The sequence below is a fragment of the Amycolatopsis sp. NPDC058340 genome, assembly GCF_042723975.1.
GTDB lineage: Bacteria > Actinomycetota > Actinomycetes > Mycobacteriales > Pseudonocardiaceae > Amycolatopsis.
This window is the reverse complement of the sequence record NZ_JBHXIB010000039.1, coordinates 26,868-70,388: the sequence shown is the minus strand read 5'-3', so window position 1 is coordinate 70,388 and position 43,521 is coordinate 26,868. Positions and strand designations below refer to the sequence as shown.

42 protein-coding genes are annotated in these 43,521 nt (G+C 68.7%); 12 read left to right on the top strand and 30 right to left on the bottom strand.

The window, feature by feature from the left end; all coding sequences use genetic code 11:
• Positions 1 to 79: 79 nt before the first annotated feature.
• The 3 genes from ACFWIW_RS31450 to ACFWIW_RS31440 all read right to left on the bottom strand — a co-directional run bounded on the left by ACFWIW_RS31450 (position 80) and on the right by ACFWIW_RS31440 (position 2,884).
• Positions 80 to 1,387: a hypothetical protein gene (locus ACFWIW_RS31450; RefSeq protein WP_378371801.1), complete on the bottom strand. Its 1,308-nt coding sequence runs from the start codon at positions 1,385 to 1,387 to the stop codon at positions 80 to 82.
• A gap of 15 nt (positions 1,388 to 1,402) precedes the next feature.
• Complete coding sequence (locus tag ACFWIW_RS31445; protein ID WP_378371802.1) at positions 1,403 to 2,428, bottom strand: polyprenyl synthetase family protein; 1,026 nt, start codon at positions 2,426 to 2,428, stop codon at positions 1,403 to 1,405.
• A gap of 150 nt (positions 2,429 to 2,578) precedes the next feature.
• Positions 2,579 to 2,884, bottom strand: a complete 306-nt coding sequence (locus tag ACFWIW_RS31440; protein WP_378371800.1) for a DUF6204 family protein — start codon at positions 2,882 to 2,884, stop codon at positions 2,579 to 2,581.
• 180 nt (positions 2,885 to 3,064) lie between these two features.
• Between ACFWIW_RS31440 and ACFWIW_RS31435 the strand changes: the two genes are divergently transcribed.
• The gene (locus tag ACFWIW_RS31435; RefSeq protein ID WP_378371799.1) at positions 3,065 to 3,724 is read left to right on the top strand and encodes a hypothetical protein; all 660 of its coding nucleotides are present in this window, start codon (positions 3,065 to 3,067) and stop codon (positions 3,722 to 3,724) included.
• Positions 3,725 to 3,836: 112 nt separating this feature from the next.
• A complete protein-coding gene (locus tag ACFWIW_RS31430) occupies positions 3,837 to 4,472 on the top strand; it encodes an SRPBCC family protein (RefSeq protein ID WP_378371798.1) in 636 nt (211 codons plus the stop codon).
• On the opposite strand, the gene ACFWIW_RS31425 is transcribed toward ACFWIW_RS31430, so the two are convergent.
• From ACFWIW_RS31425 to ACFWIW_RS31415, 3 genes are read right to left on the bottom strand one after another with little or no spacing between them, the layout of a single operon-like run.
• Entirely contained in the window at positions 4,448 to 5,188 is a 741-nt protein-coding gene (locus ACFWIW_RS31425) for an HNH endonuclease (RefSeq protein WP_378371797.1), read from the bottom strand. The genes ACFWIW_RS31430 and ACFWIW_RS31425 overlap by 25 nt on opposite strands.
• Entirely contained in the window at positions 5,185 to 6,372 is a 1,188-nt protein-coding gene (locus ACFWIW_RS31420; RefSeq protein ID WP_038520041.1) for an AAA family ATPase, read from the bottom strand. Before ACFWIW_RS31420 ends, ACFWIW_RS31425 begins: the two co-directional genes overlap by 4 nt.
• A gap of 26 nt (positions 6,373 to 6,398) precedes the next feature.
• Complete coding sequence (locus tag ACFWIW_RS31415; protein WP_378371796.1) at positions 6,399 to 7,547, bottom strand: hypothetical protein; 1,149 nt, start codon at positions 7,545 to 7,547, stop codon at positions 6,399 to 6,401.
• 299 nt (positions 7,548 to 7,846) lie between these two features.
• On the opposite strand from ACFWIW_RS31415, the gene ACFWIW_RS31410 reads away from it, so the two are divergent.
• The 4 genes from ACFWIW_RS31410 to ACFWIW_RS31395 are packed head-to-tail and all read left to right on the top strand — an operon-like array spanning position 7,847 to position 10,967.
• Entirely contained in the window at positions 7,847 to 8,269 is a 423-nt protein-coding gene (locus tag ACFWIW_RS31410; RefSeq protein ID WP_378371795.1) for a hypothetical protein, read from the top strand.
• The gene (locus ACFWIW_RS31405) at positions 8,269 to 8,889 is read left to right on the top strand and encodes a DUF3558 domain-containing protein (protein ID WP_378371794.1); all 621 of its coding nucleotides are present in this window, start codon (positions 8,269 to 8,271) and stop codon (positions 8,887 to 8,889) included. The genes ACFWIW_RS31410 and ACFWIW_RS31405 overlap by 1 nt, the downstream gene beginning before the upstream one ends.
• Positions 8,889 to 10,190 carry a PPE domain-containing protein gene (locus ACFWIW_RS31400; protein ID WP_378371793.1) on the top strand — a complete coding sequence of 434 codons (1,302 nt, stop codon included), beginning with the start codon at positions 8,889 to 8,891 and terminating at the stop codon, positions 10,188 to 10,190. Before ACFWIW_RS31405 ends, ACFWIW_RS31400 begins: the two co-directional genes overlap by 1 nt.
• A 27-nt stretch (positions 10,191 to 10,217) precedes the next feature.
• Complete coding sequence (locus tag ACFWIW_RS31395) at positions 10,218 to 10,967, top strand: ESX secretion-associated protein EspG (protein ID WP_378371792.1); 750 nt, start codon at positions 10,218 to 10,220, stop codon at positions 10,965 to 10,967.
• Here ACFWIW_RS31395 and ACFWIW_RS31390 read toward each other — a convergent pair.
• From ACFWIW_RS31390 to ACFWIW_RS31290, 21 genes are all read right to left on the bottom strand, one after another.
• Positions 10,920 to 11,696 carry a helix-turn-helix domain-containing protein gene (locus ACFWIW_RS31390; protein WP_378371791.1) on the bottom strand — a complete coding sequence of 259 codons (777 nt, stop codon included), beginning with the start codon at positions 11,694 to 11,696 and terminating at the stop codon, positions 10,920 to 10,922. The genes ACFWIW_RS31395 and ACFWIW_RS31390 overlap by 48 nt on opposite strands.
• 32 nt (positions 11,697 to 11,728) lie before the next feature.
• Positions 11,729 to 12,535 carry an alpha/beta fold hydrolase gene (locus tag ACFWIW_RS31385; RefSeq protein WP_378371790.1) on the bottom strand — a complete coding sequence of 269 codons (807 nt, stop codon included), beginning with the start codon at positions 12,533 to 12,535 and terminating at the stop codon, positions 11,729 to 11,731.
• 97 nt (positions 12,536 to 12,632) lie between these two features.
• Entirely contained in the window at positions 12,633 to 14,198 is a 1,566-nt protein-coding gene (gene nuoN, locus ACFWIW_RS31380) for an NADH-quinone oxidoreductase subunit NuoN (RefSeq protein ID WP_378371789.1), read from the bottom strand.
• Positions 14,199 to 14,201: 3 nt separating this feature from the next.
• The gene (locus ACFWIW_RS31375) at positions 14,202 to 15,752 is read right to left on the bottom strand and encodes an NADH-quinone oxidoreductase subunit M (RefSeq protein ID WP_378371788.1); all 1,551 of its coding nucleotides are present in this window, start codon (positions 15,750 to 15,752) and stop codon (positions 14,202 to 14,204) included.
• A complete protein-coding gene (nuoL, locus tag ACFWIW_RS31370) occupies positions 15,749 to 17,647 on the bottom strand; it encodes an NADH-quinone oxidoreductase subunit L (protein WP_378371787.1) in 1,899 nt (632 codons plus the stop codon). Before nuoL ends, ACFWIW_RS31375 begins: the two co-directional genes overlap by 4 nt.
• A 12-nt stretch (positions 17,648 to 17,659) precedes the next feature.
• The gene (gene nuoK, locus ACFWIW_RS31365) at positions 17,660 to 17,959 is read right to left on the bottom strand and encodes an NADH-quinone oxidoreductase subunit NuoK (protein ID WP_005151882.1); all 300 of its coding nucleotides are present in this window, start codon (positions 17,957 to 17,959) and stop codon (positions 17,660 to 17,662) included.
• Entirely contained in the window at positions 17,956 to 18,804 is an 849-nt protein-coding gene (locus ACFWIW_RS31360) for an NADH-quinone oxidoreductase subunit J (protein ID WP_378371786.1), read from the bottom strand. The genes nuoK and ACFWIW_RS31360 overlap by 4 nt, the downstream gene beginning before the upstream one ends.
• Positions 18,801 to 19,340 carry an NADH-quinone oxidoreductase subunit NuoI gene (nuoI, locus tag ACFWIW_RS31355; protein WP_240595950.1) on the bottom strand — a complete coding sequence of 180 codons (540 nt, stop codon included), beginning with the start codon at positions 19,338 to 19,340 and terminating at the stop codon, positions 18,801 to 18,803. The genes ACFWIW_RS31360 and nuoI overlap by 4 nt, the downstream gene beginning before the upstream one ends.
• Complete coding sequence (nuoH, locus tag ACFWIW_RS31350) at positions 19,327 to 20,664, bottom strand: NADH-quinone oxidoreductase subunit NuoH (protein ID WP_378371785.1); 1,338 nt, start codon at positions 20,662 to 20,664, stop codon at positions 19,327 to 19,329. The genes nuoI and nuoH overlap by 14 nt, the downstream gene beginning before the upstream one ends.
• A 169-nt stretch (positions 20,665 to 20,833) precedes the next feature.
• Complete coding sequence (locus ACFWIW_RS31345) at positions 20,834 to 23,302, bottom strand: NADH-quinone oxidoreductase subunit G (protein ID WP_378371784.1); 2,469 nt, start codon at positions 23,300 to 23,302, stop codon at positions 20,834 to 20,836.
• A complete protein-coding gene (gene nuoF / locus ACFWIW_RS31340; protein WP_360957668.1) occupies positions 23,299 to 24,579 on the bottom strand; it encodes an NADH-quinone oxidoreductase subunit NuoF in 1,281 nt (426 codons plus the stop codon). Before nuoF ends, ACFWIW_RS31345 begins: the two co-directional genes overlap by 4 nt.
• The gene (nuoE, locus tag ACFWIW_RS31335) at positions 24,579 to 25,451 is read right to left on the bottom strand and encodes an NADH-quinone oxidoreductase subunit NuoE (protein ID WP_378371783.1); all 873 of its coding nucleotides are present in this window, start codon (positions 25,449 to 25,451) and stop codon (positions 24,579 to 24,581) included. Before nuoE ends, nuoF begins: the two co-directional genes overlap by 1 nt.
• Positions 25,448 to 26,779, bottom strand: a complete 1,332-nt coding sequence (locus ACFWIW_RS31330) for an NADH-quinone oxidoreductase subunit D (protein ID WP_378371782.1) — start codon at positions 26,777 to 26,779, stop codon at positions 25,448 to 25,450. The genes nuoE and ACFWIW_RS31330 overlap by 4 nt, the downstream gene beginning before the upstream one ends.
• Positions 26,776 to 27,540: an NADH-quinone oxidoreductase subunit C gene (locus tag ACFWIW_RS31325; RefSeq protein ID WP_378371781.1), complete on the bottom strand. Its 765-nt coding sequence runs from the start codon at positions 27,538 to 27,540 to the stop codon at positions 26,776 to 26,778. Before ACFWIW_RS31325 ends, ACFWIW_RS31330 begins: the two co-directional genes overlap by 4 nt.
• Before the next feature lie 5 nt (positions 27,541 to 27,545).
• Positions 27,546 to 28,094 carry an NADH-quinone oxidoreductase subunit B family protein gene (locus tag ACFWIW_RS31320; RefSeq protein ID WP_005151847.1) on the bottom strand — a complete coding sequence of 183 codons (549 nt, stop codon included), beginning with the start codon at positions 28,092 to 28,094 and terminating at the stop codon, positions 27,546 to 27,548.
• Between the two features lie 6 nt (positions 28,095 to 28,100).
• The gene (locus ACFWIW_RS31315) at positions 28,101 to 28,508 is read right to left on the bottom strand and encodes an NADH-quinone oxidoreductase subunit A (RefSeq protein ID WP_037335926.1); all 408 of its coding nucleotides are present in this window, start codon (positions 28,506 to 28,508) and stop codon (positions 28,101 to 28,103) included.
• A gap of 700 nt (positions 28,509 to 29,208) precedes the next feature.
• Complete coding sequence (locus tag ACFWIW_RS31310; protein WP_126733244.1) at positions 29,209 to 30,495, bottom strand: geranylgeranyl reductase family protein; 1,287 nt, start codon at positions 30,493 to 30,495, stop codon at positions 29,209 to 29,211.
• A 2-nt stretch (positions 30,496 to 30,497) separates the two neighbouring features.
• A complete protein-coding gene (locus ACFWIW_RS31305; protein ID WP_378371780.1) occupies positions 30,498 to 31,250 on the bottom strand; it encodes a demethylmenaquinone methyltransferase in 753 nt (250 codons plus the stop codon).
• A gap of 68 nt (positions 31,251 to 31,318) precedes the next feature.
• Entirely contained in the window at positions 31,319 to 32,089 is a 771-nt protein-coding gene (locus tag ACFWIW_RS31300) for an AfsR/SARP family transcriptional regulator (protein WP_240595957.1), read from the bottom strand.
• Between the two features lie 69 nt (positions 32,090 to 32,158).
• Complete coding sequence (locus tag ACFWIW_RS31295) at positions 32,159 to 33,262, bottom strand: glycosyltransferase family 4 protein (RefSeq protein ID WP_378371779.1); 1,104 nt, start codon at positions 33,260 to 33,262, stop codon at positions 32,159 to 32,161.
• Positions 33,263 to 33,265: 3 nt separating this feature from the next.
• Positions 33,266 to 34,384: a glycosyltransferase family 4 protein gene (locus tag ACFWIW_RS31290; protein ID WP_378371778.1), complete on the bottom strand. Its 1,119-nt coding sequence runs from the start codon at positions 34,382 to 34,384 to the stop codon at positions 33,266 to 33,268.
• 111 nt (positions 34,385 to 34,495) lie between these two features.
• Between ACFWIW_RS31290 and ACFWIW_RS31285 the strand changes: the two genes are divergently transcribed.
• A complete protein-coding gene (locus tag ACFWIW_RS31285; RefSeq protein ID WP_378371777.1) occupies positions 34,496 to 35,326 on the top strand; it encodes an inositol monophosphatase family protein in 831 nt (276 codons plus the stop codon).
• A gap of 213 nt (positions 35,327 to 35,539) precedes the next feature.
• On the opposite strand, the gene ACFWIW_RS31280 is transcribed toward ACFWIW_RS31285, so the two are convergent.
• The 3 genes from ACFWIW_RS31280 to menD all read right to left on the bottom strand — a co-directional run bounded on the left by ACFWIW_RS31280 (position 35,540) and on the right by menD (position 39,317).
• Positions 35,540 to 35,992, bottom strand: coding sequence for a DUF3592 domain-containing protein (locus tag ACFWIW_RS31280; protein WP_378371776.1), 453 nt, complete (start codon positions 35,990 to 35,992; stop codon positions 35,540 to 35,542).
• A gap of 22 nt (positions 35,993 to 36,014) precedes the next feature.
• Entirely contained in the window at positions 36,015 to 37,532 is a 1,518-nt protein-coding gene (locus ACFWIW_RS31275) for a M1 family metallopeptidase (protein ID WP_378371775.1), read from the bottom strand.
• Between the two features lie 108 nt (positions 37,533 to 37,640).
• The gene (gene menD, locus ACFWIW_RS31270; RefSeq protein WP_378371774.1) at positions 37,641 to 39,317 is read right to left on the bottom strand and encodes a 2-succinyl-5-enolpyruvyl-6-hydroxy-3-cyclohexene-1-carboxylic-acid synthase; all 1,677 of its coding nucleotides are present in this window, start codon (positions 39,315 to 39,317) and stop codon (positions 37,641 to 37,643) included.
• A 57-nt stretch (positions 39,318 to 39,374) separates the two neighbouring features.
• Here menD and ACFWIW_RS31265 point away from each other — a divergent pair, with 57 nt between their 5' ends.
• The 5 genes from ACFWIW_RS31265 to ACFWIW_RS31245 all read left to right on the top strand — a co-directional run bounded on the left by ACFWIW_RS31265 (position 39,375) and on the right by ACFWIW_RS31245 (position 43,114).
• The gene (locus tag ACFWIW_RS31265; RefSeq protein ID WP_007030899.1) at positions 39,375 to 40,298 is read left to right on the top strand and encodes a 1,4-dihydroxy-2-naphthoyl-CoA synthase; all 924 of its coding nucleotides are present in this window, start codon (positions 39,375 to 39,377) and stop codon (positions 40,296 to 40,298) included.
• Between the two features lie 99 nt (positions 40,299 to 40,397).
• Positions 40,398 to 40,781 (top strand): hypothetical protein, encoded by a 384-nt coding sequence (locus tag ACFWIW_RS31260; protein WP_378371773.1) that lies wholly within the window; start codon positions 40,398 to 40,400, stop codon positions 40,779 to 40,781.
• 32 nt (positions 40,782 to 40,813) lie between these two features.
• Positions 40,814 to 41,938: an o-succinylbenzoate--CoA ligase gene (gene menE / locus ACFWIW_RS31255; protein ID WP_378371772.1), complete on the top strand. Its 1,125-nt coding sequence runs from the start codon at positions 40,814 to 40,816 to the stop codon at positions 41,936 to 41,938.
• A 62-nt stretch (positions 41,939 to 42,000) separates the two neighbouring features.
• The gene (locus ACFWIW_RS31250; protein WP_167337758.1) at positions 42,001 to 42,159 is read left to right on the top strand and encodes a hypothetical protein; all 159 of its coding nucleotides are present in this window, start codon (positions 42,001 to 42,003) and stop codon (positions 42,157 to 42,159) included.
• Positions 42,160 to 42,244: 85 nt separating this feature from the next.
• Positions 42,245 to 43,114, top strand: coding sequence for a 1,4-dihydroxy-2-naphthoate polyprenyltransferase (locus ACFWIW_RS31245; RefSeq protein WP_378371771.1), 870 nt, complete (start codon positions 42,245 to 42,247; stop codon positions 43,112 to 43,114).
• Positions 43,115 to 43,521: the final 407 nt, after the last annotated feature.

Sequence of the window (43,521 nt, the reverse complement as noted above, 5' to 3'; positions counted from 1 at the left end):
TACCCCACCCCGCCCATCACCCGCCCTACGCCCCCCACCCCCCCCCGCCCCGGGGGGCTGGGCCCCAACCCGCGCTTCATCAGGTCAGGGGACGGAAGCCCACACGCTCCGCGTCGGCGGCGGTCCGGAACCAGACCTCGGCGACCATCTTCGGGAACTGCGGCGAGTCCTCCGTGCAGTACCGCAGAGCCGTCACGCTGGCCTTGACAGCGAAGTCGTCGGCCGGACGGCCACCACCCGGCCGCGGCATCGCCGAACCGGGACCGAACGGGCCGGGCGGGACGGACTCGGCCACCGGGGCGGAGACCTGCCGCGCGGGCGGGGGCTCCGGCGCCGGCATCGCGTCGCCCGGCTGGACGGCCGGCTCGAACAGCGAACCGCTCTGCCCACCGGACAGCTCCGGCTCACGACGTTCGATCGCCCGCATCGACGGCTGGATCGGCTGCGGCGGCTCGAAACCACCGCGGACCGCGCCGCGCGGGGTGCGCTTGGGAAGCACCTGAGTGGCTTCGGCGGGCGTCTCGGGCTCCGAGTCGAGGAGACCGGCCTTCGCTTCTTCGTCCGACCCGAAGGCGTAGGCGGGCGGATCGTGCAGCTCTTCTTCCCGCTCGAACCAGTTGGTCTCGACGGGCGCCTGTTCCGTCTCCACGCGCGACGCGGGGCTGAACAGCGACACCGGCTCGGGCTGCGTCTCGGCGCCTTCGGGGTCCAGCTGCATTTCCAGACGGGACCGGTACGGCCCTTCGCCCGGCAACGACGGCTGGGGCTCGGGTTCCGGCTCCGGCTCGAGGTCCAGCTTCGACGCGGGCTGGAGGTAGTCGGTCGCCGCGGCGACGTACGGGTTCTCCGGCTCGGGCTCAGGCTCGGGTTCCGGCTCCGGCAAGGCCGCCGGGATGAACTGTGTCCGCTCGGCCGCGGGTTCCGGGTCGGGCTCCGGCTCCGGAACCGCGTCGGCCGCGGTGCGGTACTCGGCCTCGTACTCTTCTTCGGGCTCGAAGGTCTGCGTCGGGGCCGGAGGCTCCGGCTCCTCGGCGACGTCCTGAACGGCCTTCTCCTCGGCGGGCTCCGTCCACTGCTGGGCGGGCTCCTGCTCGGTGAGCGTCTCGGGATACGCGGGCTTCGGCTCTTCGGCCGCCGCGAACTCCTCGTCCAGATCGTCGTGCGACGGCTTCGTGAGGTACGCGGTCCCGCCGGCGACGGCCGCGGCACCCGCGCCGAGGCTCACCCCGGCGGGCAGCCGGGACGTCTCGGCGTGCGCGGTGGTCAGTGAGCTTTCGAGCTCACGGATGCGCTTGCGAGCCGGGATCACCAGCACCAGCCAGGTGAGCAGCGCGCCGACGACGAACGCCAGCAGACTCCACAGCCAAACCTGTCCGAAAATGGACATCTAACCTGCCCTTTGTCAATGCGTTCGCGCGACCAGGTAGTCGGCGACCGATTCGCAGGCGTCCCGGGCGGGCGACGCGGGCAGCGCCGCGAGCTCGGCACGCGCCCGACGAGCGTAGTCGGAAAGAGTTTCGCGTGCGCGTTCGAGTCCGGACGAGGCCCGCAGCAGGCCGAGGGCCTCGGCGACGAGCTTGTCGTCGGAGATCGGGCCCGACAGCAGCTCGACCAGGCGCGGATCGGTGGCCGGGTCGGCCAGCGCGTACAGCATCGGAAGCGTGCGGACGCCTTCGCGCAGGTCTGTGCCCTGCGCCTTGCCGAGCTCGTCGGAAGCGGACGCGATGTCGATGACGTCGTCGGAGATCTGGAACGCCGTCCCGATGATGTCGCCGAAGCGGCGGAGCGCGTCGATGTAGTCGTCGGGCGCGCCGGACATCATCCCGCCGAACCGGCCGGAGGTGGCGATCAGCGAGCCGGTCTTCTGCGCGATGACTGTGAGGTAGTGCTCGACGGCGTCGTCACCGTCGGCCGGGCCGACCGTCTCGCGCATCTGCCCGGTGACCAGCTCGCCGAAGGTCTCGGCGATGATCCGGGCCGCGTCGGTGCCGAGGTCGGCGACCAGCCGCGAGGCGTGCGCGAACAGGAAGTCGCCGGTCAGGATGGCGATGGTGTTGTCCCAGCGGGCGTTGACGCTTTCCGCGCCGCGGCGCATCGTCGCCTCGTCCATCACGTCGTCGTGGTACAGCGTCGCGAGGTGCACCAGCTCGACGGCCGCGGCGGCGGTGACCACCTGGTCGCCCTGCTTCGGCCCGAACTGCGAGGCCAGCAGCGTGAACAGCGGACGGAAACGTTTGCCACCCGCCTCGACCAGGTGCGAAGCGGCGTCCTCGACGGCCTTGACGTCACTGCGGACGACCTCGCGAAGCAGGGTCTCGACATCGGCGAGACCGGCCGCGAGGGTGCGCAGGAGCTGCTCGTCGGCGATCTGGAGTCCCACGGACGCGCGCAGGTCCTCGATGGCACCACCTGGGGCAGGTGAAGACACAGACACGTCGGCTCCGCTCTCTTTGACACCGTTCGGGGTTGCTCCCAGCGTAGTGGCTACCGGCTGAGGCCTGTTGACGTGCTGTCCTGCGGAAACGGTGACGAAGATGACACCCCCGCCGAGTATCCCGCCCGCGTCGGCGCGAACAGGTCAGCGGCGGCGGATCTTGATGTCGTCCATGCAGGTCGCCTTGCCCGCGACGTCGCGGTACGGATAGCCCTTGGCGTCCAGCAATTCCATGACCTTCAGCTCGGCTTCGTCGAGCACGTCGCGCTCTTCCTCGCCCCTCAGCGTGATGCGGAACGTGAACGCGCCGAGGTGCGCGCTGTAGGTGAGCAGGCCGTCCTCGGTGAACCCGATCGCCTGATGGTCGTTCAACTCCGCGAGGAGCCGGGCACGGGTGTCGGCGTCGGGATGGTCGAACTTGCCGTTGACGAGGACGCGGTAGGTCGGCATACGCCCGAATATACAGACCTGTATCCGGATACGAATCCGAATATCCAACGGGTGTCCATGATCCACGGTCGAGTGAAACGACCGCCACGTGCGCAACGGGCGAATCCGACACGCAGATAGTGATGACAAAGGAAGAACGGCCAACCGGCTCGCTCTCCGTCACGTGAGGAGGACGTGGAAATGCGCATCACCATCGCAAGCCGGGCCGGCCTGGTCGGCGTGCTACTGCTGGCGGGTCTCGGCGCCGGAGTGGCTCCGGCCGCCGCGTCGAACCCGGCCGGAGTGGCCTCGCTCGGCTCCGCCGCCTTCACCAAGGGCACCTCGGCACCGATCTCGATCACCTCGCTCGCCGACTGCGCGGTCGAGGGACCGACGAGCAACTCTTCCGGGGTCGTGACCAGGACCGGGATCACGTTCGGTGGCGGCACGACGACCTGCACGACCACGGTCGTCGATCCCGAGAACGACGTGACCACGACGAAGTCGGAGGCGAAGGGGCAGAACTTCGAGCTGTCGGCACTGGTCTCGTCGAGCGGACCGCGGATCAAGATCAGGTCCTATTCGGTCAGCTGCACGGCGACCCAGACCAGCACGAACGCGAGCTGGACCTACGGCGGCGCGACCGGGCTCGGCACCCTGCCGTCGCCGGTGCCGGTCGGCTACGTCAAGCCGATCACCAAATCCAACGGCACGCTGCTCGCCGAGGCGATCTTCAACGAGCAGACCTTGCCGGGCGACGGCAGCATCGGGCTGACCATGCTGCGGATCAAGTTCGCCCCGGGCTCGAACATCACCGGCGAAGTGGTCGTCGGGCGCACGGCCTGCTCTCCCACTCCGTAAGCCATCCCGCCGGGAAAGGGGCGTCCGGAACCTGCCGGGCGCCCCTTTTCCATTCTGGCTTATATAAGCCTCTGCTGATATCTTGGCGGCAGCCGAGCAAAGGAGGGCACCGATGGTCGACGTGACCAGCCAGATCGACTCCGTCCAGCACAAACTGGGCAACCGCGTGATTGAAGCGGGCGAGGCGGTGACGGCGACCGTCAGCCAGGTCTACGACACCGGCCTCGACGACCTCTGGGACGCCTGCACCAACCCCGAGCGCATCCCGCGCTGGTTCCTGCCGGTCAGCGGCGATCTGCGCGTCGGCGGCAAATACCAGCTCGAAGGCAACGCGGGTGGGACGATCGAGCGTTGCGACCCGCCGAAGAGCTTCGCGGCGACTTGGGAGTACGGCGGCGACGTCAGCTGGATCGAGCTTCGGCTGAGCCCCGAAGCCGACGGGCGCACCCGGTTCGAACTCGACCACACCGCGGTGCCCAACGAGCACTGGGACCAGTTCGGGCCGGGCGCGGTGGGCATCGGCTGGGACATGATGCTGAACGGGCTCGCGCTCCACCTCGAATCCGGCGAAGCAGCCGATCCCGAGGCGGCCATGGCCTGGATGACCAGCGAAGAAGGCGTGCGGTTCATGACGCTGAGCAACGAGGCGTGGTACGAGGCCGACGTCGCCAACGGGACGGACGCCGCCACCGCCCGCACGCGCGCCGACGCCACCTTGGCCGCCTACACCGCGCCGCCGGAGAGCTGAAGGTCTTCGGCGAGTTCGGGAGCGCGAAGCAGGTCGATGAGCTCGTCGTCCGCCCGGAACACGGCGCGGGCTCCGGGCATCCCCGCCTGCCGGAGCATCGCGTGGAGGACGTCGGCGTGCGGCTGATCGAGCAGGGTCCAGACCATCGCGCGCCGCTTCACCTCGTCCCCCAGTTCGCGCGCGGCCCACCAGCCCACGACGAGCGCACTCACCTGGTTGACCGCGGTTTCCCGCCCCCGCGCCAATTGCGCGCGGTTCAGCCCGCACACCTTGATGGTCTGCTCGCCCTTCACGGTCAGCGCGCGATAGGTCCCGATCGACAGCACCAGGAACAGGTGTTCCAGCGGATCTTCGGCGGTCGGATCGACGAGCAGGCTGTTGCCGTCTTCGTCCACCGGGAACAGGTCACGTTTGTGGTGGCTGTTGCAGTATTCGCAGGCGAGCAGGTGATTGAGCCAGTCGAAGGCGCGGCCGGGGTTCCTCGCGATCGGCTCGAAATGGTCCACAGTGGACCCGAGGCCGTCGCCGCAGTACATGCAGTAGCCGCGACCGGCGGCCATGACGTCCAGTCCGGCCCGCAAAGAACGCCGTACGGCACGGGAAACGCGCCAGAGTCGCCGGGCTTCTTTCGTGTCACCGGGAGGGATCCGCGCGGTCAGCTCTTCGAGATCGGCCACCACCTGCCCCGGCAGCGCGATCCGGCGGATCCCGATCACCGATCGTCGGCCTCGAACCGCCTGGCCACCTCGTCGACCCGGCTCGGCGGTGAACTGCTCAGCATGCCGCGCAGGCGTTCCCATTCCCGGACACCGTTCGCGTCCGCGCGGCCTGAAGCCACCTGGAATTCGAGCTCGGCGAGATGCTCCCGCAGTTCGACCGCCTGCGGCGAATAAGGCGTGTCCAAGCCGAAAAGGTCGGACAGCACCGCGTCGTCCCCGGAGCCGAACACGACCCGCTCGTACAGCTCCTCGGAGACCACGCGCGGCGGAACCTCTTCGTCGGGCCCGGAAAGCCGGATGAGCCCGCCAGGGTCGGCGGCCTGGCAGACATAGGGGCTGTGCGTGGTCACGATGAACTGGATCCGCGGGAAATGCGCCTTGAACCACGGCCCCATGCGTTTCTGCCACGACACGTGGAGATGCGCGTCCACCTCGTCGATGATCACGACGCCGGGGCTCTCGTGATCGAGGCCGGCGCCGTGGAGTTGCTTGAGCAGGTCGACCACGAGCGCGGTCACCGTGCGGTAGCCGTCGCTCATCTCGCGCAGCGGGAACCGGTCGCCGCGGTATTCGACCCAGAGCCCGTCCGAATCGACGTCCCGGATCCGGTAGCCGCCGGGCAGGAGACCGTCCCCGAGGATCTCCAGCGCCTTGTCCTTCAGCTCACGCGCGCCCGCTTTTCCTTCCAGGGCACGGAGATGCTGATTGATCAACCAGGTGACACCCTCGGCGAGCGAGGCGTCTTCGTGGAAGAGGCTGGCCATCCGCGCCAGCGACCCCGCGCCGCGCATCCACGACTCGGCCTCGCCGCTGCCGCCCGCGAGCCGCCGGAACGGCCCGTACGCCGCGCAGAACGGCTGGCCAGGGGGAAGCCCGGAGATCGGCAGCAGCCCGGAGTCGAGCCAGCGGACCTCGACCGGCGCCGGCCCCTCCTCACGCATGACCGAAAGCTCGATCGACCCGGAGGTCTGATCCGTCGAGATCCAACTGCCCGCGTCCGACAACAGCCCCCACGCGACGTCCGGCGCCGCCGCGACCGCGATGGCACGCAGGAGCGAGGTCTTGCCGGAGCCGTTGCGCCCCGCGAGGACCACCCAGCCGGGGCCGGGCAGCCGCAGGTCGACGGCGCGGGCGCCGCTGAAGCCGCGGATGTTCTCCAGCCGGACCCGCTCGATGTACATGAGGAGAGCTTACGACGGCGTGGAGGTCACCTGGGCCCCCGAAAGTGGGTCGCCATCACGAAATCCATCACAGCGAGCGCCTTGCCGACGTCCAGGTCCGAAACGACCTTCGAGCGGTCCCAGTCTTCGATCCCTCTCTCTTGCTCGGGCGTAATCCGCAGCCGGATGTGCCCGCGGACGTCGAGGTTCCCGAGCGGTGAGGCGTACAGGGCGAATTCGCGGTCATCCTGCGAACGGAACGTGACTCCAGGGCTTTCCCCGAACGTGATCAGCTGGTGGTCTTTGTAGGTCCTGTTCGGGTCCGCGTGCCACTCCCCCGGCGCGCCGCCGTTCGCGGTGGCCCCGGCCTCGATCTGCAATCGATGTTTCGGCTCTACGAAGTAGCACGACCCCGGCGTGGCGATCGGCGCGAAATCCGGGCCGAACGCCATCTTGACCGCATCGCGGAACACCGCGCATTCGACGTTCGGATCCGCGGCACCGGCGGCGATGATCGTCTCGGCGCCGGTCGGCACTTCGACCTCGACCGCCGGATCGCAGGTCTCGCCCTTGTTGGTGGCGACCCAGTCCGCGCAGGCCCCGACCCGGGCGCTGTCCTGGCCGTCCAGTGGGTAGACCAGGTCGCGGGGCAGTTTCGCGGCGCCAGCAGTGGCGAAGTCACGGAGGAGCTCGCAATCCTTACCCCGGCTGGCGCTGCCGATCTCGAACTTGATCGCACGCTGGAAGCTCACAGGCACCGTGATCGCACACCCGCTGATCCCACCCTCGCGGCGGCTTTCGGTCTGATAGCCCTTCACCCCACCTAAGGCGACCACGGCTCCATTAACCCGGTGGAGAACCAGGTGATTCGGGTCCACATCGCCGACGTTTATGAGGTCGTAGCCCCCGCGGAACAGCGAGCACTGCTTCCTGCCGTGCTTGACCTCCGCTTTCCTCTCGACAGGCCGGGTGACGTCTCCCTTCCTGCGGTCGTAGACGGCCAGGTCGATCAACTCGCATAAGTCGAGCGCCTCGAGCGCCGCACCGACGGCCTCTTCGTCACGATCCGCAGGGCGCGGCTGCTTCGGCTGCCATTTCGGAAACTGCGGCGGAGGAGGGGGCGGATCCACGGATTCCGCACAAGCCGTCAGCAGGCCCAGGAGTACTGCGCCGAGAATCACTCTTCGAAACTTCATTACGCAGAGTATGCGGATTTGGCGGCACGTCTACCAGGTGGAACCCCGTTTCCCGAGGTGCATTCACACGATCGGTTTTCACGGATAGTCACCGATTTCGCCTCGGCTATTCAGCAGGGAACGTGGCTTTATGCAGCTGGGTTCACCGGCCAGGGAACCCTGGTAATCTTCCCGGCGTCGGATTACGCAGGGTGCATCGGGGAGACGCGCCTTGTAGCCACGGGAGGGGCACATGACGACGGTGACTTCGGGGCGGCTTCGGCCATTCAGCGGGGAACGGTTCGGCGATATGGGGGTGCATGGCCGTGCCTGAGGGGTCTCCGGTCTACGAGCCGGGCTTGCGCTGGAGTGAGGTCGACCGCTTCCGTCCCACCGGAGGCTCTTACGGGACGCCTGTCGCGGAGGGCGCGGGGTTCAAGTACGACGAGGCGACGCTGCATGAGCTGGCCAATGAATGGGCTGACCTGGCCAAAGAGTACAAAGCTGATCTGAATCAGGCTGACTACCTAGTCAAGACGAAGCCACCTGGAGCGGAGTACGCGAGCGGGAACAACGCCGACATAACTCAACAATCCGGCGCAGCTCTCAGGGACGCCCTGAACCAGCGCATCGCTTACTGCGAGAACATGGAGCGCAAGTACTTGACCGCACTCGGCAAATACACCGCTGCGGACGACCACGCCGCCACGGTCATCAATCACCAGCCGAAGGGCATCTTGTGATGCGACGCTACGTCCTTCTCGTCGGTATTGCCGCGCTTGCACTTGCCGGATGCTCGCCAACGACCACCGATGGCACTCCTAATCCCACGAATGGTGGCACGAGCGCAGGTCCTTCAAGCTCCACTCAGGTGCCTGACCCTGATGTTCCCAAGGTCGCGAATCCGCTCACCCTGACGCAGGTCAAGCAAGCACCTTGCAACGCTCTATCCGAAATGCAGGCTAGTGAGCTCCTCGGCCCCGGCGCCGCCCCCAAGGAACGTTTGGATGGCACGGCTGGCCCATCCTGCATGTGGTCCCTCCCCTCCACCTCCCGCCCGCTGATAGACGTGATCTTCGGGAGGTCTCCCGACGGAGGTACGGCAAGTGTTTACAAGGCCAAAGGTGCTGCCTACAAGCTCGTCGAACCGCTCTCACCGGTCGATGGCTACCCGCTCACCGTCTACGGCGTGACGGACGAACGCCCGTCAGGCAAGTGCTCGGTGGCGCTTGGAGCCAGTGACACCGAAACCGTCGGAATCGTGGTGGAGCAGTCCGAGGCCAACATCGGCAAGAAGGACCCCTGCGACGCCGCTCGCGAAGCCGCGATCAGGGTCCTGACCACCATCCGAGGGAGCAACTGATGGTCGCCGAAGGACCGCTCACCGCGACGCAGATCTACGAACAGATCACCAAGGGCGAGGGCACTGGCTCGCTCTCCGAAGCTCAGCGTGCGGCCCATGAGCTGACCCGGCGGCACAACGAACGGGCGCAGCGGCTCGCCGCCCTCGCTCAGAAGACCATGACCGGTTGGCAGGGCGGGGCCAGCATGGCGGCGGTCGACGCAACGGTGCCGGTCGTCGAGGCGGCGGCGGACGACGTGACTCACCTGACGCGGGCCCAGACCGCCATCAGCTCCCAGATGGACGCGTTCGGCACGGCAAAGAACTCGGTCAAGCCGGTGCCGCCAGAGCAGCCCGCCCCGACCGCCGAGGACGTCAAGAACGTCATGAGTGGCGGCCTGGTCGGCTACTGGGGCAAGGTTCAGGGCTACCAGGCCGACAGCCAGCACAACATCGACACCTTCGCGTCCTATCACTCCGCCAGCACGGCCAACGGTGACGAACTGCCCGCCCAGTACGCGCAGCTCACCGACCCCGGCGGCAGTGTCACCCTGGACGAGGGCGGCGGCGGGAAGCCCGCGGCGAAGGGGTTCGGCGACGGCTCCGACGGACGCGAGCACGGCACCGGCGAGCCCTACCGAGGACCGAGCGGACCCAGTGGACCGAGCGGACCCAGCGGTCCCGGCACGCCGAGTGGGCCCAGCGGGCCAGCGCCCAACAGCGGCCCCCAGCCCGGGCAAGGCCCCCAGCCGGGCCAGTACCCGGGCACGCACCATCCTGGCTATCAGCTGCCGGACGACGGGACCCGCGCGAATTCGTACACGCCGCCCCAGACCACGCCGGTCGTACCGCCGGCGGCGAACCTCGACTTCGGCCCGACCGGTAAGCCGAGCCCCACATACAACACGCCCGGCGCGTTTCCTCCCGGGTACGGACCAGGGACGAGCGGGCCCGGCGTCTACGGCCCCGGAGGCAGGCCGCCAGGCGGCCCCGGCACCGCAGGCGGCCCCGGTGCGACAGGCGGACCTGGTGCGACAGGCAGGCCCGGAGGGACAGGGCAGCAGCCTGGCATGGGTGGCCGAAGCGGTGCCGGGATGCCGGGTGAAGGCATGGGCGGCCGTGGCACGGCGGGGTCGGCGGGTGCCGCCGGTCGTGGCGGGGCGAACGGGATGCCGATGGCGCCCGGCGCGGCCCGTGGCAAGGGCGAGGAGGACAAGGAGAAGAAGGCTCCGGCGTACCTCCAGAACCCGGATCCCGACGAGACCTTCGGCGGCTACATCGAGAAGCCGATGCCGCCGGTGATCGGCGAAAAGAAGAAGTAGCACCACAGTCCCAGGGGAGGGAGGCACGTGGTGCTCGCGCGCCCGGTCGAGATCACGCTCGACACACTGTTGACCGCGTTCCGTCACGCCGGTTGCGGGGATCCGCATCTGATCTTCGCGGGCGGGCTGCGGTACATCCCGCCGTTGTCGCGGAACGGCGAAGACCGGGCGGCGTTCGAGGAGCTCGGCGGGCTCGGGTTCACCGAGGGCAAGCGGCTGACCAGCGACTTCGAGGACGTCCTGCATATACTCGACCGGCCGAACACCGAGTACTACGCGACGGTTCGCACGGAGGCCGAGCAGTACAGCGTGCTCGTCGCCGTGCGTGGGCGCGCCGCGGTGACGGCGATCTGCGAGGGAAACCGAGTGTGGCTGAAAGGCGTGCGGACGTCCGACCGCGCGGCGGCGCTCGTGATGAACCTGCCCGAGTATCCGCCCGCGCGATTCTCCCCGTTCTCGTTGTCCCAGGACGATTTCAACGGCGACAGCGGCAACCTCTACGACGAGCCCGCGTCTCGAAGCCGGGAAGCGCGGCAGTTGGACGAGGTCTTCGAGCAGCCCTACTTCGGTGTCGGGTTCTTCGCCGCGGCCATGCGGCCTGACGGGGGTAGACGCACGGAGGCCACGGACGGCCTGACCTACCTCGACCTCGACGCCGGACGGGTGGCCATGCACGTGAGCGGCGCGCCCCGGAACCGGTACATCACCGTCCTCCCCGGCGAACCCACGTTACTGGCGCAAAAGGTCACCGCGCTGCGCGCGAGCCTCGACCACTGACTCGATCAGGCGCACCGACCGCGCCGGGTCCAGCGCGATGGTGTCCATAGTGGACTGGACGTAGGGTGCGACATCGCCGGGCCGGTGCAGGAACAGGCCGGTGCCCCGATGTTTCAAGTACACCAACGGCCGCGCGGGGCCGAATTCCAGCAGAACGTAGTCGCCGCCGGGGTACGCCCCGGCGGCGAAAGGGATGACCCGGAGTTCGACGGTGGGCAGTTCGGCCAGCGCGATGAGATGCCGGAGCTGATTCGTCATCACTCGCGGCCCGCCGACCTGGCGCCGCAGCACCGCTTCGTCGATGTAGGCGACAAACCTCTTCTGCCCCAGCACCGCGCCGGAAGCGCCAACGGCCCTCGCGTAGGAAGGTGTTCGGAGCAGGTCAGGGACCAGCGTGGTCCCGAAAGCGACGATCTTGGTGGCCTCCTTTTCGTACTGTGCAAGCGTTTCCTTCTGAATGGCCGCGTCAGCGAACCACCACGGTTCGCTGACGCGAGCCAACGAGAGCAATGCCTCTCGACGCTCCCCTGTGACCTGATAGACCGCGAGCAGTGCCGAAACTTCTTCGGCGGACGCCGCGCGCAGGCAGGTTTCGATCCGGCTGATCGTCGACTGGGACCACGCCAGTTTGTCGGCCACTTCGGTCGCGGCCAGCTTGGTGGCCTTCCGTGCGACTCGCAGTGCCTCGGCGAGCGTTCTCGCCTGGGGTGTGGGCTTCGGCTTCGGCATCGCGAGCAAGCTGCCCGGTGCGCCCTGGCAAGTCATTCCCCGAGCCGGGCGACCTCGCGAACAGCCGCAGAGATCGCGGGGAAGTCCTTCTTCAGCAGCGCCCCGTGGTTGCTCTCGACCTTCGCGCTCACCTTGATGTTCGGGTTGCGGACGGTCACCGCGTCGAGTCCGGCGCGGATCTGTTCCTGTTCGTCGCCCTTGCTGCCGAAGGAGGTTCCCGACGCGAGCACGTATCGCATCGGCACCTTCACACGGTCGAGCACCGGGCCCAGTTCCGCTTCCCGCGAGAGCTTGCCGAGCTCGATGTTGCTCTCCGCCTGCTGGGCGGCGGTCATCCGCGGTGCCAGGCCGGTCGGGCGCAGCAGCGGCATGACGAGGTTCAGCCGCTTGAACATCTTCCGGATCCGCTGTTCCATGGCGTCGTCCAGCCAGTCGTACGGGAACGCGCCGTCCACGAGGACCGCGCCGATGGTCCGCTCCGGGTTCCGGGCGACCCAGTGCGCCGCGACGACCGCGCCGTAGGACCAGCCCACCACGACGGCCCGCTCCACTCCGCGCGCCGCGAGGACCGCGTCGACGTCGCGAACGGCGGCCTCCATGGAGTAGTCGGCCGAACGCTTCGACTTGCCGCGGGCCCGCTCGTCGTAGGTGATGTGGCGGAAGTCCGAGCCCAGGTCGGCGAGGACCCGCCGCCAGTAGCCCTGGGTCGCGAACTGGCCGTTGAGGTACACGACCGGGATGCCGGGGCCGCCGGTGTCGGTGACGGCCAGGGCGGTGTCTTCGACCGGCACCATTCCGGTCCAAGGGGCGGTGATCTGGAGGCTGTTGTTGTTGGTCATGAGAGAACTATCGAGGTCCGGCCTGACACCACCCTGACGTTGCCCTGACACGAAAAAGCCCCCTCACGTCAGCGAGGGGGCCTTCCGCGAACCGGGACTACTTGAGGGCGAAACCGCCGGAGCCCGCCCAGTCGAGGGCGAACGCCGGGAGCAGCCCCAGCACCAGCGTGACGATGACGCCGAGCGTGATCGCCGTGGTGGTGAACGCGCCGGGCACGGTGACGGTCGGGCCGTCGGGCGCCGGCTCGGAGAAGTACATCAGCACGATCACCCGCAGGTAGAAGAACGCGGCGACGGCGCTGAAGATCAGGGCGACGACGACCAGCGGCGCCATCCCGTCGGACAGGGCCGCCGAGAACACCACGAACTTGCCGACGAAACCACTGGTCAGCGGGATACCGGCCAGGGCGAGCAGCAGGAAGGTGAACACGCCGGCCAGCACCGGGGACCGCTTGGCGAGCCCGGCCCAGGCGGACAGGTGCGTCGCCTCGCCGTTCGCGTCACGCACCAGCGAGACGACACCGAACGCGGCGAGCGTGGTGAAGCCGTAGGCCAGCAGGTAGAACAGCGTGCTCGACAGGCCTTCCTCGGTCATCGCGATGGCACCGACGAGCAGGAAGCCGGCGTGCGCGATGGACGAGTAGGCGATCATGCGTTTCACGTCGGTCTGCGTCAGGCCCAGCACCGCGCCGATCAGCATCGAGATGATCGCGACGGCCCAGAGCACGCCGCGCCATTCCCAGCTGGTCGATTCGAACGCCACCTGGAACACCCGCAGGATCCCGCCGAACGCGGCGACCTTGGTGCAGGCGCCCATGAACGCGGTGACCGGCGTCGGCGCACCCTGGTAGACGTCCGGGGTCCAGGTGTGGAACGGGCCGACCGAACCCTTGAACAGCAGGCCGACCGCGAGCAACCCGAGCCCGGCGAACAGCAGCGTGTCCGACCGGTCCGAACCGGCGGCGGCGTTGGCGATGTCGGACAGCTTCACGGAGTTCGCGTAGCCGTAGAGCAGCGCGAGACCGTAGAGGAAGAACGCCGACGAGAACGCGCCGAGCAGGAAGTACTTGACCGCGGATTCCTGCGAGAGCAGGCGACGGCGACGGGCCAGACCGCACATCAGGTACAGCGGCAGGCTCAGCACTTCGAGCGCGATGAACATGGTGAGCAGGTCGTTGGCCGCGACGAACGCCATCATGCCGCCGAGCGCGAACAGCGTCAGCGGGAAGACCTCGGTCTGCATACCGGTCGTGCCGACCTGTGCGCGGTCCTGGACCGTGCCCGGGCGGATACCGGCCTGCGCGACGAACGCGCCACCCGGCTCGACCGAACGGTCCGCGATCAGCAGCAGCGCGCCCAGCGCGAGCGCCAGCAGCGTGCCCCACAGGAACAGCGACGGCCGGTCGACGGCGATGGCGCCGCTGAAGGTCGTGACGCCGCCCTTCGGCGCGGAAGTGCTGGCGTACCAGGCGAGGAAGACACCCGCCGCCCCGATCCCGACCAGCGACAGGAAGACCTGCGAAGGCCACCGCATGTGCTTGGGCAAGAAGGCTTCGAGCAACACGCTGACACACGCGGCCCCGAGGATGATCAGGATCGGCGTGACGGCGAAGTAGTCGATCGACGGCACCTGCACCAGTGGCGCCTGAGTCAAGAAGAGCACGGTTTACTTGCCTCCCTGCACGGCAGACATGGTCTGCTGCACCGACGGGGTGATCGTGTCGAGCACCGGCTTGGGATAGAACCCGAGCGCGATGATCAGCACGACCATCGGCGCCAGGATCGCGATCTCCTTGCCGCCGAGGTCCTTGATGGCCTTGGTCGCCCCGAGTTCCGGAGCCATCGCCGTGCCGGGCCCGCCGCCGGCGCCGATCAGGGCGTCGCCGCGGACGGGCCCCTGCATGACGCGCTGGTAGAGCCAGAGCACGTACGCCGCGGCCAGCACCATGCCGACCGTCGCGATGATCGTGTACACCGGGTAGTCCACAAAGGACCCCAGCAGCACCAGGAACTCACTGATGAAGGAGTTCGTGCCGGGCAGGGACAAAGTGGACAGACCGGCGATGAGCAGCATCCCGCCGAGCAGCGGGGTCACCTTCGCCATACCGCCGTAGTCGGAGATCCTGGTGGATCCGCCGCGCATCACGATCAGGCCGACGACCACGATCAGCATGCCGGTGGCGAGGCTGTGGTTCAGCATGTACGAAACCGAGCCGACCATCGCCTGCTCGTTGAAAGTGAAGATGCCCAGCGCGATGAACCCGAAGTGGGCGATCGACACGTAGGCGATGAAGCGCTTCATGTCGCGCTGCCCGGCCGCGAGGATCGATCCATAAAGGACACCCGCGACGGCGAGCACCAGCACCCACGGCGCGAGTTCCTTGCTGGCGTCGGGGAACATCGGGAGGCAGTAGCGCAGGAACCCGAAGGTGCCGACCTTGTCCAGCACACCGACCAGCAGTACCGCGACGCCGATGGGCGCCTGTCCCGCGGCGTCGGGCAGCCAGGTGTGGAACGGCACCAGCGGGGCCTTGATCGCGAACGCGAGGAAGAACCCGAGGAACAGCCAGATCTGCGTGCCCAGCGGGGCGTCGCGGACGACCGTGACGAGGGTTTCCCAGTCGAAGCTGCCCTTGCCGAGCTTGTCCGACGCCAGCGAGTAGGCCCCGATCGCCGAGGCCAGCATGATCAGGCCGCCGAGGAACGAGTACAGGAAGAACTTGACCGCCGCGTACTGCCGGTTCGCGCCGCCGTAGCCGCCGATCAGGAAGTACATCGGGATCAGCATGATCTCGAACAGCACGTAGAACAGGAAGACGTCGGTCGCGGCGAACACCGCGATGGTCAGCGCCTCCTGCACCAGGATCAGCGACAGGAACCCGCCCGCCGAGCGCCCGGCCGGGAGCTTGTCGGTCAGGCCGAGCGCGCCGACCACGATCGGCACCAGCAGGCCGATGACCGCGATCATCACCAGCGCGATGCCGTCGATGCCGAACGAGATGTGGATACCGAAGTTCGGAATCCAGTCCATCGAGGACTTCTGCTGGATGCGGTCCCCCGAAGGCGTGTAGCTCGCCCACATCGGGATCACCAGCAGGAACGTCAGGAGCGACACCACGAGCGCGGTGAGCGTCGCCAGCCTGTCGTTCTTCTTCATCCCCGCGACGACCGCGGCGCCGACCAGCGGCAGCAGGATGGTTGCGAGTACCCAGGTCATGCGAACCTCACCAGCAGAAGTGCCGCCAGAAGCAGGAATGTGCCGCCCAGCATGGACAGTGCGTACGAGCGGACGAAGCCGGTCTGCAGGCGGCGCAGGCGCCCGGATCCGCCGCCGAGCGCGGCGGCGATCCCGTTGACGGCGCCGTCGACGCCGCGGTTGTCCACGTAGACCAGCGCCCTGGCGAGCCAGGTGCCCGGGCGGGCGACCAGCGTCTCGTTCAGGGTGTTGCCGTACAGGTCGTTGCGCGCGGCCTTGACCACGGCGGAGACCCGCTCGGGGCGTTCCACCGGAACGTCCTTACGACCGACGAAGAGCCAAGCCGCCGCCGCGCCGAGCACCGACAGCGCCACGGTGAGGATCGGGACCAGCGCGTGCGGGATGACACTGTGGCCACCCTCCTCGAGCGGGCCGACCACCGGCGAAAGCCATTCGGCGAACCGGTCGCCGAGGGCGAAGAACGCACCGGCGCCGATCGAGCCGATCGCCAGGATGATCATCGGCCACTTCATCACCGCGGGCGACTCGTGCGGGTGGAAGTCGCGGCCGTCGCTGCTCTTGATCTCCTTCCAGCGTTCCTTGCCGAAGAAGGTCATCACCATCAGGCGGGTCATGTAGAACGCGGTGAGCCCGGCGCCGAGCAGTGCCGCGCCGCCCATCACCCAGCCGCGCCAGCCGCCCTGGGACAGCGCCGCTTCGATGATCGCGTCCTTGGTGAAGAAGCCCGAGAGCGGCGGGATGCCGATCAGCGCCAGGTAGCCGAGCGCGAAGGTCCAGAAGGTGACCGGCAGGTGCTTGCGCAGCCCGCCGAACTTCCGCATGTCGACCTCGTCGTTCATGGCGTGCATGACCGAACCGGCCCCGAGGAACAGCCCGGCCTTGAAGAAACCGTGCGCCACCAGGTGCATGATGCCGAGCGCGTAGGCGATCGGCCCGAGGCCGACGGCGAGCATCATGTACCCGATCTGGCTGACCGTGGAGTACGCCAGGACCTTCTTGATGTCGTCGTAGGCACAGCCGATGATGCACCCGATCAGCAGCGTGACCGTGCCGACGAGGGTGACGATCAGGCGGCCGTCCGGGGTGGCGTTGAAGATCTCGTGCGCGCGGGCGACCAGGTAGACGCCGGCGGTGACCATCGTCGCCGCGTGGATGAGGGCCGAGACCGGGGTCGGGCCCTCCATCGCGTCGGGAAGCCAGGCCTGGAGCGGGAACTGACCGGACTTACCGCAGGCACCCAGCAGCAGCAGGATCGCGATCGCGGTGACCGCGCCGGTCGGGATCTGGCCGACGGCGCCGAAGACCTCGGCGTAGCCGGTGCTCCCGACGTACTTGAACATCAGGAAGATCGCCAGCGCCAGCCCGACGTCACCGACGCGGTTCATCAGGAACGCCTTCTTCGCCGCGGTGGCCGCGGACGGGCGGTCCTGGTACCAGCCGATGAGCAGGTACGACGCGAGACCCACGCCCTCCCAGCCGAGGTACAGCGTCACGAAGCTGTTGCCCAGCACCAGGATCAGCATCGAGGCGACGAACAGGTTGAGGTACGCGAAGAACCTCGACCGGTCGCGGTCCTCGGCCATGTAGCCGATCGAGTAGAAGTGGATCAGCATGCCGACGCCGGTGATCAGCAGCACGAACGTCAGCGAAAGCGCGTCGATCCGGAGCCCGAAATCGACCTGCAGCGCCGAAACCGGGATCCACGAGAACAGTTTGACGTCCGCGGTGGCCTTCGTGTCGGCCGTGAAGAACAGGATCAGGCCGTACACAAAGGACAATGAAACGGTGGCGCTGCCGAGGAGATGTCCCCAGCCCCTGGCCCGCTTACCCGCCAGCAAAAGAATGAGGGCGCCGAGAGCCGGGAAGGCCACCAGCAGCCACGATGATGCGGTCACTCTCGGTGCTCCCTAGTACTTCAGCAGGTTGGTGTCGTCGACCGAGGCCGAGCGCCGGGTGCGGAAGATCGCCATGATGATCGCGAGCCCCACCACGACCTCGGCGGCGGCGACGACCATCACGAAGAACGCCATCACCTGGCCGTCCAGCGACCCGTTGATCCGGGCGAACGTGACCAGGGACAGGTTCGCCGCGTTCAGCATCAGCTCGATGCACATGAACACGACGATCGCGTTGCGGCGCACCAGCACCCCGACCGCGCCGATGGCGAACAGCAGCGCGGACAGGAGCAGGTAGTACGTCGGGGTCATTCCTTCTCCCCTTCAGGCTTGCCGACCAGAGCGTGGGCGTCGGGCCCGTCTTCGGACCCGGCGACCTGCTTCCGCTCGGTTTCCAGCTGGGCGGCCGAAGTCGACTCGATGATCTCCGAGAGCGACTCCCTGGCGATCGAGCCGTCGGGCAGCAGCGCCGGGGTGGCGACCGAGTTGGCCGTGGCGAAGACACCCGGGCCGGGCAGCGGCGAAGGCCGGTCGTGTTTGCCGGTGAACCGGTCGACGACGAGTTCCTTCTGGTTCTTCTTGCCGCCCTTGGCGTGCCGGTCGGTGAACGCGAGCACCATCGCGCCGAGCGCGGCGGTGATCAGCAGCGCCGAGGTGAGCTCGAACGGGAACAGGTACTTGGTGAAGATGAGCCGTCCCAGCCCGCCCGGGCCGCCACCGTCGAGGTTCGCCGGGTCGCGCGGCAGCGCCGGGGTGACGTTGGCCAGCGCGCGGGCGAGGCCCGCGGCGAGCAGCCCGCCGACGCCGATGCCGAGCAGGGTCGCCATGACCCGCTGCCCGCGCAGCACTTCGACGACCGAGTCGGAACTCTCCCGGCCGACCAGCATCAGCACGAACAGGAACAGCATCATGATCGCGCCGGTGTAGACGATGATCTGCGTGAAGCCGAGGAACGGCGCCTGCTGGATCATGTACAGCGCGCCGAGGCACAGCATCGTGAGGACCAGCCACAGCGCCGAGTGCACGGCGTTGCGGGAGAAGATCATGCCGAGCCCGCCGAGCAGCGCGAGCGGGCCGAGCACCCAGAACGCGATGGTCTCGCCGGTGGTGATACCCGCCGAAACGTCCGGCGCCTGCGCGAGGAGAGCCGTGATCACTTGACCGGCTCCTTCGGCTCAGCCGGCTGCCGTGCGAGTTCCGGGCCGTTGACGTAGTAGTCCTGCTCGTTCTCGCCCAGCCGCATCGGGTGCGGCGGCTGCTCCATGCCGGGCAGGAGCGGCGCGAGGAGGTCTTCCTTGGTGTAGATCAACCGCTGCCGGTCGTCGTCGGCCAGCTCGTAGAAGTTGATCATCGTCAGGGACCGGGTCGGGCAGGCCTCGACGCACAACCCGCAGCCGATGCAGCGCAGGTAGTTGATCTGATAGTCGGCGCCGTACCGCTCACCGGGCGAGTAGCGCGCCTCTTCGGTGTTGTCGCCGCCTTCGACGAAGATCGCGTCCGCCGGGCAGGCCCACGCGCACAGCTCGCAGCCGACGCATTTCTCCAGCCCGTCCGGATGCCGGTTGAGCTGGTGCCTGCCGTGATACCGCGGAGCCGCGGGGGCGCCCGCCTCCGGGTACTCCTCGGTGGCGACCTTCTTGAACATCATGCCGAAGGTGACACCGAAACCCTTGATGGGATCAAACATCCCCATCGCCGGCCTCCCTTCCACTGGAAACCGCCGCGGGCTTGCGTTTGGCAGCCCGGGCTTCGGCCTTCGCGAGGGCCTTCTGACGCGGGGTCTTCTCCGGGACCTGCAGGTCGAGCGGCGGCACGGGGAATCCGCCGCCGGTCACCGGGACGTAGTCGTCTTCCGGGACCTTCTTGTCCGGCAGCAGCAGGCTCAGGATGACGACGACGAGGATGAGCGCGCCGCCGCCGATGAGGATCTGCGGGGTGGACAGGCCACCCGAGTTCTTGATCGCGCGGACCGTGACGATCACGACGATCCAGACCAGGTTGACCGGCACCAGGACCTTCCAGCCCAGCCGCATGAACTGGTCGTACCGCAGCCGCGGCAGCGTGCCGCGCAGCCAGATGAAGCCGAACAGCAGGATGAACAGCTTCGCGGAGAACCAGATCAGCGGGAGCCAGCCCTGGTTCAGCGCGTGATCCGCGCCGACGAACGGGAACTTCCAGCCACCGAGGAACAACGTGGTCGCGAACGCCGAGACGATCACCATGTTGACGTACTCGGCGAGGAAGAACATCGCGAACTTCATCGAGCTGTACTCGGTGTGGAAACCGCCGACCAGCTCGGATTCGGCCTCGGGGAGGTCGAACGGCGCGCGGTTGGTCTCGCCGACCATGGAGATCAGGTAGATCACGAAACTCGGCAGCAGCAGGTAGAAGTACCAGCCGGTCTGCTGGGCGTCGACGATCGCCGAGGTGGACATCGAGCCCGAGTAGAGGATCACGCCGACGATCGACAGACCCATCGCGATCTCGTAGGAGATCACCTGAGCCGCGCTTCGCAGACCACCGAGCAGCGGATACGGCGAGCCGGACGACCAGCCCGCCAGCACCAGGCCGTACACGCCGATCGAGGAGCAGGCCAGGATCACCAGCACGCCGACCGGCAGGTCGACCAGCTGGAGCACGGTCCGCTCACCGAAGATCGAGACCACCGGGCCGAACGGGATCGCCGCCAGCGCGATCAGCGCCGGCACCGCGGAGATCACCGGCGCGAGGAAGTACACCTTGCGGTCGGCGGTGTCCGGGATGATCTGTTCCTTGAACGGCAGCTTGATCGCGTCCGCGAGGGACTGCAGGTAGCCGCCGGGCCCGACCCGGTTGGGGCCGGGACGGTTCTGCATCCGGCCGACCGCTTTCCGCTCCCAGACGATCAGGAAGATCGTCAGGATCGGGCCGATCAGCAGGATGACGACCGTTTTGAGCAGCACCAGCCACAACGGGTCGTCCGCCAGCAGCGCCGCCCGCTCGGCGGCGTCCGGCATCTGGCTGAGCAACGGAGTCACTTCTCACCTCGGCATTCTTCAAAGCCGCGCGACCGCGATCGCGTCGCCAGGGCACACTCTGGCGAGCCCGGCACAGCTGACGAGTCAGGGCGCCCTGCCGCCGCGATAGCGGGGCCTTCGGCCGGGGCGCGGCGTCGTGCTCGGTCGCCAAGGCTCAACAACATCGAACTCACGCCTCCACCCCGGTGAGGGTGACGGCCGAGCCGTGGCCCGCGCAGAGAGAAGCGCGGACGGCCGAGCCGTCGGAGTTGCCCGGAAGCCATACGACGCCGTCCGGCAGGTCCGCGACCTCGATCGGCAACGTGATGGAACCGCGTTCGGTGGAGACCTTGACGCTGCCGCCCAAACCTTCGGCGGTCTTCGCCGAGAGCTTGGCGACGACCTCGCGCTGCGTGCCCTTGAGGTGCGGCTCGCCGTCCTGCAGCGAACCGTTGTCGATCAGCTGACGCCAGGTGGCGAGGAGGGCCTTGCCGTTCCCCGAGCTCGCGGCGGCGGCCGCCACCGGCTCGAAGACCGCGGGCTCGGTCTTGCCGGGCAGCTTGGCCAGATCGGCGGCCGAGGCGGCCGGGGTCTGCGTGAAGATGTCCGCGTCCATCTCGACGGCGAGGGTGTCGAGCACCCGGCAGTCCGGCAGGGCGCCGGTGCCTTCGAGGGTGACGGCGAACTCGCGGCGGCGGCCTTCCCAGTTCAGGTAGCTGCCCGCCTTCTCGACCGCCGGGGCGATCGGGAGGACGACGTCCGCGTGCTCGGTGACCCCGCTGTGCCGAAGCTCCAGGCTCACCACGAACTTCGCGTTCTCGAGCGCGCGGCGGGCCAGGTCCGGATCCGGCAGGTCGTCCGGGTCGACGCCGCCGACCAGGAGGCCGTCGATGTCCTGCCCTGAAGCGGCCTTGAGGATCGCGGTGGTGTCGCGGCCTTCCGAGGCGGGAAGCGTGACGCCCCAGGCCTTTTCGACCTCGGCGCGAGCCTCGGCGTCGGCGACCGGACGGCCGCCCGGCAACAGCGTCGGCGCCGCGCCCGCCGCCAGGGCACCGCGTTCACCCGCGCGACGCGGGATCCACGCGAGCCGGGCGCCGGTCCGCTCCACCAGCCGGTGCAGGGCCGAGAAGAGACCCGGGACCTCGGCGGCACGTTCGCCGACGAGGATCACGGCTCCTTCCGAGGCCAATGCCTGGTCGACGTCCTGCGCGTGCTGCGCGATGCCGTCGATCGCGGCGGCTTCGCCACCAGGCGCGCAGGCCAGCAGTTCACCGAAGGTCTTGCGGACCGACGAGGTGGTCCACTGTCCCAAGTGGACGACGCGGGTGCGGTTCTTGCGGGCCGCCTTGCGCAGCCGCAGGAACACGATCGGCGCTTCGTCCTCCGGCTCGAACGCGACGCACAGCACCGTGCGCGCCCGCTCGATCTCGCGGAAGGTGACGCCGCTTTCCGGCGTCGTCCCGACCACGTGCGACGCGAGGAAGCCCAGCTCCTCGGCCGAATGCGGGCGGGCACGGAAGTCGATGTCGTTGGTGCCCAAGGCGATCCGCGCGAACTTCGAGTACGCGTAGGCGTCCTCGACAGTCAACCTGCCACCGGTCAGCACCGCGGCGCCCTTGCCGTCGCGTGCCTTGGCCAGCCCAGCCGCGGCCGCGCGCAGCGCGTCGGTCCAGGAAGCCTCTTCCAGCACGCCGTCGGCGTTGCGGACGAGCGGACGGCGGATCCGGTCTTCAGCGGTCGAGTAACGGAAGGCGAACCGGCCCTTGTCGCAGATCCACTCTTCGTTGACCTCGGGGTCGTCGCCCGCGAGCTTCCGCATGACCTTGCCGCGGCGGAAGTCGGTCCGCTCGGCGCAGCCGGACGAGCAGTGCTCGCACACGCTCGGCGAGGACACCAGGTCGAACGGCCGCGAACGGAACCGATACGCGGCCGACGTCAGCGCGCCGACCGGGCAGATCTGGATGACGTTGCCGGAGAAGTACGACTGGAACGGCTGGCCGGAGGTGGTCCGGGAAGCCAGGTCCAGCACGTCCGCGGTCTCGGCGGTGCCGATCTGCTGGTGGGCGCCGCGTTCGAGCAGCTCGATGAACGGGTCGCCGGCGATCTCGCGGGAGAACCGGGTGCAACGCTGGCAGAGCACGCAACGCTCGCGGTCCAGCAGCACCTGCGAGGAGATCGGCAGCGGCTTCGGGAACGTCCGCTTCGTGTCGACGAAACGGGAGTCCGCGCGGCCGTGCGCGAGCGCCTGGTTCTGCAGCGGGCATTCGCCGCCCTTGTCGCAGATCGGGCAGTCCAGCGGGTGGTTGATGAGCAGCAGCTCCATCACACCCTGCTGGGCCTTGTCCGCGACAGCCGAGGTCAGCTGGGTCTTCACGACCATGCCGTCGGCGACCGTCATGGTGCACGAGGCCTGCGGCTTCGGCATCGGACGGCCGCCCATTTCGACCTCGACCAGGCACTGGCGGCAGGCGCCCGCCGGGTCGAGCAGCGGGTGGTCGCAGAAACGCGGGATGACCGTGCCGAGCCGTTCGGCGGTGCGGATCAGCAGCTCGCCCTTGGGCGCGATGACCTCTTCACCGTCGATGACCAGTTTGACGTGGCCTTCGGGGACCGGTGTCTCTTCGACCTCGGTCCCGGGCTTGTCGGGTGCGATCGTCATGCCTGCGCCCCCACCAGTTCGCGCTTGTTTGCCTGACACAACGCGAGGAACTCCTCGCGGAAGTACTTGATACCGCTCTGGATCGGCGAGACCGCGCCGTCGCCGAGGGCGCAGAACGAGCGGCCGAGGATGTTGTCGCAGACGTCGAGCAGGGTGTCGATGTCCTCCTCGGTGCCCTTGCCCTCGACCATGCGCTCCAGGATCTGCGCCAGCCAGTACGTGCCCTCACGGCACGGCGTGCATTTGCCGCAGGACTCGTGCTCGTAGAACTGCGTCCACTTCATCACGGCCCACGGCACGGAAACGGTCTCGTTGAAGACCTGCACGGCCGTCGTGCCCAGCATCGACCCGGCTTCCGCCGCGCCTTCGAAGTCCAGCGGAACATCGAGGTGCTCGGCGGTGAACATCGGCGTGGACGAACCACCCGGCGTCCAGAACTTCAGCGGGATGCCGTCCTTCATGCCGCCCGCCATGTCCAGCAGCTCGCGCAGCGTGGTGCCGAGCGGGCATTCGTACTGGCCGGGCTTCTCGACGTGGCCGGAGATCGAGTAGATCTTCGGGCCGGGCGACTTCTCGCGGCCCATCTCGCGGAACCAGCTCGAACCGCCGTTGACGATGTACGGCGCGCTGGCGATGGTCTCGACGTTGTTCACCGTGGTCGGCGCGGCGTAGAGACCCGCGGCGGCCGGGAACGGCGGCTTGAGCCGCGGCTGGCCGCGACGGCCTTCCAGCGAGTCCAGCAGCGCCGTCTCCTCGCCGCAGATGTACGCCCCGGCGCCCGCGTGCACGGTGATGTCGAGGTCGAATCCGGAGTCGAGGATGTTCTTGCCGAGGTAGCCCGCTTCGTACGCCTCGCGCACGGCCGCGTTCAGGCGGCGGATGCAGTGCAGCGCCTCGCCGCGGACGTAGATGAAGCAGTGGTGCGAACGCATCGCGTACGAGGCGATGATGCAGCCCTCGATCAGCGAGTGCGGGTCCGCCATCATCAGCGGGATGTCCTTGCAGGTACCCGGCTCGCCCTCGTCGGCGTTGATGACGAGGTAGTGCGGCTTGTCCTCGTTCGGCGGCATGAAGGACCACTTGATGCCCGCCGGGAAGCCCGCGCCGCCACGGCCGCGGAGGCCGGAGTCCTTGACCAGCTGGACGATCTGCTCGGGAGTGGCCTTGAGCGCCTTGCGGATCGCGGTGTAGCCCTCGAGGGCTTCGTAGGACTGGATCGTCCACGAGTTGGGCGAAAGCCAGCGCTTCGTGAGGACCGGAGTGATGGGATCGGCCATTACTTCTTCTCCACTTCAGGCAGCGGAACGTCCTTCATCGCGGGCGCGGTCCAGCCGCGGTCCTGCGCGACCTGCGCTCCCCGCAGGGTTTCGACGGCCTGCGAAGGACCGTCGACGTCCGTGCGGTACTGCTGAGCGTCCTCCGGGAAGAACCCGGCGAGCTGCAGTTCGGCGCCCTTGAAGTTCGTCAGCGGCGCGCCGCGCGTCGGGGCCGGCTTCTTGCCCGCCTGCAACGCGTCGACCAGCGCGACGGCTTTTTCCTCGGTCTGGTTGTCGAAGTACTCGTAGTTGACCTGGATGACCGGGGCGAGGTCACAGGCCGCGAGACATTCGGCGTGCTCCAGCGTGATCGAGCCGGGCTCGTTCGGCGTGCCGGCGGTCTCGTTGTGCCCCAACGGCTTCTCTTCGGAACCGAGGTGCGTCTGGAGCTTCTTGTAGATCGCGTCGCCGCCCATGGCCGCGCACAGGGTGTTCGTACACACACTGACCAAGTGCTCGCCGCACGGGCGGCGCTTGTACATGGTGTAGAACGTCGCGACCGCGCTGACCTCGGCGTCGGAGAGGTCCAGGTTCTGCGCGCAGAAGGCGATGCCCTCCTGGCTCACGTAACCCTGCACCGACTGCACGAGGTGCAGCATCGGCAGCAGCGCCGACCGCGACTGCGGGTATCGCGAGATCAGGTTCTGCGCCTTGGCGTACGTGTCGGCGTCGAAGATGTCTTCGAGCTTCGAGTTCTCCAGGATCCCCTCCGCCTCGGCGGGATCCGGCGCGATCGCGATCACGTCGACGTCACCACCGGCGGCGATATGGGTCTGCTCGGCCAGGCTGGTGCCGGGCTCGGGCGTGGGTGTCGTTTCGGGCTGGGTGCTCAACGGTCCACTCCCCCCATGACGGGGTCGATCGAGGCGATGGCGGCGATCACGTCGGCCACCAGGCCGCCTTCGGCCATCGCGGGCATCGACTGCAGGTTCACGAAGCTCGGTTCGCGCACGTGGACCCGCAGCGGCCTGGTGCCGCCGTCGGAGACCAAGTGCACGCCGAGTTCACCGCGCGGCGACTCCACCGAGGTGTAGGTCTGGCCCGGCGGGACCTTGAAGCCCTCGGTGACCAGCTTGAAGTGATGGATCAGCGATTCCATCGACTGGCCCATGATCTTGCGGACGTGTTCGAGCGAGTTGCCCATGCCGTCGCTGCCGATCGAGAGCTGGGCAGGCCAGGCGACCTTCTTGTCCTCGACCATGACCGGGCCCGGCTCGAGCTTCTTGAGGCACTGCTTGATGATCCGCAGGCTCTGGTGCATCTCCTCGACACGCAGCAGGTAGCGCGCCCAACAGTCCGCCTCGGTGGAGGTCGGGATGTCGAACTCGAACTCCTCGTAGCGGGAGTACGGCTCGGTCTTGCGCATGTCCCACGGGAGACCGGCACTGCGCAGCACCGGGCCGGTGACACCGAGCGCGAGGCACGCGTCGACCGGCAGGTACCCGACACCCTTGAGCCGGTTGCGCCAGATCGGCTGACCGGTGAAGAGCTTGTCGTACAAGGGAAGCCGCTCGTCCATCGTCTTGACGAACGCGCTGACCACCTCGTGGTAGTCGGCGGGCATGTCCTGCGCGAGACCGCCGGGGCGGATGAACGCGTGGTTCATCCGGAGACCGGTGAGGTGCTCCAGCAGGTGCAGGACCTCTTCGCGCTCACGGAACCCGAGCGTCATCGCCGTGGTGGCACCGAGTTCCATGCCGCCGGTGGCGATGTAGACCAGGTGCGAACCGATGCGGTTGATCTCCAGCAGCATCACGCGCAGCAGTTCGGCGCGGCGCGGGGCCTGGATGCCGAGCAGCTTCTCGACGCCGAGGCAGTACGCCATCTCGGTCGACAGCGGGGCGAGGTAGTCCATGCGCGTCACGAAGGTGACGCCCTGGGTCCACGTGCGGTACTCGCAGTTCTTCTCGATCCCGGTGTGCAGGTAGCCGATGACCGAGCGGAGCTGGGTGACGGTCTCGCCCTCCATCTCCAGCACGAGCCGGAGCACGCCGTGCGTCGACGGGTGCTGCGGGCCCATGTTGATGACCATGCGCTCGTCGTGGCGGGAGTCCTCGATGAGGTCTTCCCAGTCACCGCCCGAGACGGTGTAGACGCGGCCTTCGGTCGTGTCGCGGGAGTCGGCTTCGGGAACTTCGGTTGCTTCTTCGTGAATGCTCACGAGTACGACCTCCGCTGGTCCGGCGGCGGGATCTCCGCGCCCTTGTATTCGACCGGGATCCCGCCGAGCGGGTAGTCCTTGCGCTGGGGGTGACCGTCCCAGTCGTCCGGCATGAGGATGCGGGTCAGCGCCGGGTGGCCGTCGTAGACGATGCCGAACATGTCGTACGCCTCCCGCTCCTGCCAGTCGGCCGTCGGGTAGACCCCGACCAGCGACGGGACGTGCGGGTCTTCGATGTCGAGCGTGACCTCGAGCCGGATGCGGCGGCGGTAGGTCATCGACGTGAAGTGGTAGACCGAGTGCAGCCGCTGCGGGACGTCGACGCCGTAGTCCACGCCGGAGACGGAGCTGAGCAGCTCGAAGCGGAGACCGGTGTCGTCGCGCAGGACCTTGGCGATCTCGACGAGGTGCTCGCGGGAGACGTAGAAGGTGATCTCGCCGCGGTCGACCGTGGTCTGCAGGATCGCGTTCGCCGGGATCTTGTTGTCCGCCAAGGCCGCGTAGAACTCGTCGGCGAACTCGTCGAACCAGCCGCCGTACGGGCGCTCCGCCGGGGGCGGGCTGTACGCGGGGAGGCGGACGCCGCCGTAACCGGAGGTGTCACCGGTGCCGCGGACGCCGAACATGCCCTGGCGCTCTGTACCGGTGACGACCGGTTCGGCCGGGCGGGTGCCCTGCGGCTCGAGACCGGCTTCGGGACGCTCGGCGCTGGACTGCTCGCCGCCCGTCTCGGGGACTTCGGGAGTGTTGTCTTCGGGCACGTCGCTCACTTCTTCGCGTACTTGATCGAGGAGGCGATCAGCTCGGTGCGCTCACCGCTGGCGGCGCGGATCGCGGCCCGGCGGGCGTTGATCGGCTCGTCCTGGATCTTGGCGTGCAGCTTCAGGATCGCGTCGAGCAGCATTTCGGGGCGCGGCGGGCAGCCGGGGAGGTACATGTCGACCGGGACGATGTGGTCGACGCCCTGCACCACGGCGTAGTTGTTGAACATGCCGCCGGACGAGGCGCAGACGCCCATCGCCAGCACCCACTTGGGCTCGGCCATCTGGTCGTAGATCTGGCGGAGCACCGGCGCCATCTTCTGCGTGACGCGGCCGGCGACGATCATCAGATCGGCCTGGCGCGGCGTCGCGCTGAAGCGCTCCATGCCGAAGCGGGCGATGTCGTAGCGGGAACCGCCGACGGTCATCATCTCGATCGCGCAGCAGGCGAGACCGAAGGTGGCGGGCCACATCGAGTTCTTGCGGGCCCAGTTCACCAGGCCTTCGAGGCTGGCCAGGAGGATGCCGTTGGGGAGTTTTTCTTCGAGGCCCATGCTTCTCTAGTTCCAATCCAGGCCGCCGCGACGCCATACGTAGGCGTACGCGAAACCGACCGTCGCGATGAACAGCACGATCTCCACCAGGCCGAACATGCCCAGCGCGTCCGCGGAGACCGCGAACGGGTAGAGGAAGACCATCTCGATGTCGAACAGGATGAACAGCATCGCGGTGATGTAGTACGCGACCGGCATCCGGCCGCCGCCGACGACCGGCTGCGGCGACGGTTCGATACCGCATTCGTAGGCCGCGAGCTTCGCCTTGTTGGCCCGGCTCGGGCCGACGAGCGGGCCGAGCAGCACCGAAAGCACCGCGAACGCGAGAGCGAGGACGAACAAGAGGACCAGGGGGAGGTACATGTCCAGGTTGGGCACCTTCGAGGTGTCCGCCTGGGCCAGCACGGGCAACATCAGCACGGGGTTTTCGCCATCCTTTCCGCGCCGCTGCGGTTTTCGAGTCGGGGTTCACCGCTTCCCTCGGTCGGCACCCTAAGTCACCTGGGTCACACCGCCGAGGGTTAGGCAACCCTTACGGGCCGTGCATGACGGCCCCCTTGCTTGTGAAATAGTTCACAAGCCTCCCGTCGAGGATGTGAAGCGATTCACAAAGCATGGGGCGAGTGTAGGACGTGACTCACATTCTTGTCCCTAGGCCCCGTGCTATAAGGCTGCCCTAACTTGGCCGCACGGCCAGTACGGTTTCTTCTCGCGTGCGGTACCGGTGACCTGCGGCGTCGTTCTCAAGATCGGCTTCAGGGGGCTGTTTGACCGCATTTGTCCTGTGACCGATACCACTGCGCGGAGTACCCGTGACTGGTCCAGACGTGTGGAGCCAGCGCAATTAGTCGACTGCCTGCGGCCTCTTCCGAAGCGCGGGGTGGGACGTCGGCCGGGTTGGTCGTGAGTGTTTCGGGTCGTTCTAACGACACTTGCCACTCACGACCCCTGGACCGACGCGCCACCGCCGCCGCACTCCTCGGGCGGAGCAGGGCCGGGTTGCCCATGAGCGGTCCAGACGTGTGGTGGCGGGCCGTGGCCCAGCGCATTTCGTCCTCTGAATGCGGTGGTTCGAAGGGCGAACTACCGCATTCAGAGGACGAAATGCGTGACGTCAGCGCGGAGAGGGAGTGGCGCGCGCCAGAGCGGCGATGAGGCGGTCCACGCCATCCCCGCCCTTGGCGTCGTAGCAACCCGAAAGTCCCTTGTAGACCAACGGAAGGATCGAGTTGATCCGCAGCCCGTACTTCGTCGCGGCGTGCATGATCTTCGGCTTCCCGATCAGCTTCGCGAACACGTTGCCGAGACGGTAGTAGCCGCCCATCAGCTCCGCGACGGCGCGCGGATAGCCCTCCAGCGCCCGCTCGCGCGAAGGGCCTTCGCGGCGCGCCAGCGCCTGCACGACGAACTCCGACGCCAGCTGCGCGGATTCCATCGCGGCCGAGATGCCCTCGCCGTTGAACGGGCTGACCATGCCGCCCGCGTCGCCGAGCAGCAGCAGGCCGTCGCGGTAGTGCGGGGTGCGGTTGAAGCCCATCGGGAGACCGGCGCCGCCGACCTTGCCGATGGCGTTCTCCTCGCGGTAGCCCCATTCCTCGGGTGTCCCGTCGAGCCACTGGCGCAGCAGCGCGCGGTAGTCGGTGCTGCGGAACGCGGCCGACGTCGACAGCATGCCGAGGCCGACGTTCACCGTGCCGTCGCCGAGCGGGAACGCCCAGCCGTAGCCGGGCAGCAGCTTCGGGTCGCGCGGGTCCGAGCGGTCCCACAGCTCAAGGTGCCCCTCGATGAACGGGTCGTCGTGGCGCGGGCTCTTGTAGTACTGCCGCACCGCGACACCCATCGGGCGCTTCTCGTTCTTCTGGATGCCGACGCTCAGCGCGAGCCGCGCGGAGACGCCGTCGCAGGCCAGCACCAGCGGAGCGCGGTAGCTCACCGGCGTCTTCTCCGGGCCGACCTTCGCCTCGACACCGATCACGCGGCCGGTCGGGCTGGTGATGGCGCCGGTGACTGTGGTGCGCTCGTAGAGCCGCGCGCCCGCCTTGACCGCGGTCTTCGCGAGCAGGTCGTCGAAGTCCTGGCGGGTCCGCGAAACACCGTACGGCGGGTAGCTCGTCAGGTCCGGCCAGTCCAGTTCCAGCGTGAGCTCGCCGGTGAGGATCCGCAGGCCGCGGCTGTGCACCCAGCCCGCGTCCTCGCTGGTGTCGATCCCCAGGTCGATGAGCTGCTTGACGCCGCGCGGGGTCAGACCGTCGCCGCACACCTTCTCGCGCGGGAACTCGGTCTTCTCCAGCAGCAGCACGTCGACGCCCGCGCGGGCGAGGTACGTGGCGGCGGTGGAGCCGGCCGGTCCGGCACCGACGACGATGACCTCGGCGTCGTGGTCTGCGTTGCGACGTGTCATGCCTATGAATTTACAGTCGGGCGGAGCCCGTCCGTTGAGGGTGGCGGTGGGGAGGAAGGCGGATTTACAGTCGGCTTTTTGGCGCGGTGGATGGCGACGACGCCGAACGTGAGGTTCAGCCACTCCACCTCGGTCCACCCGGCGCTCGCGATGATCTCGCCCAGCGTCCGCTGATCCGGCCACGCCAGCATGGATTCGGCCAGGTAGGAGTAGGCCTCGGGGTTCGACGAGGTCCTGGCGCCGACCCAGGTGAGCAGCTTCGCGATGAACTTCCGGTGCAGGAACCGGATCGGCGGGAATGTGGGCGTCGACACCTCACAGATCACCAGACGGCCGCCCGGTTTGACCACCCGCGCGATCTCGGTGAGCGCGGCCTTGGTGTCGACGAAGTTCCGCAGCGCGAGCGAGATGGTCACCGCGTCGAAGCTGTCGTCGGCGAACGGCAGCTTCATCGCGTCGGCGGCCACCATCGGGACGCCGCGATGCTTGCCCGCCTTGAGCATGCCGACCGAGAAGTCCGCCGCGAGGCACCACGCGCCGTTGCGCGCGTACTCGACCGTGGACACGCCGGTGCCCGCCGCGAGGTCCAGCACCTTCTCGCCGCGTTTGGCGTCCAGCACCCGGCCGGTGATGGTGCGCCAGCGGCGGTCGAAGCCGAAGGTCATGAACGAATTCGCGCGGTCGTAGCCGTCCGCGACGTCGTCGAACATGGCGGCGACTTCGTGCGGATCCTTGTCAAGACTCGCTCGGGACATACCCGCACACTACTTCGCTCACCCTGAGGGATCGCGGCCAAGCGGGAGCAAAGCGACAGCCCGTAGGTTCACCTGGCCCGGTGAAGCAACGCCGGGGCACGGTGCGCACCGGCCCCCGCGACCTCGCCGGCGAGGATCCTCCGCTCCAGCAACCGCAGTTCCGGCCCCGGTTCGAGGCCGAGCTGATCGACCGAGACCCGGCGCGCTCGCCGGTACGCCGCCAGCGCGTCGGAGGTGCGTCCGGCTCGCCACAGAGCGTCCATCAGGAGGTACTGGGCACGCTGCCGCAAGGGGTGCCGCCGCACCAGATCGGCCAGCTCGACGGCCGCGCTCGCGTGCCTGCCGAGATCGAGTTCCGCCTGGTAGAGCTCTTCGAGCAGGACCAGCCGGTGCTCTGAGAGACGCATCGTCTCGTCCGAAAGCAGCGGGACGTCGAGGCCCTCGTAGGGCGCGCCGTGCCAGTGCGTGAGGGCCTGCCGGATCAGCGAAGCACGCTGCGCGGGGTCCGCGGTCTTCAGCGCCTGGCCCGCCAGCGTCTCGAAGGTCTCGACGTCGAGTTCGCCGGGGTGGACCTCCAGCCGGTAGCCGCCGTTGTCGAAGACGAGCCGGTCGCCCTCGGGCAGGGCCTGCCGCAGCTTGTGGACGTGCCAGTGCAGCTTCGGCACCGCCCGCGGCTCCCACTTGCTGTCCCACAGCGCCTCGGTGAGCACGTTCACCGGGACGAAGGTGTTCGCCCGGACCAGCAGCACGCCGAGGAGCGTTCTCCGCATCCGGCCGTGCAGCGGGACCGACCCCGAACCGGAAGAGATGCTGAACGTACCCAGTACTTCGAACCTCACGTGCCGTCCTCTCGCTCGATGGCGTGAGGGGACGATGAATGCCGGTTGTACAAAGAAGATACAAAGTGATCAAGTGTGCGCGGAGAGCATTCCCCGCACGGACCGCGGCCAGGCGAATTCCTCCGCGCGCGCCCGCGCCGCCGCCCGTCTGGCGTCCTCTGGACTTTCCAGGAGACCGGTGACCGCGCCCGCGAACGCCGGGGCACGATCGTCGACTGCCTCACCGCAGCCGGGCCGCACGATCTCCCGCAGTGCCGACGACGCCGAGACCACCACCGGCGTGCCCGAAGCGAGCGCCTCCAGCGCGGCCAGCCCGAACGTCTCGTGTGGACCGGGCGCGAGGGAGACGTCGGCGCTGGCGAGCAGCCGGGCGACGTCGCCGCGTCCGGAGAGGAAGCCGAGGAAGGTCACCGGAAGCCCGCGCGCCCGCCGTTCCAGCGCACGCCGCCGGGGTCCGTCTCCGGCGATCACGAGCCGTACGCGGTGCCCCGCCTCGGTGAGCTCGGCGACGGTGTCCACACTGCGCTCGACGTGTTTCTCCGGCGACAAGCGTCCACAGTGGACGAGCAGCGCGTCGGCGTTCCCGGTCAGCGTGTGCCGCCAGCCGTCGTCACGGCGGGCCGGGGCGAAGGTCGTGAGGTCGACGCCGAGCGGTACACGCCGCACGTTCGGCGCGGCGATCCGGTCGAATTCCGCACGGGCGAACGCCGTCGTGCAGACGACCGTGTCGTAGTGCCGCGCCATCCGCCGGTTCGCGACGTCCGCGACGCGCCGCGCGACGGGTTCGGGCATCAGGAACTGCTCCAGCAGCCTGTCCAGGCGCTCGTGCGAGATCACCATGCTGGGTACGCCGTTGCGCCGCGCCCAGACACCCATGCCGCGCAGGGTGAGCCTGTCGGACACTTCGAGCCTGTCCGGCTCCAGGCGTCTCAGCACCGCGCGCACGCGATGCGGATCGACCGCGCGATAGCCGCCGGTACCGGGGATCTGTGGCGCCGGAAGGGAAAACCGGCGTACGCCCGAGGGAAGCGTCTCGTCCGCGTAGCGCTGCCCGGGCACCACGAGGGTCACCTGATGGCCGCTGGCCACGTAACCGGCGCCGAGATGATGCAGCGCCGTCCGCAGCCCGCCCGAGCGTGGTCCGTAGAAGTTGGCCAGCTGGACGATATGCATAGGTCAGGCCGCGCGCGCGACTTTGCCTTGGACGGCCTCGTAGTGGCCGACCAGTTCGTGGCAGACCGCGGGCCAGGTCCGGCCGAGCACGACCTTGCGCGCCTTCTCCCCCAGCCTGGCCCGAAGTGCTTCGTCACGCAGGTCGTTCACCTTGTCCACCAGCGCCGTCGCGAATCCGGCGCGGTCGGCGGGCAGAAGATAGCCGGTGCGGCCGGGCAGAACCAGATCCTTCGGTCCGCCCGCGTCCGGGGCGAGTACGGGAAGCCCGGATGCCATCGCCTCCTGGATGGCCTGGCAGAACGTCTCGTGCGGTCCTGTGTGGACGAAGACGTCGAGGCTCGCATACGCGGCGGAAAGCTCCTCGCCGTAGCGGGCGCCGAGGAACGCCGCGCCCGGGATGCGTTCGCGCAGCATCGGCAACTCCGGCCCGTCACCGACGACGACCACGCGGATCCCGTCGACCCCGGCGAGCGCGGTCAGCCGGTCGACCTCCTTCTCGGGCGCGAGCCTGCCGACGAAACCGACCAGCAGTTCGCCGTTCGGCGCCAGTTCGGCACGCAAGGCGGGGTCGGCGTGCGCCGGCGAGAACCGCTCGATGTCGACGCCGCGCGCCCAGCGGTGCACGCGCGGGATCCCGTGCAGTTTCAGCTGTTCCACCGAATCCGTCGACGGCGCGAGCGTGCGGTCCGCCCGCGAGTGCAGGCGGCGCACCCAGCGCCAGGCGGCGCGGGCGGCGATGCCGAAGCCGTACGCGGCGGCGAATCCGGCGATGTCGGTCTGGTACACCGCGACACACGGCACCCGCAGCCGCCTTGCCGCGGCGAGCCCGCGGGCGCCGACCACGAACGGCGACGCCAGATGCACCACGTCCGGGCCGAAATCGGTCAGGGCGGTGAGCACCGTCCTGGTCGGCACGCCGACCGGGAGGGAGTTCACGCCGGGGAAGTCGAGGGCGGGGATGCGCACGACCGGGGCGCCGAGGTACTCCACGGGACCCGGACCCGGGGCGATGATCAGCACCTCGTGCGCGCGGTCGCGGAGGTGTTCCACGACGCGGAGCACGGAGTTGGTCACGCCGTTCACCTGGGGCAGGAAACTTTCGGTGACTATCGCGACTCGCACGCGGATCACTGTCGCATCCGGTTGTGACGGCCACGCCAACAAAAACGGAACAGACGACATGTCATCTCAAGGTCGTGTTCCGTAAACCAGGCTCGGCCACACTAGGCAGGCATGACCCTTCTGTCGTCTAGGCCGCCTCAGCCCGTCGAGCCAGGGCTGGTGTCGAGGGCCCTCGAAGTGGCCGGGCGGCTGGCCAACGACGCGACCGACGTGATCACCGCGACCGCCGGCCGGGGCGCCCAGCCCGATCCGAAGGACTCGCCCTTCGACTGGGTCACCGACACGGACCGGATCCTCGAACGGCACACCCGCCGCGTGCTGACCGCGGAATTCCCCGGTATCCCGGTCGTCGGCGGCGAATTCGGCGCCGACCACGGTGCCGACGTCGCCGAATACCGCTGGGTGGTCGACCCGGTCGACGGCACCGCGAACTACGTCGCCGGGGTGCCGTGGTGCGCGTACAGCCTCGCCCTGATCGACGCTTCGGGCCCGGTGGTGGGCGTGGTCGCGGATCCGTACCGCGCGCAGATCTACGCCGCCGCGCGCGGCCGCGGGGCCAGGGCGAACGGCAAGCCGATCACGCTGACCGACCGGTGCGGGACCGCCGGGGCGATCGTCTGCACGGAGCTCACGCGCAAGGGCGTCTGGCCGGGGATGGGCCAGTTCATCGAACGGGCCGCCGCCGCGCACGCCGGGGTCCGGGTGCTCGGCTCGGCGGCGCTGGCGATCGCGCAGGTCGCGCTGGGGCACGCGGCCGCGGCGGTGCTGCACAGCTACCGCGAATGGGACGTCGCCGGCTCGGTCGCGCTGGCCATCGAGGCCGGGGCCGTGGTGCTGGACCGCCATGGCGAAGACACCGCCTTGCCCGTCGACGCCCTGCTGGTCGCTGCCCCCGGCGTCGCGGACGAGGTCCTGGGCTGGTGGCGGGCGTCGGTCGGCTGAGTTACGCCTCCAATCACGCGAGTTACGCCTCCAAGCACGCGTGTCGTCCGTTCAATCACTCGTGTCGTCCGTTCAAGCACGCCGAGCCCCATCGGACGACTCGCGTGATCAGACGGACGACACACGTGCTTGGACAGCGAACACGCGTGATTCGGGACGGGACTCGCGTGATGGAGGGCGGGACTCGCGTGATTGAGGACGGAACTCGCGTGATCAGGCGGCGGACTCGGCGAGCGAGCGCCGGTACGCCAGCCGCTGCCGCCGGATCCACCACAGCAGCGGCCCGGCGATCAGCCAGGTGAAGAAGATCATGCTGCCCAGCGGCAGCAGCGTGTTCGCCGCCGAGCGCCCGGCCACCCGCGCGAGTTCCGGGTCGCCGACGTCGTACTCGATGTTCACCAGCTGCCCGGCGGCCAGCCCGGACGGGTAGAGCACGCCGTTGGCCGGGCTGTGGATGATGCCGTCGGGGGTGGCGTAGTTGATGATCGTGCGGTCGAAGGCCACCGACTCGACTTGCGCCGTCGCCTGCCCGAGCTGCGCTTCGATCGCGCTGTCGTTGCGGACGGCGGCGAACAGTAGCGAGACACCGAGCACGGTGACGAGTGAGGCGACAACGAGGGCGGCATACCACCCGATGCGCCTCACCCGCTCCGTTTTGGCCGTCACGCCGCGAGCGTATCGCTACCCGTCAGTGGGCGTGTCGCTCGGCGAGGAATTCGTGCGTCGCCTTGATCTGCGGGTACGACTTCGGTGCGACCGGGGCCACAGCGGCCCGCAACGCCGCCTGCGCGCCGTTCGGGCCCACGGCGGGCTTGCCCTTGGTGTACAGCCACGTCTGGAACAGGTCGTACAGCGGCTTGCCCGAGATCTTCTCCGCCAGCGCGATGAACTCCGGGATCACGGCCGACTTGGCCTTCTTCACCTGCTGCCAGGTCTGCAGGATCCGGAAGAACGTGTCGTCGCCCACGGCCTTGCGCAACGCGTGCACCGCGAGCGCGCCACGGTCGTACACGGCCGCGTCGAACTGGTTTTCCGCGCCCGGGTCGGCGGGCAGGACCTGCCAGAACGGGTCCTCGGCCGGCACCGAGTCGTAGATGTACTGCGCGAGTTCGTCGGCGGTGCCCTCGCCGGTCTCCTCCGACCACAGGAACTCGGCGTAGGACGCGAAGCCCTCGTTCAGCCAGATCTCGCTCCACTTGCCGAGCGTGACGCTGTCACCGAACCACTGGTGCGCCTGCTCGTGCGCGACGATCGAGGTGTTGGAACCGGACCGGAACGCCCGGGCGCCGTACACCGGCCGCGTCTGGTTCTCCAGCGCGAAGGTGATGCCGGTGGTGACGACGCCGCCCTGCGCCTCGAACGGGTAGGGCCCGAACTTCGAGGCGAGGAATTCGGTGATCTCCGGCGTCCGTTCGATGCTGGCCTTGGCCGCGCCGAGCGATTCGCCGAGGTCGGCGCCGTACGCGGTGATGAACGGCTGGCCGTCCGGCGTGGTCTGCTGGTTCACCTCGAACTTGCCGACCTCCAGCGACGTGAGGTACGTCGCCTGCGGTTTGGTGCTGCGCCAGTTCCAGCGCGTCCAGCCGGGCCGCTGCACCGTCTTGCGCACGAGCGTGCCGTTCGACAGCGCCGCGACGTCGTTCGGGACCTCGACCGAGACGTCGTAGGTGGCCAGGTCGGTCGGGTGGTCGTTGGACGGGAACCACCAGGCCGCGCTCTGCGGCTCGTCGACGGCGAGCGCGCCGTCCGGGGTCTTCTTCCAGGCGGTGAAGCCGTCGATCTTCACCTTCGACGGCGTGTCCGCGTAGGCGACGACGACGGTCGCCGTCTGGCCCTTCTTCAGCGGCGCCGACGGCGTGACGGTCAGCTCACCGGTGCCGTCGGTCGACGTCGCGAACTTCGCGGGCCGGTTGTTCACCCGGACGCTCGACACCTTCAGACCGAAGTCCAGGTTGAACGCCGAGAGGTCCTGCGTCGCGGTGAGCAGGATCGTCGTGGCACCGGACAGCAGGTCGGTCGCGGGCTGATAGGTCAGCCGGAGGTCGTAGTGACCGACGTCGTAGCCGCCGTTACCGGCGTGCGGGTAGTACGGGTCGCCGATGCCGATCGAGCCGGGCGCGGGTGCGGCGGCCGCGCTGCCGGCGAGCAGCACCGAGACGACGCCCGCGGTCAATCCGGCGAAGCCGGCGCGAGTCTTCAAGCGCATTGCGAATCCTCCCAGGATTTGTCAGCGCGCTCGAACGTAGCCAGCCGATCATGCTCCAGACACGTCCAAAGGAGGGGTTCCTAACCCCTGGACTGAGATCAAAAACGGCTAGACAGCCCGTACCGCGGAGGACACCGCCGTACGGAGGCGCGCGTGCAGCTCGCGGTGGCGCGTTCGGTCCACCCGGACCTCCACCACCCGCAGCCCCGGCGCGGGCTTGAGCGCCTCGCGGAACTCGGTGAGCGTCTCGGCGACGACGTGCGGCACGCGGTAACCGGCGCACAGCGCGCCTAGGTCGGCTCCGTGCGGCGTCCCGAAGACGCGCTCGAAGCTGGCATCGTGCTCCGGCGCCCCCTGCTCCAGCAGCGAGAAGATGCCGCCGCCGTCGTCGTTGAGCACCACGATCGTCAGGTCGGGGCGCTGTTCGGCGGGCCCGGTCAGCAGGCCGCTCGCGTCGTGCAGGAACGTCAGGTCGCCGAGCAGGGCGTACGAATGTCCCCTGTGGACGGTCGCGGCGCCGATGGCGGTCGAGACCATGCCGTCGATCCCGGCGACGCCGCGGTTGCGGTGCACGAGGACGTCGGGCCGCAGCCGCCCGGCGAGCGCGACGTCCCGCGTCGGGTTGGACGAGCCGACGACCAGCAGCGACCCTTCCGGGACCGCGTCGACCAGCTCGGTCGCCAGGCGGAGCCCGCTCGGCCACGGTTCCGCGGCCAGCGCTTCGGTCACCGCCGCCGACGCCGCCTTGTCCGCGCGCTGCCAGCTCGCCAGCCATTCCGGGTCGGCCGGTTTGGACGGTTCGTCGAACCACTGCCCGACCTGGCGGACGTTGTGCGCGGGCGCGGGCCAGTCCGAATCGGGCCGGACCAGCAGCACCTCGACGTCGGGATCGGACAGCACCCGCTGGACCTGCCGGAACACCGTCGGACGGCCGATGCACAGGACCTGTTCGGGTTTGTGCCGCGAGATGAACTCCTCGACACCGAGCAGCCACGCGCCGGACGAGATCGCCGTCGCACCCGCCATCCCGATGCCGCCGGTTTCGGAGACGACCGGCCAACCGTGCAGTTCGGCCCATTCGCTGGCCGCCTGCACGCCGGTGTCGCACGCGATGACCAGGCCGGACCGGGCCGAGGGCACCACGAACGAGGGAAGCGCGCCGAAGTCGGGAAGCTCGGTCCAGCGAGCGCCGTCGGGACGCCCTTCGAGTGACTCGTACCACTCGCCGTCATCGTCGATGTCCGGCACGAGCGGCTCGCGGAACGGGATGTTCAGGTGCACGGGCCCGCAGCGCCATTCGCCGTACGCGGCGTTCCAGGCGCGGCAGATCTGGCCGCGCCAGTACGAGTTCTGCCCGGCACGGCGCTCGGCGACGGCCAGCTCGTCGAAGTAGCGGACGGCGTTGCCGTAGAGCTGATGCTGGTCGATGACCTGGCTCGCACCGGCGGCCCGCATCTCGGGCGGCCGGTCGGCGGTCAGCACGATCAACGGGACCCCCGCGCGATCGGCCTCCAGCACGGCGGGGTGGAAGTTCGCGGCCGCGGTCCCCGAGGTGCACAGCACGGCCACGGGGCGGCCGGTGCGCGCGGCGATACCGAGGGCGAGGAAGGCGGCGCCGCGTTCGTCGATGCGGACGTGCAGCTGGAGGCGTCCGGCTGCCGCCGCGTCGTACAGCGCGATCGACAGCGGGGCGTTGCGTGAGCCCGGGCAGAGGACGACGTGCGAGACGGTGTTGCGGACGAGTTCGTCGACGATGACCCTGGCCTGCGCGGTGGAAGGATTCACCGGCAGACCTCGGGTTTCACACTACGACTCACGGCCACACGTCCTATTCTCCCAAACGTGGATGACGCCCAGGTTTCCGAGCTGTTCGACCCGGCCTTGTGGACCGAGGTCGAAGGTTTCGACTTCACCGACATCACCTATCACCGCTCCTCTGAGAGCCGCTCAGGCAAACGTGTCGTACGTGTCGCGTTCGACCGTCCCGAGGTCCGCAACGCCTTCCGCCCGCACACCGTCGACGAGCTGTACCGCGCGCTCGACCACGCGCGGATGAGCTCGGACGTCGGGTGCGTCCTGCTCACCGGCAACGGCCCGTCGCCGAAGGACGGCGGCTGGGCGTTCTGCTCCGGCGGTGACCAGCGTATTCGCGGACGCTCCGGGTATCAGTACGCGGACGGGGAGACCTCCGACACGATCGATCCGGCCAGGGCCGGACGGCTGCACATTCTCGAGGTCCAACGGCTGATCAGGTTCATGCCGAAGGTGGTCATCGCCGTGGTCCCGGGCTGGGCGGCCGGCGGCGGGCATTCGCTGCACGTGGTGTGCGACCTCACGCTGGCTTCGGCCGAGCACGCGCGGTTCAAGCAGACCGACGCCGACGTCGGCTCCTTCGACGGCGGCTACGGCTCGGCGTATCTGGCCAAGCAGGTCGGGCAGAAGTTCGCGCGGGAGATCTTCTTCCTCGGCCGCGAGTACACGGCCGAGCAGATGCAGGCGATGGGCGCGGTCAACTCCGCCGTCCCGCACGCGAAGCTCGAGGCCGAGGCGCTGGACTGGGCGTGGGCGATCAACGGCAAGTCGCCGACGGCGCAGCGGATGCTCAAGTACGCGTTCAACCTCACCGACGACGGCCTGGTCGGCCAGCAGCTCTTCGCCGGCGAGACCACGCGGCTGGCGTACATGCAGGACGAGGCCGTCGAAGGCCGCGACTCGTTCCTGGAGAAGCGCTCCCCGGACTGGTCGGCGTTCCCGTACTACTACTGACCCCTTTTCGACCAGGCGAAAAGGCCTGGAGCAGGGCATACGGCGGCTCTTAGGTTTCCCCTCGAAGTGAAACCCGACTCATTCGAGGGGAAACGACCAATGAAGAAATCTCTGCGGAGAGCGGCGCTGACGCTGCCCGGCATCGTCGCGGCCGGGCTGCTCGGCGTCGGCGGCGTCGCCGGTGCGGCGCCCGCCCAGGCCGACCCGATCCAGACCCTGAGCTGCAATCACGGTCACACGAACAAGGACAGCGGTGAGGGGCGGGCGAAGGAGAGGATGCGCTACCGCACCGGCCCGCACACCAGCTGCTCCGCGTACGCCTGGGTCGACAAGGGCACGCTGATCTACTACCACTGCTACACGCGCGGCGAGAACATCAACGGCACCAACTCCTGGACCTGGGGGCGGATCGCCGGCACGCAGAAGCAAGGCTGGTTCTCCGACTACTACCTCAGCGACGGCGGCGCCCTGACTCCGTGCTGAGCCGGGCGTCCGTTCGGCGTTAGCCTGGCGGGATGCGTGCGGTAGGGGTGGACGGGAGTCCGGAGTCGATCGCCGAGCTGACCGCGGCACTGGCCGAGGCGCTCGACGGCGGTTCGCCCGTCCTCCCCTACTCGTCCGAGGCTCTGCGGGACGCGATGGAACCGGCCCGTCCGGCCGAGCCCGGGACGGCGGTGATCATCGCCACCTCCGGGTCGACCGGCGAACCCAAGGGCGTGCTGCTGTCGGCGTCGGCGCTGACCGCGTCGGCTCACGCCACCCACAAGAGGCTCGGTGGGCCGGGACACTGGCTGCTCGCGACGCCGGCGCAGTACGTCGGCGGGCTGCAGGTGCTGGTCCGTTCGCTGCTCGCGGGGACGACACCGGCCGTCCTGCACGCCGCCGGTTTCCGGCCGGCCGACTTCGCCGAAGCCGCCGCGCCGCTGCTGTCGCTGGACGGCCCGCGCTACACCGCGCTCGTGCCGACTCAGCTCGGGCGATTGCTCGACGCGGGCGGCCAGGGCCTCGCGGCGGCCCGCGCTTTCGACGCGATCATCGTCGGCGCCGCGGCGACCACCGCGGAGCTCCGCGAGCGCGCGGCCGGAGCGGGCGTGAAGATCGTGCCCGCGTACGGCATGAGCGAGACCGCGAGCGGCTGCGTCTACGACGGCGTACCGCTGGACGGAGTACACGTCGAACTCGAAGACGAGCGGGTCTGTATCACGGGTGACGTCCTCGCGCACGGCTACCGGCTGCGACCCGGCCTGACCGCGGAGGCCTTCGAAGGCGGCCGGTTCCGCACTTCCGACCGCGGCCGGTGGACGGCGGACGGGCGGTTGGAGATCCTCGGGCGGATCGACGACATGATCAACACCGGCGGGGTGAAGGTGGCCGCCGCGGCCGTCGAGCGGATCTTGACCGCACAACCCGGAATCCGGGACGCATGCGTGGTCGGCGTACCCGACCCCGAGTGGGGCGAGGCGGTCGTCGCGCTCGTCGTCGGCGCTGGTTGCGACGTCGAGTCGCTGCGTGCCGCGTGCCGTGAAGAGGCCGGTGCGGCGGCCGCCCCGAAGCGGGTCGAATTCGCCGAGGAACTCCCGCTGCGGGGCCCGGGGAAGGTCGACAGGACGGCCGTCAGGAATCTCCTACGAAGGTCGTGAATTCTCCACCGATTACTGGGACATTGTTGACACGATCATTACCCGCGGGTTTACGTCTACATATGACGCGCTGGACACGCACCGTATTGGCCTGCACCGCCGTCACGATGGGACTGGTCGCTTTGGCCGGGCCCGCGCTGGCGGACGAACCGGAGACCGCCGTTCCGAACAGCGGCACCCTCACCTGGACCCTGGAAGACGCGATCGACGACCTGAAGTAGGGCGGCTCGTCACCTGCTCGCGATACCCCGGGCAGGTGACGAGCCCCGCATACCGGCCGGTAGTGGCCAGGGCCAGAATGGCGGCATGGCGACTGCTGGTGAATGGATCGAAGGGGCACGCCCGCGGACGCTGCCCAACGCGGTGGCGCCGGTGGTCGCCGGAGTCGGCGCGGCGGTCGCGCTCGACGGCTTCTCCTGGCCCCGCTCGATTCTCGCGTTGCTCGTCTCGCTTTCGCTGATCGTCGGCGTCAACTACGCCAACGACTATTCCGACGGCATCCGCGGCACCGACGAGAACCGCGTCGGCCCGCTGCGGCTGGTCGGCTCCGGGGTCGCGAAGCCGAAGGCCGTCCTGACGGCCGCTCTCGTCGCCCTCGGGCTCGCCGGGGTCCTCGGGCTCGTGCTCGTCGCGATCAGCGGGCTGTGGTGGCTGCTGGCGATGGGCGCGGTCTGCATCCTCGGCGCCTGGTTCTACACCGGCGGCAAGAAGCCTTACGGCTACTACGGTTTCGGCGAGATCGCGGTCTTCGTCTTCTTCGGGCTGGCCGGCGTGCTGGGCACCGTGTACGTCCAAGCCGGACAGCTGAGCTGGGCCGCGCTCGGCTGTGCGGTCGCCGTCGGCTCGTTCTCGACCGGTGTGCTGACCGCCAACAACCTCCGCGACATCCCGACCGACATCGAGTCCGGCAAGCGCACCCTCGCCACCCGGCTCGGTGATGGCGGCACGCGGCGGCTGTACCTGGTGCTGGTCGCTGTCCCGTATGTCGTGAGCGTGCTGCTCGCCTTCGTGACGCCGTGGGCGCTGCTGGGCCTGGTGACCGCGCCGCTGCTGCTGAAGTCGGTCAAGGCCGTCGGCGGCGGCGCGCAGGGGCGGGCGCTGATCCCGGCGCTGCGGGACACCGGGTTCGCGATGCTGGGGTGGGCGGTGCTGACCGCGGTCGCGCTGGCGCTGTGAGCCTGGCGATCTCTGAGCCTGGCGCTGTGAGGCGTCACCGGACCTTTGATGCGCGACTGTGTGGATTTCGGGTCGTTGGATGACCCGAAATCCACACAGTGGGCCCGAAAGGTCCGGTCACGCGTCTTCCGCTCCACGTCGGCCCCAGGTGGATGAACGGGCCGTTCATTCCTTGGGTTTTTCCCTTTGGGGCACCACCTGTTGTGGCCCGAGAGCTGGACGGTCACCACATGTGGCCCAAGTGGTAGCAAAGGTCCCTTGCTCCCTTTGGTGATCCGGCACCCCCTGAGGTAAAGCGCCCAACCCGACGTGGCGGGGTCCCCCAGAAACACGAGACACAAGGAATGTAAATGATTATGTTCGCACGCCCCCGGGCGCCCCCCACCGAAGGCAGCGAGCAGCCACCC

What these genes read in the sequence shown, in the direction of transcription:
- ACFWIW_RS31410 (WP_378371795.1), top strand. Translation starts at nt 7,847, where the DNA reads ATGGCCGTGCCTGAGGGGTCTCCGGTCTACGAGCCGGGCTTGCGCTGG.
- ACFWIW_RS31320 (WP_005151847.1), bottom strand. Translation starts at nt 28,094, where the DNA reads ATGGGCCTCGAAGAAAAACTCCCCAACGGCATCCTCCTGGCCAGCCTC.
- ACFWIW_RS31435 (WP_378371799.1), top strand. Translation starts at nt 3,065, where the DNA reads ATGCGCATCACCATCGCAAGCCGGGCCGGCCTGGTCGGCGTGCTACTG.
- ACFWIW_RS31405 (WP_378371794.1), top strand. Translation starts at nt 8,269, where the DNA reads ATGCGACGCTACGTCCTTCTCGTCGGTATTGCCGCGCTTGCACTTGCC.
- ACFWIW_RS31345 (WP_378371784.1), bottom strand. Translation starts at nt 23,302, where the DNA reads ATGACGATCGCACCCGACAAGCCCGGGACCGAGGTCGAAGAGACACCG.
- ACFWIW_RS31400 (WP_378371793.1), top strand. Translation starts at nt 8,889, where the DNA reads ATGGTCGCCGAAGGACCGCTCACCGCGACGCAGATCTACGAACAGATC.
- ACFWIW_RS31450 (WP_378371801.1), bottom strand. Translation starts at nt 1,387, where the DNA reads ATGTCCATTTTCGGACAGGTTTGGCTGTGGAGTCTGCTGGCGTTCGTC.
- ACFWIW_RS31420 (WP_038520041.1), bottom strand. Translation starts at nt 6,372, where the DNA reads ATGTACATCGAGCGGGTCCGGCTGGAGAACATCCGCGGCTTCAGCGGC.
- menE (WP_378371772.1), top strand. Translation starts at nt 40,814, where the DNA reads ATGCGTGCGGTAGGGGTGGACGGGAGTCCGGAGTCGATCGCCGAGCTG.
- ACFWIW_RS31440 (WP_378371800.1), bottom strand. Translation starts at nt 2,884, where the DNA reads ATGCCGACCTACCGCGTCCTCGTCAACGGCAAGTTCGACCATCCCGAC.
- ACFWIW_RS31245 (WP_378371771.1), top strand. Translation starts at nt 42,245, where the DNA reads ATGGCGACTGCTGGTGAATGGATCGAAGGGGCACGCCCGCGGACGCTG.
- ACFWIW_RS31310 (WP_126733244.1), bottom strand. Translation starts at nt 30,495, where the DNA reads ATGACACGTCGCAACGCAGACCACGACGCCGAGGTCATCGTCGTCGGT.
- ACFWIW_RS31315 (WP_037335926.1), bottom strand. Translation starts at nt 28,508, where the DNA reads ATGTTGCCCGTGCTGGCCCAGGCGGACACCTCGAAGGTGCCCAACCTG.
- ACFWIW_RS31375 (WP_378371788.1), bottom strand. Translation starts at nt 15,752, where the DNA reads ATGACCTGGGTACTCGCAACCATCCTGCTGCCGCTGGTCGGCGCCGCG.
- nuoF (WP_360957668.1), bottom strand. Translation starts at nt 24,579, where the DNA reads ATGGCCGATCCCATCACTCCGGTCCTCACGAAGCGCTGGCTTTCGCCC.
- ACFWIW_RS31415 (WP_378371796.1), bottom strand. Translation starts at nt 7,547, where the DNA reads ATGAAGTTTCGAAGAGTGATTCTCGGCGCAGTACTCCTGGGCCTGCTG.
- ACFWIW_RS31430 (WP_378371798.1), top strand. Translation starts at nt 3,837, where the DNA reads ATGGTCGACGTGACCAGCCAGATCGACTCCGTCCAGCACAAACTGGGC.
- ACFWIW_RS31250 (WP_167337758.1), top strand. Translation starts at nt 42,001, where the DNA reads ATGACGCGCTGGACACGCACCGTATTGGCCTGCACCGCCGTCACGATG.
- ACFWIW_RS31385 (WP_378371790.1), bottom strand. Translation starts at nt 12,535, where the DNA reads ATGACCAACAACAACAGCCTCCAGATCACCGCCCCTTGGACCGGAATG.
- ACFWIW_RS31260 (WP_378371773.1), top strand. Translation starts at nt 40,398, where the DNA reads ATGAAGAAATCTCTGCGGAGAGCGGCGCTGACGCTGCCCGGCATCGTC.
- ACFWIW_RS31295 (WP_378371779.1), bottom strand. Translation starts at nt 33,262, where the DNA reads ATGCATATCGTCCAGCTGGCCAACTTCTACGGACCACGCTCGGGCGGG.
- ACFWIW_RS31390 (WP_378371791.1), bottom strand. Translation starts at nt 11,696, where the DNA reads ATGCCGAAGCCGAAGCCCACACCCCAGGCGAGAACGCTCGCCGAGGCA.
- nuoI (WP_240595950.1), bottom strand. Translation starts at nt 19,340, where the DNA reads ATGGGGATGTTTGATCCCATCAAGGGTTTCGGTGTCACCTTCGGCATG.
- ACFWIW_RS31305 (WP_378371780.1), bottom strand. Translation starts at nt 31,250, where the DNA reads ATGTCCCGAGCGAGTCTTGACAAGGATCCGCACGAAGTCGCCGCCATG.
- ACFWIW_RS31275 (WP_378371775.1), bottom strand. Translation starts at nt 37,532, where the DNA reads ATGCGCTTGAAGACTCGCGCCGGCTTCGCCGGATTGACCGCGGGCGTC.
- nuoK (WP_005151882.1), bottom strand. Translation starts at nt 17,959, where the DNA reads ATGACCCCGACGTACTACCTGCTCCTGTCCGCGCTGCTGTTCGCCATC.
- ACFWIW_RS31285 (WP_378371777.1), top strand. Translation starts at nt 34,496, where the DNA reads ATGACCCTTCTGTCGTCTAGGCCGCCTCAGCCCGTCGAGCCAGGGCTG.